Origin of the sequence: Brachybacterium squillarum M-6-3 (genome assembly GCF_000225825.1) — a bacterium.
GTDB classification, from domain to species: Bacteria; Actinomycetota; Actinomycetes; order Actinomycetales; family Dermabacteraceae; genus Brachybacterium; species Brachybacterium squillarum.
Genome location: NZ_AGBX01000005.1, coordinates 112,384 through 168,250, shown reverse-complemented (window position 1 = coordinate 168,250; position 55,867 = coordinate 112,384). Strand labels below are relative to the sequence as shown.

Genomic DNA, 55,867 nt, shown 5'->3' with positions numbered 1-55,867 from the left:
ATCACGCCGTCGACCGCCTCGATGCCGAGGTCGGCGAGCACGGCCGGGATCTCGTCATAGGTGGCGTGCACGAGGGTGGCGCGCTCGGCGTGTCCCGCCCGGGCGATGCGCTCGCGGGCCAGCTCGAGGGCCTGCGGGTCGCGGTCGATGCCGATCAGGTGGGCCTCGGGGGCCGCCTCGAGCACGGCGAGCGCGTGGCCGCCCATGCCGAGGGTCGCGTCGACGTGGATCGCGCCGGGATGCTGCAGCGCGGGGGCGAGCAGTTCGACGCAGGTGTCCAGGAGGACGGGGAGGTGGCGGTCCGCGGTGGTGATCGCCTCGGGGGTCACCGCCTCGCTGGGCGTCGTGGGTGACGTGGCGTCCTCGGTCATCGTTCCCCCTCCCCTGGTGTCGTGCCGGTCGTGCTGGTCGTGCTGGTGATGCGCGGTGGCGGGCCGCCCCTGCGGTCCCGGTCGGGGCCGTCCTGCCAGATATCCCGTCGTTCCCGACCCGCCACCGGGGAAGTTGCGTCGGGGCGGGAACGACGAGAGACCTCGCGGGACGGAATCCGTCCGGGAGCCTCAGAACAGACCGGGAACCACCTCTTCCGCGGTCTGGGCGAAGCCCTCCTCCTTCTGCTCGAGGTAGGTCTCCCAGGCCGGGTAGGACCAGATCTCGAGCCGATCGAGCGCGCCGATGACGGCGCATTCCCGGTCCAGGTCCGCGTAGGAACGCAGGTGGCCAGGGATCGTGATGCGGCCCTGCTTGTCCGGGATGACGTCCTCCGCACCGGACAGCAGCACGCGCAGGTAGTCGCGGGTGCGCTGATCGGTGGTCGGCGCCCGACGGGCCTCCTCGAGCTTCTGGCGGAACTCCTGGATCGGGTACACCGCGATGCAGTGCTCCTGACCCCGGGTCATCACCAGTCCCCCGGCGAGGTCGTCACGGAACTTCGCAGGGAAGATCAGGCGGCCCTTCTCGTCGAGCTTGGGCGTGAAGGTGCCGAGGAACATCCCGACCCCCTTCTGCTGCCGTCACTCCCGATCCGAACCGATCTCCTCCCTACGCCCTCCACTTTACCCCACTACTCCCCACCCCGCACGGGGAACACCGCGATTCCGGGGGATCTGAGCAAGGAACTAGCAGGTCAGAGCAGTGGGTGTGATGTGGAGGGGATTTCGCGTCCCGCGTCGCTGCCGTCGACACCGACGGGCGCCCGGCGCACCCTGCTCTTCCCCACCCTCATTCGTTGCCGCAGGTCAGTGCGCCGGAGACGGGATGGGGGTGCGGGGTGGGGGGAGGGGGAGGGATCCGGTGGAGGGAAGTGGGGGGCTGGGAGGAGCCTGTGGACGGCGGAGGCCGGGGGCCGACATCGAGAGCGGGGGCTCGGGCGGTGGCAGGGGTCAGGACGACGGAGGGGGCCGGGCGGCGCTGAGGGTCCGGGCGGCGGTCGGGGTCCGGACACAGCAGGACGCCCCGACCCTCAAGGGGTCGGGGCGTCCTGGAGGTGGTGGGCCGGGCGGCTCAGCGCCGGGTGTCGGGGCCGGAGCGCTTCTCCCAGCGCTCCTCCATGCGGCGCATGAAGGCGCCGCCGTCGCCCTTGGGGGCGCCGGGGCCGCCATGGCCCCCGCCCCCGCCGCCCTGGCCGGTGTCGCCGGTGGATCGGGTGGGGGTGGTGACCGCGTAGACGGCGCCCGCGAGCATCAGCAGGAAGGCGATCACGCCGAGCCAGATGGCCGGCAGGGAGACCGCGAAGACGAGCAGCACGAGCCCGAGGAGGACCCCACCCAGGCCCAGCAGGATCCGGCGGCCGCTGCGGCGCGGCCCCCGCCGCGGCGCGAAGGCCCGCGCGAGGCGCGGGTCATCGGCGAAGAGCTGACGCTCCATCTCGTCGAGCATCTTCTGCTCGTGCTCCGACAGCGGCATGATCCCGCTCCTTGTCCCCGTTGCCTCACGCCCCAGGGGGCGTCTCCGCCGCACGTCCGTGTACGTCCGTCCCGTACCTCTGCCTCCGTCGGCGGTGCGACAAGTCTAGTGCGCCGTGCGGGGGGATGGGAACCGCTGGGGGCCGCTCACAGCAGCCGCCCCTGGGCTTCGTCATCGCCGGCGGGGGCGGAGTGCCCGTCGGGACCGGCGTCGCGCCGCGGGAGCTCACCGGGACGCAGCGGGGCGTCACCCTGTCCGCCCTGGTCATCGTGCCCCTGCGCGGAGCGCGACGGAGCGCCGTCCGCAGCGGCCGCGCCGCCGCGGAGGGTGGAGCCGCGCCCGAGGCTCGTGGACCCGAAGCGGTCCAGCGCGCGGTCCATCGCCTCCTCCAGGTCGTGCCAGCCGGCCGTCCGACCGGTCAGCTCCTGCTGCGGGGTGGCGGCGGAGGTGGAGAGGAGATGGGCGGCCCGCACACCGGCCAGCCGGACCCGGGGCATCGCGGGGCGCTCGCGCTCCCAGAGGGCGACGACATGCTCGCGCAGCCGCTCCCCGGTGTCAGTGGGCTGGGCGAAGGTGGAGGACCGGGTGCGCGTGGTGCCGTCCGGGGAGCGCAGCTTGAGCACCACGGTGCGGGCGAGCAGCCGCTGGCGCCGCAGCTGGCGGGCGGTCTCGTCGGCCATGCGGGTGAGGCGGCGCCGCACCTCGGCAGGATCGGTGAGGTCCTCGTCCCAGGTGCGCTCGGTGCCCAGGGAGCGGTCCCGCACGAGGGTGCCGAGGCCGGTGCGGTCGCTGCCGTCCGCGAGGCGCGCGACCTCGGGGGCGCGGGGGCCGAGCACCCGCGCGAGCGGACCGGGCGGCAGCTCGCGCAGCTGGCCGACGGTGTGCACGCCGAGGCGTTCGAGCCCGGCGACGGCCTTGGGGCCGATGCCGGAGATGACCGAGACGGGCAGGGGGGCCAGGAAGGCCGCGGTGTCCGCCGCCGGGACGATCAGCATCCCGTCGGGCTTGGCCCGGGCGGAGGCGATCTTCGCCACCGCCCGGGAGACGGAGCCGCCCACCGAGCTGGGCAGGCCGAGCTCCTCGCGGATGCGGCCGCGCAGCAGGGCCCCGATCTGCTCGGGCCCGCCGAAGAGCCGCCGGGCGGGGCGCACGTCCAGGAACGCCTCGTCGACGCTGATCTGCTCGATGTCGGCGACCACGGTGCGCAGCAGGTCCATCACCTGCACCGAGACCTCGCGGTAGCGGTCGATGCGGGGCGGGACGATCACGAGGTCCGGAGCGAGCCGTCGCGCGGTGGCTATCGCCATCGCGGAACGGATGCCGCGGGTGCGGGCCGGGTAGCTGGCCGCGGCGACCACCCCGCGGGCGCCGGAACCGCCCACCACCACGGGTCGACCGCGGAGCGCGGGGTCGTCACGGATCTCGACGGAGGCGAAGAAGGCGTCCATGTCGAGGTGCAGGATGCCGGGCACCTCCGGCTCGCCACGCTCCGGACCGGCGGCGGGGCCGGGGCGTGCGGGACCGGACTCGCTCATGCGTGCTCCCTCCGCTCCCCGGGGAGACCCCGGACTGCTGTGCTGGCTCTCGTGCTGCCGCCTCGGCACTGTACCGGCGCGGCCTCAGCCGCTCAGGGCGACCATCGCCGCGGGCAGGTCCGAGAGGATCTCCTCGCGCACACGGGCGAGGTGCGCGGACGTGTCGTGGAGATGGCGCCGGAGCAGCTCCGGGTCGGGCCGGGCCGCGGGGTCCCGGTCCAGCCGGTCGCGCTCGCGCACCAGCTCGTGGATCTGCTCGGCGCGCTCGCGGGCGGGGCCGCCGAGGCGGTCGAGCGCGGTCCAGACGTTCAGGGGCAGCTTCCGGCGCCGCTCCCGGTTGGCACGGGTCACCAGCACCCCCGCGCCACGGAGGGCCGCGCGATGGGTCAGCTCGAAGGCCGACCGGGGATCGCTCGCCTGCGCGGCGCGGGCACGGGCCAGCAGCGCCTCGGCGCGCTGCAGATCGGCCTGGTCCGCATCGAAGCGCGCGAGGGCGCCGCGGCGGGAGGCGACGGGAGCCGCTCCTCCGCGGGAGGCACGCCGGGGCGCCGTGGGGCGGGGTGCCGGCAGGGTGGGCTGGACGGGACGGGACGCGGGGATGGTGGTCATGGCTCCTCCTTCGTCCGGGGTGCCGAGCGGCCGCTGCGCGGGGTGCGGAGCCGTCGCCGCTCGTCGTGGTGCCCACGCTAGGCAGGGGGTCCGACGAACGAGCGCGGGTGCCCTCCCGGAGGACGATCCCCCGGTGGGGAGGGACCGCCCTCCCCACCGCTCCCTCGTCCCCGGACGATGCCCGGGGCGGGACTCCCTAGAGTGGGACGATGCCCCGCCGCGACCGTCCCCGCTCCTACGCCCCGACCGAGGCCTTCCCCCGGCTCGGCCCCGTGGACACCGCGATCCCCACCTCCACGGGCAGCGTGCGCCTGATCCGCGAGAGCGACGGCTCCGTGCTGCTCGAGGTCAACGGCGTCCCCTCCTCCCAGCAGCACCCGGACCCCGCCCACCTCGTCTTCGAGTACATGCGCTGGATGGCGCTGGTGGTCGGGCTGCACCTGGAGCGCGAGGAGGTCCGGGCGGCCCTCGCGACCTCCCCCGCCCCGCTGGAGATCGCCCATCTGGGCGGCGGGGGCTGCTCGCTCCCCCGTGCCCTGGCGGCCACGCATCCCGCCGCCCGGCAGCTCGTCGTCGAGCTGGACGGACAGCTGGCCGAGCTCGTGCGCACCTGGTTCGAGCTGCCGCGCTCCCCCCGGCTGCGGATCCGGGTGGACGACGCCGCCGAGGCCCTCGCCGCCTGGCGGGAAGACCGCTTCGAGGTGCTGATCCGCGACGTCTTCGCCGGGGACCGCACCCCGGCGGAGCTGATCACCCAGGAGACGGCCCGCCAGGCCGACCGGGTGCTGCGGCCCGGAGGGATCTACCTGGCCAACTGCGCGGCCCCACCCGGGTCGGGGATGATCGCCGCCGAGATCGCGACCCTGGCGGAGGTCTTCGCACACGTCGGGGTGATCGCCGAACCGGCCCACCTGGGCAACAAGCGCCGCAGCAACGCCGTGCTGCTGGCCTCGCAGGAGCCGCTGCCGGAGGGGGTGGACCGGGCTCTGCGCTCGGATGCGGTCTCGGTGCGCCTGGCCCCGCGGGACCAGGTGGAGAACCTGCGTCGCTCCGGTCAGGTGCTGCGGGCGGGGGCCTGAGCCCTGGTCCGCGCGCGGGCCGGACGGACGACGGGCCGGTCCGGGCGTGGCGCCCGGGACCGGCCCGTCGGGTGGATCCCTGCGGGATCGGAGTCGGAGAGGGTCAGAGCGGGCGGACCTGCTCGGCCTGCGGCCCCTTGTCCCCCTGCGTGACCTCGAACTCCACGCGCTGACCCTCGTCGAGAGAGCGGTAGCCGTCCATGTCGATCTTGGAGTGGTGCACGAACACGTCCGCGCCGCCCCCGTCGATCTCGATGAAGCCGTAGCCCTTCTCGGCGTTGAACCACTTGACCGAGCCCTGTGCCATACCTCTGTCACTTCCTGTGTCGTCCATCGTCGGCCGCGTTCGCGACCTCGGTGCCGCGCGACGCCGTCCCCCACATCTCACGGGTGGCATCAGGTGTGCCGTGCGTGGGGTGCCGGGGCACCGTCTCGACGGACCGTCCTGTGGGACCTGCATCACCGCAACACCCACATTCTGTCACCGGTGGTGGCGCTGTTCACACGAACCCCGGCACGGGGGCGTCACGAAGCAGTAACGGTCGTATAACACTCAACGGTGGAGGTCAGGGCCCGATGACGCCTCTCGGGGCCTGCCGCGGTCAGTGGTGGAGACTTCCACTGTCCAACGTGCCCGGTCACGACCGGGTCGGCGACTCCGGCCCCTCGCCGTCGCGGTCGGCGAGGAAGCGCTCGAAGCGATCGCCCAGCTCCTCGGCCGTGGGGAGGTCCATCGCGGTCGCGATCGACGACTCGTCCTCCTCGCGCGCCGCGTCGTACTGCTCCTCCAGGGCCGCGACGATCTGGCGCACCTCCCCGTTCTGCGACAGCGTGCCCTCCAGGGCGGTCCCGGCGGCATCGGTGAGGTCGCCGAGGGTCACCAGCGGCAGGTCGAGCTCCGCGGCGCCGCTGACCCGGCGCAGCAGGGCGAGAGCGGCGGCCGGGAAGTCCGTGCGCGTGAGGTAGTGGGGCACCTGCGCGGCGTAGCCCATCGCGGCGTGACCGGCGTGGCCGAGCTCGACCTCGAGCAGGGAGCCGAAGCCGGCGGGCACGACGATCTCGGCCTCATCCTCGGGAGGCACCGACCCCTCAGGGGGCTGCAGTTCGGTGCGCTCCAGCAGGGAGGGGTCGTTGGCGTGCGCGAACAGGCCGATGGGCCGGGTGTGGGGCACGGCCATCGGCACCGCCTGCATGCCCACCACGCGACGCACCCCGAAGTACTCGACGAGGTCGATGAGGGCCTGGGAGAGCCGCTGCCACTGCAGGTCCGGCTCGGGGCCGTCCAGGAACAGGAAGGGGCGGTCGGCCTCGTCGTACATCAGGGACAGCCGCAGCGAAGGGATGTCGACGCTGCGGTAGGAGACGCCGTCGAACACGGCCTGGGGTCGCGAGCCCCGGTAGTCCAGCAGCTCGTCGATGTCGAAGGTGACCAGCGGCAGGTGGCGCAGCTCGTCGCGCAGGTAGGTGGCGGCGATCCGGCAGGCGTTGCCCGCATCGACCATCCCCGGCAGCGCGTGCACGAGGGTCAGGTCCTCCCGCGGCACCGCGGCGAGCACCTCGGCATCCTCGAAGGTGTACAGGTCACGCGGGTCTCGCATCACCCTCTCCTTCCGTGGCGGGCCGGATGTCACGCACACCCAGGCCCGTCCACCATAATGGACCACCGCGTTCCGCCGTCCGGGCCGGGCCCGGAGCGGACGCCCGCAGCATCCGCACGTGGGGGGAGCAGGTCCGTGGACGAGTCCGAGCAGCAGATCAGCCGTGAGATCGCGCGGGAGCAGGACCATGCCGACCGGCTCTACCACCGCCTCGACGAGCTGATCGAGCAGGTGCAGGCCAACCTCACCGGGGTGCAGGCCTCCCAGCACGCCTCGACCCACCAGAACCGCTCGGAGCGGGACTCCTTCCTGGCGCTGTACGAGGACCGCCTCGCGCTGCTGCGCTCCGTCAGCCAGAACGTCGTCTTCGGCCGCCTGGACACCGAGGACGAGGCCCGGCGCTACATCGGCCGCATCGGCCTGTTCACCGCGGACCGCGAGCAGCTGCTGGTGGACTGGCGCGCCCCCGCCGCGGCGGCGTTCTACCAGGCGACCAGCGCGGACCCCCAGGGCGTGCGTCTGCGCCGGCACCTGATCAGCCGCGGCCGAACCGTGGTGGGCCTCGAGGACGACGTGCTGGACTCCTCCGTGCTGGAGGGCGCCGAGGACGTGGTGCTGCAGGGCGAGGGCGCGCTGCTGGCGGCCGTCTCCGGGCAGCGCACCGGCCGCATGGGCGACATCGTCGCCACCATCCAGGCGGAGCAGGACCGCATCATCCGTTCCGACAACCGCGGCGTGATGGTGGTGCAGGGGGGACCCGGCACCGGCAAGACCGCCGTCGCGCTGCACCGCGCCGCCTACCTGCTCTACACCCACCGGCGCCGCCTGGAGCACACGGGCGTGCTGATCATGGCCCCCACCGAGGGCTTCCTGCACTACATCGAGCGCGTGCTGCCGAGCCTCGGCGAGTCCGGCGTGGTGATGATGACGCCGGGCACGCTGTTCCCCGGCGTGGAGACCACCCGGCACGACGCCCCGGCCGTGGCCCGGGCGAAGGGTGACGCCGCGATGGCCGAGCTGCTCTCGCGCGCCGTCAAGCAACGCCAGCAGGTGCCCGAGCAGGACGTGCCGCTGCGGATCGACGGGATCCCGCTGCGCCTGAGCCGGGGGGACCTGCGCGCCGCCCGCCGCGAGGCCCGCGCCACGCATCGCCCCCACAACGACGCCCGCACCGTGTTCGTGCGCGCGGCCCTGGACCGGCTGGTGGAACGGTACGAGACGGCGCTGCGGGCGCACGGCCGCACCGTGGTGCCCGAGGACCGCCCGGACCTGCTCGCCGATCTGCGCCATGACCCCACGGTGCGACGGACGCTGAACCTGGCCTGGCTCCCCTACACCCCGCAGGGCTTCCTGCGGGTGCTGCTCTCCCGCCCCGAGCGTCTGCGCGAGGCCGCGCCCCGGGACCTCGCGGGACAGGTCGAGCGGCTGGTGCGGGACAAGGACGCCCCCTGGACGGTGGAGGACGTGCCGCTGCTGGACGAGGTGGCCGAGCTGCTCGGGGAGGACTCCGCCCCCGAGGAGGCCCGCGCCCGCGACGCCGCCGAGCGCCGCGCGGCCGACGTGGACTACGCCCGCAGGGTGCTGGAGAACGTCGACACCTCGGGCATCGTGCGCGCCGAGGACCTGGCCGACCAGGTGACGCGGGTGCGCGACGGCCGGACGCTGGCCGAGCGGGCCTCCGCGGAGCGCGGATGGACCTACGGCCACGTGGTGGTCGACGAGGCACAGGAGCACTCGGCGATGAGCTGGCGCGCCCTGATGCGCCGCTGCCCCACCAAGTCCTTCACGGTGGTGGGGGACGTCGCCCAGACCTCCTCGGCCGCCGGCCCGGGCTCCTGGGAGCGGGCGCTGGCCCCGCACGTCCAGGACCGGGTGCAGATCGAGCACCTGACGGTCAACTACCGCACCCCGGCGCGGATCATGGACCGGGCGCTGGCGATGGCCGCCGCCCACGACCTCCCCGTCACCGCCGTCACCTCGGTGCGCGAGGGCGAGGAGGATCCGATGCTGCGGCGCACGGAGCCCGCCCGGATCGCGGAGGACACCGCCGCGATGGTGGCGGGCCTGCACGCCGAGGAGGTGGGCCGCATCGCGGTGATCGCGGATCCCGCCCGGGAGCCGGAGCTGCTGGCGGCGATCCGCGAGGCGCTGCCGGGCATCCGCATCGGCACCGGATCCGCCGGTGTGGACGACGAGGTCGCCGTGATGGGGCCGCAGGACGCCAAGGGCCTCGAGTTCGACGCGGTCGTCCTCGCGGAGCCCGCCGAGATCCTTCAGCGGCACGGCGCCGGAGACCTCTACGTGGCGATGACCCGGCCCACCCGGCACCTCGGTGCGGTCCATGCGGCGGCGCTGCCGGCCGGCATGTCCGAGGCCCCGATCGCCGCCTGACCTCGGGCGGCGGTCTTCTCCGGAGACGGGGAGCAGACAGGGAACGGCGGCCGTGGCTTCCCCTCCACGACCGCCGTCCGATCGTGCGCTGCAAGAGCGCACGATGGGTATCTTAGCCACATCCGCAGGCGTCCCGGACCACTGTCCACCGCGCCCGTGAGGCACCCCTCGCGCCCCCTGCCCGGGGTCAGCTCGCAGTGCTGGTCTCCGCGCCCTGCTCCCGCAGCCGCTGGATGGCGGCCTCGAAGTCGTCGAGGCTGTCGAAGGAGCGGTAGACGCTCGCGAAGCGCAGGTAGGCCACGAGGTCGAGGTCCTGCAGGGGCTGCAGGATGGCCAGGCCCACGCCGTGGGCGTCGATCTCGGCCTGGCCGCTGGCGCGGATGTCCTCCTCCACGCGCTGGGCGAGCACGGCGAGCTGGTCGTCGGTGACCGGACGTCCCTGGCAGGCCTTGCGCACGCCGGAGATCACCTTGGCGCGGCTGAAGGGTTCGCTGACCCCGGAGCGCTTGATGACGGCGAGCGAGGCGGTCTCGCTGGTGGAGAACCGCCGCGAGCAGTTCGGGCACTGGCGACGGCGACGGATCGTGGAGCCGTCGTCGGAGGTGCGGGAGTCCACGACCCGGGAATCGGGGTGGCGGCAGAACGGGCAGTGCATGGGCCCCAGGGTACCGCCGACGCCCTCCCCGCCGATCCGTGCTGGGGACGGGGCGGTGCGGCGGGAAGGGCGCGGGTCGATTCGGTGGGCGGGGGTGGTGATCACGAGCCGACCGGGAGCGCCGCGGAGCGTGCGGGGGCGAGCGCGACGCGGGACGGTGTCAGAGCGCCTGCGCGTCCACGGCGGGCAGCTCGAGCTCCTGGCCCTCCACGATCCGGCCGGTGGGCAGGTGGTTCAGGGCCCGCACCTGCACGACGTACTCCTGCGCGCTCACGCCCTCGGCGGCGTAGCGGTCGGCGTAGTCCCACAGGGTCTCCCCCGCGGCGACGGTGACGCTGTGATCGGTGGTCTCCTCACCGCCGGCGAGGGCGCTCGGCACGTCGAGCACGAGCAGCGCGGCCGCGGCGACCAGGAGGCCCAGCACGAAGGCGAGCAGCGTGATCAGGGCGCGGCCCCGGCGGGTGACCTCCAGTCGAACACGCGGTCGAACGGCCCCCGGGGTGCCCTGGGGGGCGGTGCGGCCGTGCTGCGCGGGGAGGGCGATGACGGTGGCGTTCTGGGTCTGCATGTCCGAACTCCTGTTCGATCGAAACTGTGTGCGACTCTAAGCGGGATGGGCGCGACACGCAAGAGAAATCTCGAACACCTGTTTGGTATCGCCTGCGTGTCGCCCTACTCTGGGTGACAGCACCACCGAACCGCGGGGGTCCGACAAACGAACTCCGCGGCCCGTCCCGGGACCGCCGTCGGACTACCGCCCACGGCACCGCCCGCCCAGGCCAGGAGGCCCGCCATGACCCCGCGCACCCCGTCGAGCCGCACCGCTCGGACCGCCCCCGCCCCGGCGGCCCTCGCCGAGGTCCCCCCGGGTGCCGCCGACGTGCCCGAGGGCGGGGAGAGCTCGCTCACCCCGCGCCAGCGCCTGGTGCTGGAGACCATCACCGCCGCCATCGCGAACCGCGGCTACCCGCCGAGCATGCGGGAGATCGGCGAGGCCGTGGGCCTGACCTCCTCCTCCTCGGTGTCCCACCAGCTGCAGGCCCTGGAGCGCAAGGGCTACCTGCGCCGGGACCCCAAGCGTCCGCGGGCGATGGAGGTGGTGCTCCCGGGCGAGGACGGCGCCCCCGACGCCGAGCTGGCCGCGGCCGACGACCTCTCCGCGGGCCCCTCCGTGCCGGTGCCGCTGGTCGGCCGGATCGCCGCGGGCGTGCCCATCACCGCGCAGGAGCAGGTCGAGGACGTCTTCACCCTCCCCTCCCGTCTGGTGGGCAGCGGGGAGCTGTTTCTGCTGCAGGTGGTGGGCGACTCGATGATCGACGCCGCCATCTGCGACGGCGACTGGGTGGTGGTGCGCTCCCAGCCCACCGCCGAGAAGGGCGAGATCGTCGCCGCCATGATCGACGGCGAGGCCACCGTGAAGACCTTCGCCCAGCGCGACGGCCACATCTGGCTGATGCCGCACAACCCGTCCTTCACCCCCATCCTCGGCGACGACGCCGAAGTGCTGGGCAAGGTGGTGGCTGTGCTGCGCTCGGTCTGAGCCGCTGCCGACCGGGCGACGCCGTGTCCCGAGAGAGGTCGGTCGCTGCGTTCCGTGGCGCGCTCAGGCGCCGCTGAGCCTCCGCAGGGCGCCCAGCGCGACGCCCGGGTCGGTGGTGTCCCACAGCGGCGGCATCGCGGCCCGTAGGAAGCCCGCGTAGCGCGCGGTCGCCAGGCGCGCGTCGAGCACCGCGACCATGCCCCGGTCCTGCTGGGAGCGGATCAGGCGCCCCGCCCCCTGGGCCAGCAGCAGCGCGGCGTGCTGCGCGGAGACGCCCATGAAGCCGTTGCCGCCGTGGGCGGTGATCCGCTCCTGGCGCGCCGAGGTCAGCGGGTCGTCCGGCCGCGGGAAGGGGATGCGGTCGATCGTGACCAGGCGGCAGGCGTCCCCGGGCACGTCCACGCCCTGCCAGAGGGTGAGGGTGCCGAACAGGCTCGAGTCGGGGTCCTGCCGGAAGTCCCGCACCAGGTTCGCCATCGAGTCCTCGCCCTGCACGCCGATCGGCAGGTCCAGCCGGGCGCGCACGTGCTCGGCGGCCAGCTCGGCGCCGCGGCGGGAGGAGAACAGGCACAGCGCCCCGCCGTGGGAGGCCTCGACCAGCTCGGTGAGGTGCTCGAGCATCGCGGGCGCCGGGCCCTCCCTGCCGGGCGGGGGCAGGTGGCGGGCGATGTAGAGGATGCCCTGGCGGCGGTAGTCGAAGGGGCTGCCCACGTCCAGCCCGGCCCAGGCGCCGCGGTCCTCGCGGGCGGGGACCTGCTCGGGGGCGGTGCGGGCGGCGCGGGCCAGGCCCACCTCCCCCGCGGGCGGCTCGAAGCGGCCCCCGAGAGCGAGGGTGGCGGAGGTCAGCACCACGGTGCGGTCCTCGAGGATCGCCCCCCGCATGGCCCCGGCGACGCTCAGCGGCGCCACCTGGATGCTGGAGCGGCCGGTCGCGGTGGAGTGGGAGACGGAGACGACGTCGTCCTCGGCGGGGGCCAGCAGGCGTTCGGAGACGTCCATCAGCTCCTGCAGGGTGGCGCGGGCGGCCTTGCGGGCCCCGGCGGTGCCGGCGGCGTGCTCGTCCCCGGCGTCCTTGGCGTCGCTGTGGGCGGTGCGGGCCTCGTTCCGGATCATGGCCAGGGCGTCGCGCAGCCGCTCGGGCAGCTCCGCGATGACCCGGCCGTCGGGCACCAGCTCGAGGGCCTCCCGCAGCTCCTCCCCCGCGTCGTCCAGGGCCGTGGCGGCGACGCCGAGGCTCCGCAGCTCCCGCACGACGCCGCGGACGGCGCCGGGGTTCAGGGACTCGGTGACGGCGCCGGTGACGCGGGCGGTGAGGTCGTGGGCCTCGTCGAAGACGACGACGTCGTGCTCGGGGATGATGCCGTGGCGGTCGAAGGCGTCGATCGCGAGCAGCGCGTGGTTGGTGACGACCAGGTCGACCTCGCGGGCCAGCTCGCGGCTGCGCTCGGCGAAGCAGTCCCCCACCATCGGGCAGGTGGAGCCCAGGCACTGGGTGCCGGTGACCGACACCTGTCGCCAGGCACGGTCGGAGACCGCGTCCTCCAGGGAGTCGCGGTCGCCCGTCTCGGTCTCCTCGGCCCAGGCGCGCAGCCGCCGCACCTGCTCGCCGAGCCGCTCCCCGCCGCCGCGGGCGGGATCGGCCGAGGCCTCGGAGAACAGGGCCCGGGGGTCGAGGTCCTCCGGGTAGCCGCCGTCGACCTTGTGGCGGCAGAGGTAGTTCGCGCGGCCCTTGAGCAGCGCGAAGGTGGGGGTGCGCGGCAGGTGCGCGGCGAGGGCCTCGACCAGTCGCGGCAGGTCCTTGCGGACGATCTGGTTCTGCAGGGCGATGGTGGCGGTGGAGACCACCACGGGCCGCCCCGTCACCAGGGCGTGCCGCAGGGCGGGCACCAGGTAGGCCAGGGACTTGCCGGTGCCGGTGCCGGCCTGCACGAGCAGGTGGCGACCGCCGTCCATCGCGGTGTCCACGGCCTCGGCCATGGCGGTCTGGCCCTCGCGGGGGCTGCCGCCGACGGCCGCGACGGCGGCGCGCATCAGGGTGTCGAGGTCGGCGACCGGGGGTGCCGCGGTGGCCGAGGAGCTCATCGGATCAGGGTATCGGCGCCCCGGCCGCGGGCGGTTCAGGCCGCGCCGCGGAGCTCCGCGGCGAGGGCCTCGTCGACACGGGCGTGCAGGTGGGTGCCCTCGGCGAGATGCTCCTCACGCAGCACCTCCCCGGTGCTGTGGGCCCGGGAGACCAGGTCCCCGCGGTCGTAGGGCACCACCAGGTCCACCTCGACGGCGGGCCGCGGCAGGTGCTCGGCGATCTGGCGGCGCAGCTCCTCGATGCCCTCGCCGGTGCGGGCGGAGACCACCGCGTGTTCCCCGACCTGGCTGCGGATCCGCGCCAGGGTCTCAGGGGTGGCGAGGTCCGCCTTGTTCAGCACCACGATCTCGGGCACCTCGAAGCCCTCGATCTCGCCGAGCACGGTGCGCACGGCGCGGATCTGCCCCTCGGGGTCGGGATGGGAGGCGTCCACCACGTGCAGCACCAGGTCGGCGTCGCCCACCTCCTCCAGCGTGGAGCGGAAGGCCTCGACGAGCTGGGTGGGCAGGTGCCGCACGAAGCCCACGGTGTCCGCGAAGGTGAACTCGCGGCCGTCGGGGGTGGTGGAGCGCCGCACCGTCGGGTCCAGGGTGGCGAACAGGGCGTTCTCCACCAGCACCCCGGCCCCGGTGAGCCGGTTCAGCAGGGAGGACTTGCCGGCGTTGGTGTACCCGGCGATGGCGACCGACGGCACGGCGTTGCGGTGGCGGTCGGCGCGCTTGGCCTCGCGCCCCGGGGTCATCGCCTTGATCTCGCGGCGCAGCTTCGCCATCCGGTCACGGATGCGGCGGCGGTCCAGCTCGATCTTGGTCTCGCCGGGACCGCGGGAGCCCATGCCGGCGCCCCCGGCCGCCACGCGGCCGCCGGCCTGGCGGGACATGGAGTCGCCCCAGCCGCGCAGGCGCGGCAGCAGGTACTCCAGCTGGGCGAGCTCCACCTGCGCCTTGCCCTCGCGGGACTTGGCGTGCTGGGCGAAGATGTCCAGGATCAGCGCCGTGCGGTCCACGACCTTCACCGTGACGATGTCCTCGAGGGCGCGGCGCTGGCTGGGGGCCAGCTCACCATCCGCGATCACGGTGTCGGCGCCGACCTCGGTGACGATCTCGGCGAGCTCGGCGGCCTTGCCGCGACCCAGGAAGGTGGCGGGGTCGGGGTGGGCGCGGCGCTGCATGACGCCGTCGAGCACCTCGGAGCCGGCGGTCTCGGCGAGCGCGGCGAGCTCGCGCAGGCTGTTCTCGGCCTCGGCGACGTCGCCACGGGTGTAGAGCCCGGCCAGGACCACGCGCTCCAGGCGCAGCTGGCGGTACTCGACCTCGGTGACGTCCTCGATGTCGGTGCGCAGCCCGGCGACGCGGCGCAGGGCGTGGCGATCGGCGAGGTCGAGCTGCTCCCCGTCGGCCTCGGAGACCGTGGTGGTGCGGGCGATGGAGGCGTCCCCCCGGGCGAGGATCCGCTCGGTGAGGGGGTCGCGGCGGCGGGAGGCGGGGGCCTGCTCGGCGGTGGTCTCCTCGGCTCCCGCGGTGTCCGTGCCGGGGGCCTCCGCGCCGTCGGCGGCGTCGGTGGTGGGCTCGGGGTCGGGATGGAAGGCGATGGGCACGAGCAGGGTTCTCCTCACGTCGGGGTGTCGGAGGTCCAGAATCCCACGGCGCCGCGGAGGGGTCGAGGGATTTCTCCCTGGGCGCATCCCCGACCTCCGTCCGGTCGGCGCGGGGGCGAACGGCTCCCTATCCTGGGCGGGTGGACCAGCACTACTTCACCCCCTCCCCCGACACCGCGGACGTGCGCTTCCCGCTGCGGGTGCGCCTGGCCGGCGCGGAGCGTCAGCTCGTCTCCAGCTCCTCCGTGTTCTCCGGGCGCGGCCTGGACAAGGCGACGGCGGTGCTGCTGGACCGGCTGGACGAGGTCGCGCCGGTGCCGCCGGGCGCGCGACTGCTGGACCTGGGCTGCGGCTGGGGGCCGATCGCGCTGACTGCCGCGCTGCTGCACCCGGACGCCGAGGTGTGGGCGGTGGACGTGAGCGAGCGGGCGCGGGACCTGACCCGGGAGAACGCGGCCGCGCTGGGCCTGGAGCGGGTGCACGTGGCCGCCCCGGAGGAGGTGCCGGCGGAGCTGCGCGTCGACGTCCTCTGGTCGAACCCGCCGATCCGCATCGGCCGCGAGGCACTGGACGCGCTGCTGCGGGAGTGGATCGCCCGGCTGCGGCCGGAGGGAACCGCCGCGATGGTGGTGGGCAAGAACCTGGGGGCGGACCCGCTGGCCCGTCGGCTGGACGCGGACCTGCCGCGGCGGACGGTCACGAAGGTGGCCAGCGCCAAGGGCTTCCGGATCCTGGAGGTCGGCCCGGAGCGGTAACGACCGGGGGCCGACGTCACCCGTCGCGGCTCAGGCCAGCAGTTCCCCGTCGGCCACCAGCTCGGCCGGGCCGGTGAGGGTGACTTCGCCGTCCTCGCGCCAGGCGACCTCGAGGGTGCCGCCGGGCACGTCCACGCGCCAGGGCTCCCCGCTGGTGTCGCCGGCGCGACGGGCGGCGGCCACCGCGACGGCGGCGACGCCGGTGCCGCAGGACTGGGTCTCCCCCACCCCGCGCTCGTGCACCCGCATCGCCACGTGGCGCCGTCCCCGCTCGGCGACCAGCTCGATGTTGGCGCCCGCGGCCGGCTCGGGGTCCAGGGCGGGGCGCACGGTGAGGTCGAGCTCCTCCAGGGCGGTGCCCGCGGGGAGGAAGGCGACGGCGTGGGGATTGCCCATGTCGACGTCGGCGACGGGCAGCTCGAGGCCGTGGACGGCGACGGTGCGGCCGATCTCGGCGTAGCCGGCCTGTCCCATGCCCACGCGCACCGTGTACACGGCGGGCTCACCGGGGGCGGGCTCGGCGAGCACCTCCACGCCGCGCACCCCGGCGCGGGTCCAGACGGCGAAGGGGCCCTCGCCCACGTGCCCGGCGCGGCGCAGGTGGGCGGCGAGCACCCGCACCCCGTTGCCGCACATCTCGGCGATCGAGCCGTCACCGTTGTGGTAGTCCATGAACCACTCGGGGGCATCGGCCGGGGCCTCGATGCCGGCGTCTCGGGTGCGCACGGCGCGGATCACGCCGTCGGCGCCGATGCCGCCACGGCGGTCGGCGAGCGCGGCGACGGTCGCGGCGTCGAGCGCGAGCTCACCCGCGGGGTCGTCGAGCACGACGAAGTCGTTGCGGGTGCCGTGGCCCTTGGTGAAGCGCAGCGCGGAGGTCATGGAGCGAGCCTAGGCCAGCGCGGCGAGCGCGGCGCCGAGGAGTCCCTCACGTGCCCCGGCGGCGGTCGGGTCGGTGGGGCCGTCGATCCAGCGCACGCGGTCGTCGCGGTGGAACCAGGTGTCCTGCTTGCGGACCAGGCGGCGGGTGCCGACCACGGTGGCCTCGATCGCCTCCGCGCAGCCCATGCGGCCCTCCAGCACGGCCAGCGCCTGCTCGTAGCCGATGGCGCGGCGGGCCGTCGGGGAGTCCGCCAGACCCTGCTCGCGCAGTGCCCGCACCTCCTCCAGCAGGCCGTCCGCCACCATGTTCTCGACCCGGCGGGCGATGCGGGCGTGGAGGTCGGCGCGGGGCAGGCGCAGTCCGAGCTGCACGGTGTCCGGCTCCCACAGCACGGGCCGCGGCAGGAAGGCGGCGAAGGGCTGGCCGGTGAGCTCGCCGACCTCGAGGGCGCGGACGATGCGGCGACGGTCGCCGGGGCCGATGCCGGCGGCCGCCTCGGGGTCCCGCGCGGCCAGCTCGGCGTGCAGGGCGGCGTCACCCTCGGCCTCGGCACGGGCCTCCAGGCGCGCCCGCACGGCGGGGTCGGTGGGCGGGAAGGCGATGTCGTCGATCGCGGCGCGGACGTAGAGGCCGGAGCCGCCGACCAGGATCGGCACCCGGCCCCGCCCCCGGATCCCGGCGGCCGTCTCGCGGGCGGCCTGCTGGTAGGCGGAGACGCTGGCCTCCTCGCGGATGTCGAGCACGTCCAGCAGGTGGTGGGGCACCTCGGCGCGCTCGGCGGGCGTCACCTTGGCGGTGCCGATGTCCATACCGCGGTAGAGCTGCAGGGCATCGGCGTTGATGACCTCGCCGTCCAGCGCGCGGGCCAGGTCGATCGCGAGGGCGGACTTCCCGGTGGCGGTGGCGCCGACGACCGCCAGCAGCGCGGGGCACCGGGGGGCGTCCGGCGGGCTCGCGGGGGCCGTGGGCGCGGGGGACGCGGCGGGGTCCATACGGCCACCGTATCCACCCCGCCGCCTGCGCTCCGAGCCGACGCGGGGTCGCGGGGTCGCGGGGATCACGCCCGGGCACCTGCCCTCTCGCAGGCACGGGGAGTACGCTGGCGAACGGTCCGTCCCGGACCCGCCGTCCTGGTCCCCGATCCGTCCCGAGGTCGCCCGTGAGAACCGCGAACGAGTCCCCGCTGCTGTCGGACTCCGCCGAAACCCTCGCCCCGCTGTCGCTGGCCCGGGTGCAGGAGTGCCTGAGCCGTCACGGCTACGCCTTCGTCGAGGACGAGGCGCATCCCGAGATCCTGCGGGCCCGCTTCGACGACTACCGCTTCCAGTTCATGCTGAGCGGCGAGGACCACGGCATCCTGCAGACCCGCGGCCGCTGGAACCACTGCGTGGACGTCTCCCGCAAGGTGCAGATGGTCAAGCTCTGCAACGAGTGGAACATGAACCGGATCTGGCCGAAGGTCTACGTGCGCCGCGAGTCCGAGGGCCTGCTGGGCGTGTACGGCGAGCTGGCCGCGGACTTCCGCGCCGGCGCCCTGGACTCCCAGCTCGACAGCGCGATCACCTGCGGCCTCAGCACCGTGATCGCCTTCTTCCACAGCCTCGAGGAGCGGCTGGGCGCGGAGCTCGAGGAGCTCGACACCTGAGCGCCCCTCCCCCGCGCCGCGAGGACGGCCCCACCCGCTCGGGTGGGGCCGTCCTGATGTCGGGAGGGGATCAGGGGCGGCGCAGGGTGGGGATGCCCAGGGTGACCGGGCCGGCGGGGGCCGCCTCCCCCTTCCCGCAGCCGGTGCCGCAGGCGGATCCCTCCTCCAGCCCGGTCCCCCCGGCCTCCCAGGCGTCCCCGGAGCGGGTGCGACGCAGGGAGAACTGGGCCGGGCTCAGCTGCTCCCGCGGGGCCGCGAGGGCGCTGTCGGCGATCAGGTAGTACGGGGCGGCGCGGGTGACGGTCGCGGTGACCAGGTCGCCGGGGCGGGGGCGCTCGGCGTCGGGGAGGTCCGCGGGCAGGGCCAGGTGCACCAGGCGGTGGTCGCGGGCACGACCCGAGAGGCGGTGGGTCTCGCGGTCCCGGTCACCCTCGCCCTCCGCGATCAGCACCTCGACGGTGGTGCCCTCGAGGCGCCGGTTCTCCTCGTGGGTGATGCGGTCCTGCAGGGCGACCAGCCGCTCGTAGCGCTCCTGGACGACCTCCTTGGGCACCTGAGCCTCCATCTCGGCGGCGGGGGTGCCGGGACGGATCGAGTACTGGAAGGTGAAGGCGCTGGAGAAGCGGGAGACCTCGACGACCTCCAGGGTGCGCTGGAAGTCCTCCTCGGTCTCGCCCGGGAAGCCGACGATGATGTCGGTGGTGATCGCGGCCTCGGGGATCCGCTCGCGGACCTTCTCGAGGATCCCGAGGAACTTCTTCCCGCGGTAGGAGCGCTTCATCCGGCGCAGCACGTCGTCGGAGCCGGACTGCAGGGGCATGTGCAGCTGCGGCATCACGGCGGGGGTCTCGGCCATCGCCTCGATCACGTCGTCGGTGAACATCGCGGGATGCGGGGAGGTGAAGCGGATCCGCTCCAGGCCCTCGATCTGTCCGCAGGCCCGCAGCAGCTTCGCGAAGGCGCCGCGGTCGCCGAACTCGACACCGTAGGAGTTCACGTTCTGCCCCAGCAGGGTCACCTCGATGGCGCCCTCGGCGACGGCCTGGCGCACCTCGGCGAGCACGTCGCCGGGGCGGCGGTCGCGCTCCTTGCCGCGCAGGGAGGGCACGATGCAGAAGGTGCAGGTGTTGTTGCAGCCCACCGAGATCGACACCCAGGCGGCGTAGGCGGACTCGCGGCGGGTGGGCAGGGTGGAGGGGAACACCTCGAGGGACTCGAGGATCTCCACCTCGGCGGCGGCGTTGTGCCGGGAGCGGTCCAGCAGCACCGGCAGGGAGCCGATGTTGTGGGTGCCGAAGACGACGTCCACCCAGGGGGCGCGCTCGGTGATCGCGGCCCGGTCCTTCTGAGCCAGGCAGCCGCCCACGGCGATCTGCATCCCCGGGTTCGCGTCCTTCGCGGGGCGCAGGGAGCCGAGCGTCCCGTAGAGCTTCTTGTCGGCGTTCTCCCGCACCGCACAGGTGTTGAAGACGACGACGTCGACCTCCCCGGCCCTGGCGTCGGCCCCGGCGGGCGCCGCGACGTAGCCGGCCTCCTCGAGCAGGCCGGTGAGGCGCTCGGAGTCGTGCACGTTCATCTGGCAGCCGAAGGTGCGCACCTGGTAGGTGCCGCGCGGGGAGTCCGCGGTCTCGGCGGGGGCGGAGGGATCCAGCGTGATGCTCATGGTCCCTCCAGGGTACGGCGCGCGAACCCGGCGCCCGGGGCAGGACGGACGCTCCCGGCGAAGGTCACGCGGAGGTCACGATGCGGTGTCGGTGTCCCGCCGTCTCCACCCGCCCGGGTCTCCTGCCCTAAGGTCCACTCCATGACGCAGACCACATCGGGTCCCGCGGCGGCGGGCGGCGCGACCGCGCCCCCGCTCGTCTCCCTGCGCGGGGTCCAGAAGCACTTCGGCGATCTGCACGTGCTGCAGGACATCGAGCTCGACGTGAGCCCCGGCGAGGTGGTGGTGGTGCTCGGCCCCTCGGGCTCGGGCAAGTCCACCCTCTGCCGCACCATCAACCGCCTGGAGACCATCGACGAGGGCGAGATCCGCATCGACGGCGAGGTGCTGCCCACCTCCGGTCCGGGCCTGGCCCGGCTGCGCGCCGAGGTCGGCATGGTCTTCCAGTCCTTCAACCTGTTCGCGCACAAGACGGTGCTGGAGAACGTCACCGTCGCCCCGATCAAGGTGAAGAAGGAGTCCAAGAAGGACGCCGAGGCCCGCGCGACGGCGCTGCTGGAACGTGTGGGCGTGGCCAATCAGGCCCACAAGCTGCCCGCGCAGCTCTCCGGCGGCCAGCAGCAGCGCGTCGCCATCGCCCGCTCCCTGGCCATGCGCCCCAAGGTGATGCTCTTCGACGAGCCCACCTCCGCCCTGGACCCCGAGATGATCAACGAGGTCATCGAGGTGATGACGGGGCTCGCCCAGGAGGGCATGACCATGATCGTGGTGACCCACGAGATGGGCTTCGCGCGCCGCACCGCCGACCGGGTCGTGTTCATGGACGCGGGACGCATCCTCGAGGTCCGCACGCCCGAGGAGTTCTTCTCCGCCCCCGAGACCGAGCGCGCCCAGGACTTCCTCTCCAAGATCCTCGCCCACTGACCCCGACCCGACACTTCCCTTCCCCGATGTCCCACGATTGACCCAGGAGCACCCCATGAGCACCAGCCGTCGTCTCTTCCTCACCGGCACCGCCGGCGCCGCCGCCACCCTCGCCCTCGCCGCCTGCGGCGGTGGGGACAGCGAGGAACCCGAGGTCGCGGAGGTCGACGCCTCCGAGTTCCCCGAGGGCTCGACCATGGCCGCCCTCGCCGAGGCCGGCAGCATCACCATCGGCACCAAGTTCGACCAGCCGCTGTTCGGCCAGGCCGGCCCCGACGGTGACCCCGCGGGCTTCGACGTGGAGATCGGCAAGATCATCGCCGGCGCGCTCGGCATCGCGGCCGACGACATCGAGTGGGTGGAGACCGTCTCCGCCAATCGCGAGCCCTTCATCGAGAACGGCAACGTCGACATCGTCGTGGCGACCTACACCATCAACGACGAGCGCAAGGAGGTCGTCGACTTCGCCGGGCCGTACTACGTCGCCGGTCAGGCGCTGATGGTGGCCGCCGACAACGAGGACATCACCGGGGAGGACTCCCTGGACGGCAAGACCGTCGCCTCCGTCGAGGGCTCCACCCCTGCGCAGTACATGCTCGACAACCACCCCGAGGCGGAGCTGCAGACCTTCGACACCTACTCCAACTGCGTCACCGCCCTCACCAATGGCCAGGTCGACGCCGTCACCACGGACAACGTGATCCTGGCGGGCTTCGTCGCCGCCGACGAGGAGAACCTGAAGCTGGTGAACGACGGGGAGACCTTCACCGAGGAGCCCTACGGCATCGGCCTGGCCCTCGGCGACGACGAGTTCCGCACCTTCATCAACGACACCCTGCAGGCCGCCTACGACGACGGCACCTGGGCCGCCGCCTGGGAGGAGACCGCGGGCGTGGTGCTGCCGACCCCGGAGCCCCCGGAGATCGACCGCTACTGATCCCGCCCCGGGGCGACGGGCGACCCGTCCGCCGCCCCCGTGCCCACACTCCCCGGGCACGACTCTCTTCTCTCCCCTCCCCTCACCGTCCCCGCGGGCCGCTGACACGGCGGCCCGCGGGGCCCCAGGAGTTCACGCATGGGAAGTCTTCTCGCCGAGCGGGACATGCTGTGGGACGCGTTCACGACCACACTGACCCTCGCCGCCATCTCCGGGCTGATCGCCCTCGTGGTCGGCACGATCGTGGCCGGCATGCGGGTCTCGCCCTACGTGCCGCTGCGCACCCTCGCCACCGTGTACACGGAGTTCCTCCGCAACACCCCGCTGACGATCGTGTTCTTCTTCTACGTCTTCGTCACCCCGTCGATGGGCTTCACCTTCGACTACAAGGTGGCGGCGATCATCGCCCTGTCCTGCTACACCTCGGCCTTCGTGGCGGAGGCGGTGCGCTCGGGCATCAACTCGGTCTCCCTGGGGCAGGCGGAGGCGGCGCGCTCCCTGGGCATGAGCTTCTTCCAGAACCTCACCATCGTGGTGCTGCCGCAGGCTTTCCGCACCGCGATACCGCCGCTGATCAACGTGTTCATCGCGCTGGTGAAGAACACCTCGGTGGCGGGCGCCTTCAGCGTCTTCGAGCTGTTCGCGATGTCGCGGCGGATGACCAACGTCTACTCCGGTGACGTGCTGGGCATCCTGGCCGGGGTGGCGCTGTGCTACCTGATCGTCTGCATCCCGCTCGGCCAGGTGGCCGGGCACCTCGAACGGAAGGTGGCGTTCGCGCGATGAGCAGTGGACCCGTGCTGTACGACGTCGCCGGCCCCGACGAGAAGCGCCGCGAACGGATCATCTCGGTGGTGATCGGGGTGCTGGTGGTGGCCGGCCTCGGCCTGATCGGCTACCGCCTCTCCCTCAACGGCGTCTTCGACGACCGCTGGCTGGTGCTGGTGGACGTGCCGCCGAACTTCGCCGGCTACGAGACCCATCACGTGTGGGCAGCCGTGTTCCGGGGCCTGGGGAACACCCTGCTGGCGGCCGTGTTCGCGCTGCCGCTGGCGGCGCTGCTGGCCGTGGTGCTGGTGTCCCTGCGCGCGTCGACCATCGCCCCGGTGCGCTGGCTGGTCACGGGCGTCATCGAGGTGTTCCGCGGCCTGCCCGTGGTGCTGATGATGTTCTTCGCGATCTTGGTGCTGCCGGGTTCGACCCCGCTGATCGCGGTGGTCTTCGGCCTGGTGGTCTACAACGGCGCGGTGTTCGCCGAGATCCTGCGGGCCGGCATCAAGGCCCTGCCCGCCGGCCAGACCGAGGCCGCGCAGTCCGTGGGGATGGGCCCGTTCCTGATCTACCGCGACGTCCAGCTGCCGCAGGCGGTGCGGATGATGCTGCCCTCCCTGATCGCGCAGGGCGTGGTGCTGATCAAGGACTCCTCGCTGGGATACATCGTGAGCTACGCGGAGCTGCTGCGCTCGATCAGCCGCGTGGCCGACGCCCTCACCAACGCGGCCTACCTGTTGCCGCTGCTGACGGTCGGCGCGGCCGTGTTCATCACCCTGAACGTGCTGCTCTCGCGGCTCGCGGTGTGGGTGCAGCGCCGCGGCGGGCAGCGCCGGGTGGCGGGCGCCGCCGTCGCCGTGCCGGAGGACTGAGCCGCCCGGGGGCCGAACCCCTCCGGAAGCGTCCCCGTCGGACCGCGCCGCCAGGGCCCGGGGTGGGGTCGGCGGCCGGATCAGCGGGCGGCGGGCTCCTCGCGGGCGGCCCGCACCTCGGCGGCGATCACCCGCACGGCGAGGTCGCCGGGGTAGCCCTTACGGGTCAGCAGGGCGTCCAGGCGGCGGGTGACGCGCTGGCGGGCACTGCCGTCGCGGTCGGCGCGCAGCTCCGCCCGGTCGCGCTCGCGCAGCCGGGAGCGGACCAGCGCGCGGCAGCGCTCGGCCTCGGCCTCCTCCCGCTCGGCCGCATCGAGCTCCTCCTCGCCTGCCACCGCGGCGAGGCCGGTCGTGTCGTGGAGGGGCTGGGCGAGGGCCTGCTCGATGAGGGCGGGATCGACCTGCTTGCCGCGCAGCTCCCGGCGCAGGGCCTCGTCGGAGAGGGCGCGCAGGCCGCGGCGCTGGCGCACCCATTCCGCGGCGAAGGCGGCATCGTCCAGCAGGTCGGCACGCTGCAGGCGGGCCATCGCCTCATGGGCCACGTCCGCGGGGACCTCGCGCTCCCGCAGCCGGGTGCGCAGCTCCCCCTCGGAGCGGCGGCGACCCGCCAGCAGACGCATCAGGTAGCGGCTCTCGTGGAGCACCGCCTTCTCCTGGGCGGCGCGCTCGGGGTCCGGGGCCGGGCGCGGGGTCTCGAGGATCCGCCGGGTGCGCCGGGCCAGGTCCTCGCGCAGCGCCGCGTCCTCGTCGTCGGCGGGGACGCGGAGGTCTCCGGGCCCGTCGCCCTGCTCCGGATGCGCCGCGGGCGCGGCGGGAGGGCCCGCAGGCTCCTCGCCGCCGCGCCCGGGGCGTGCGGTGGGGGTCATCCTCAGATGGCCGCCGGGACGTCCTCGTCGAGGAACTCGGCCTCGCCGAGCTCCTCCGCCTCATCGGCGGCACCGGCCTGCTCGGCGGCGTACTTGCCCACGCCGAGTGTCCGCAGGATCTTCTCCTCGATCTCCGCGGCGAGGTCGGTGTTGTCCTTGAGGAACTGGCGCGCGTTCTCCTTGCCCTGGCCGAGCTGGTCCCCCTCGTAGGTGAACCAGGCGCCGGACTTGCGGACCACGCCGTGCTCCACGCCGAGATCGATCAGGCCGCCCTCGCGGGAGATGCCCTCGCCGTAGAGGATGTCGAACTCGGCCTGCTTGAAGGGCGGGGCCATCTTGTTCTTCACGACCTTGACGCGGGTGCGGTTGCCCACGGAGTCCTGGCCGGACTTGAGGGTCTCGATGCGACGGATGTCCATGCGCACGGAGGCGTAGAACTTCAGCGCCTTGCCGCCGGTGGTGGTCTCCGGGCTGCCGAAGAACACGCCGATCTTCTCGCGCAGCTGGTTGATGAAGATGGCGGTGGTGCCGGAGGCGGAGAGCGCGCCGGTGAGCTTGCGCAGCGCCTGGGACATCAGGCGGGCCTGCAGGCCGACGTGGGAGTCGCCCATCTCGCCCTCGATCTCGGCCTTGGGCACCAGGGCCGCGACCGAGTCGATGACGATGACGTCCAGCGCGCCGGAGCGCACCAGCATGTCGGCGATCTCGAGGGCCTGCTCGCCGGTGTCCGGCTGGGAGACCAGCAGGGCGTCGGTGTCCACGCCGAGCTTCTTGGCGTACTCCGGGTCCAGCGCGTGCTCGGCGTCGATGAAGGCGGCGATGCCGCCGTTGCGCTGGGCGCTGGCCACGGCGTGCAGGGCGACGGTGGTCTTGCCGGAGGACTCCGGGCCGTAGACCTCGACGATGCGCCCGCGGGGCAGGCCGCCGATGCCGAGCGCGGCGTCCAGCGCGACGGAGCCGGTGGGAATGACCTCGACCGGGGGACGGGTGTCCTCACCGAGGCGCATCACGGAGCCCTTGCCGAACTGGCGGTCGATCTGGGCGAGCGCGGCGTCCAGGGTGGAGGCGCGCTCCTTGGGGGCGTTCTTCTGTGCAGGCATGGGATCTGTTCCTTCCAGGGGACCGGGGGTGCCGACGTGGTGACCGTGCGGCCACCCTAGGACTCACCCCCGACGAACGAGCGCGACCCCTGCGGGGTGTGCGTTCCCGGGCGGTGGGGAGGGACGGCGGGCGGGCCGACGCGGATCACGATACCCGAACAGACGTTCGAATGCGCGACACGCCGGGAGCACGGGGCTCCCGGCGTGTCGCGGGAATCGGAGGGTGGGGACCCTTCGGTGTCCCGGGGTTGGGGCACGGGCGGCTCAGCGTCGCCGGACTCAGTGCCTTCGGGCTCAGCGCCGCCGCAGCGCGGGCGGGATCTCCCAGCGGTCCCCCTCGGGGACCTCCATCGCGTCGCAGAGGGCGGTCCACACCCGCCGCACCGGGTACCCCGCCTCGAGGGCGGCATCGGCGCTCAGGCCGCCGACCTCCTCGAGGACGAGGTCCCGGGTGTAGGTGCGGGCGAGGGTGGGGCCGAAGACGTGGTCGGCCAGCTCGCTGAACTCGCTGCGGCGCACCTCAGTGCGCGCCCACCAGCGGGCCGGTCTCCTCGGCCAGGCCCTCGGGCACGGTGTCGGGCACGGTGACGCCCTCGGCGGCGGCGATGCGGTCGGAGACCTCCCGCAGCACGAAGGACAGCGGCATGCCGAGGGCCTCGGTCACCGAGAGCAGCAGCTCGCTCGAGGCCTCCTTCTGCCCGCGCTCGATCTCGCTGAGGTATCCCAGGGACACCCGGGCGTCGGAGGACACCTGTCGCAGGGTGCGCCCCTGGGCACGGCGGGCATCCCGCAGGACGTCCCCGAGCTCCTGTCGGAACAGGACCATGGCCTTTCCTCCCGTCGGCTCGTTCTGCACGGTCAGCACCTCACGGGTGCGGGGCGTGGGGGTGGCGGTCGTCATCGACGCCCGCCGGGTCGGGGCCGCCGCCGTGGGGGCGGTCGGCCGCGTCTCGTGGTTCGACGTACTCATCCTCGTGGTCGTTCTCGGATTGATCACGTCGGGTCCAACGCCGTCACCGCTCGGTGTGTTCCCGGCAGTGTAGTGGGCGAGACCTCATCGCTCCTGGGAGTCGTCCGGGAGGTGGACGGAGCCCTGGAGTCCGAGCTCCGCGGCGAGCAGGGCGATCGCGGCCTCCACGCTCTGCGCGCGGACGGCGGCGCGGTCCCCCGGCAGGTGCACCAGGCGGGTGAGGGTCGCGCCGCCGCGGCGGGCCAGGCCCAGCCGGACGGTGCCGGCCTCCACGCCTCGTTCATCGGGACCGGGCCCGGCCACCCCGGTGGTGGAGACGGCCAGGTCCGCGGCGTAGAGGGCGAGGGCGCCCTCGGCCATCGCGGCGGCCACCGAGGGGGTGACGGCGCCGGTGCGCTCCAGCTCGGCGGCGTCGACGCCCAGCACGCGGTGCTTGGCGGCGTAGGAGTAGCAGGCCGCTCCCCCGGCGACGGCGGCGCTGGAGCCGGGGACGTCCACCAGGCGGGCGACGACGGCGCCGGCGGTGAGGGACTCGGCGGTGGCGAGCAGCCAGCCGCGCTCGCGGGCGGCGGCGATCACCGCGGCGGGGTCGACGGCGGCGTCACCGGCGCGCGGGCGGGCGGCCGGGTCCGAGGCCTCGCCGGGGGTGCCCATCGTGTCCGGCGGCTCCTCAGGCGGCGCCGCCGGCCAGGGCCTCGCGGCGCAGGCGCAGCCCGTCCTTGAGGTTCACCAGGCCGGACCAGATGGTCAGCACGAAGGCGATGGTGACCAGCGCCAGACCGATCCAGCGGGCCGGGGACCACCACAGCTCGAAGGGCATCAGGCAGAAGGCGATCGCGATGGACTGCATCATCGTCTTGGCCTTGCCGGCCATGTTCGCCGGCAGCGCCCCGTACTTGAGGATCGTGAAGCGCATGATCGTGATGCCGAACTCCCGCACCAGGATCAGGATGGTCATCCACCACGGCACGTAGTCCCACACCGAGAGCATCACGAAGGCCGCGCCGGTCATGCCCTTGTCGGCGATGGGGTCGACGATCTTCCCGAAGTCGGTGATGAGGTTCCGGGAGCGCGCCAGGTAGCCGTCCAGGAAGTCGGTGAACATCGCGATCACGAAGATCGCGGACACCAGGATCCGGCCGCCGACGTCCTCGGGGTAGATCGCGGCCAGCACGATGAAAACGGGCACCATCACGCAGCGGGCCATCGTGAGGATGTTCGCGATGTTCCACAGCGGGGCGGGGGCGGTCTCGGTGCTCATGTCTCTCCGGGATCTCTCGGGACGGGGCGGGCGGCTGGACGGGGTCCGGGCGGGTCAGGGGCTCAGCGGCCCGTGAGCTGCCAGGCGTCCTCCCCGTCGGGCTCGTCGGCGCCGTCGTCGTACTCGGGGGCGATCTCGTCGTCGTCGTGGGACAGCGGGTCGCCGGCGTAGCGGTCCTGCGCCGGCTCCTGGTCGACGTCGCTCGCCTCGTCGAAGGGGGCCGGGTCCTCCCCCGCCGCGGCGGACGGCGCCGGCGAGGTGTCCCCGCCACGGATGCGGGCCATCGCGGAGGCGAGGTCGTCAGGGTGGACCAGCACGTCGCGCGCCTTCGAACCCTCGGAGGGGCCGACGATCTCGCGGGACTCCAGCAGGTCCATCAGGCGACCCGCCTTCGCGAAGCCCACCCGCAGCTTGCGCTGCAGCATCGAGGTGGAGCCGAACTGCGTGGTGACCACCAGCTCGGTGGCCTGCAGCAGCACCTCGAGGTCGTCGCCGATGTCGTCGTCTATCTGCTTCTTGGCGGTCTCGACCGTGACGTCTTCGCGATAGGAGGGCTTCATCTGGTTCTTCACGTGGTCGACGACCTTGTGGATCTCCGACTCGTTCACCCAGGCGCCCTGCACACGCATCGCCTTGGACTTGCCCATCGGGTGGAACAGGGCGTCGCCCTGACCGATCAGCTTCTCCGCACCCGGGGTGTCCAGGATGACGCGCGAGTCCTGCAGGGAGGAGGTCGCGAAGGCCAGGCGGCTGGGCACGTTGGCCTTGATGATGCCGGTGACGACGTCGACCGAGGGCCGCTGGGTGGCCAGGATCAGGTGGATCCCGGCGGCGCGGGCCAGCTGGGTGATGCGCTGGATGGATGCCTCCACGTCGCGCGGGGCCACCATCATCAGGTCGGCGAGCTCGTCGACCACGACCAGCAGGTACGGGTACGGCGCGAGGCGGCGCTCGCTGCCCGGGGGCGGGGTGACCTCGCCGGCGCGCACCGCCTTGTTGAAGTCGTCGATGTGCTTGAAGCCGAAGGCGGCCAGGTCGTCGTAGCGGGCGTCCATCTCCCGCACCACCCATTCGAGGGCCTCGGCGGCCTTCTTGGGGTTGGTGATGATCGGGGTGATCAGGTGCGGGATGCCCTCGTAGATGGTGAGCTCCACGCGCTTGGGGTCCACCAGCACCATGCGCACCTCCTCGGGGGTGGAGCGCATCAGGATCGAGGTGATCATGGAGTTCACGAAGCTCGACTTGCCGGCGCCGGTGGCGCCCGCCACCAGCAGGTGCGGCATCTTGGAGAGGTTCGCGACCACATAGCCGCCCTCGACGTCCTTGCCCACGCCCATCACCAGCGGGTGCTCGTTGCGGCGGGCCACGGAGCTGCGCAGCACGTCGCCGAGGACCACGGTCTCGCGGTCGGCGTTGGGGATCTCGATGCCGATCGCCTTCTTGCCGGGGATCGGCGACAGGATCCGCACGTCGGCGCTGGCCACCGCGTACGCGATGTTCTTGTCCAGGGCCGTGACCTTCTCGACCTTGGTGCCCGGGGCCAGCTCCACCTCGTAGCGGGTGACGGTCGGGCCGCGGGTGAAGCCCACGACCTCGGCGTTGACCTTGAACTGCTCGAACACCTCGCCGAGGGCCGCGACGACCTGGTCGTTGGCCTCGGAGCGGGTCTTGTGCGGGGGGCCCTCGACCAGGTAGTCCGACTCGGGGAGGGTGTAGACGATGTCCCCGGCCAGCTCCAGCTGCTCCCCGGCGCGGGGCAGCTCGCCGAGCGGCGGTGGCACCAGCTCCGGCTCCTCCTCCGCCGGGGCGGTGGCGGCGGCGCTCGCGGGCACCTTCTTGGTGATCCCGCCGGCGGGCATGGGGCGGGTGGCCCCGGCGGCGGCCTGGCCGATGTCCTCGGTGGGCGCCTCCTCCGCGGCGGTGGGGAAGGTCTTGGCGCGGCCGTTCTCGGCCTGCGCACCCTCGGCGGCCTGCTCGGGGTCGGTGGCCCGACGGGAGGCCTTGCCCTTGCGCCCGCCCCTGGCCTTGCCGGCGGCGGGCTCGTCCGCGTCCCCGGCGACGCCCTGCTCGAAGGCCTCGTCGCCCACATAGCCGAAGCCGTCGTGGTCGCGGGCCTCGGCCTCGGCGGCCTCCTGCTTCTCCTTGCGGGTGCGGCGGCGGGCGCGGGTGGGCTGCGCCTCGGTGGGTGCGTCCTGCACGGCGGCGGGGTCGGGGCGGCGGGGGCGCAGGCCGAAGGCGGTGCGCTCCTCGTCCTCCTCGACGCTGCGGCCGACCATCACCTGGTAGACGTCCTTCAGACGGCCGGGGATCGACTCGACCGGGGTGGCGGTCAGCACGAGCACGCCGAAGGCGATGACCAGGGCGTAGACGACGATCACGGCGACCGGAGGCAGCAGCGCCACCAGGGGCGCGGCCGCCAGGTAGCCGAGCACGCCGCCGCCGCGGGCCAGGGCGGCGATGCCGTCCGCCGGGGCGGGGAGCTTCGCGGTGACCGAGGCGATCGCGGCGATCGCGGTGAGGATCAGGGCCACGCCGAGGGCGATGCGGGTGTTGGCGCGCACGTGGTCGGGATGGCGGAACATGCGCAGCGCCCAGCCGGCGGCCAGCAGCGGGATCGCCATCGAGGCGATGCCGAAGGTGCCGGCGACCACGGTGTGCACGGCGCCGAGCACGGGGCCCGAGGCCTGCCACCACTCGACCACGGCCACCAGCACCGCCAGCAGCAGCAGGAAGAAGGCGTAGCCGTCGCGGCGCATCTCCGGCGGGACCTCCCAGCGGGCCACGCCGATGCCGCGGATCAGACCGCCGACCATCCGGGCCACGCCGAGGTAGCCGGAGCGCACTGCGCGCACCGGCAGGGGGAGCGTCGACGGATCGTGGGCGGCGGTCCCCTTCGTCCGGGAGGAGCCGGAGGAGGAGGACCGCGACGAGCCTTTCGACGCACGTGCGGGGGAAGACGTACGTGTCGCCATGTTCCCAGGGTAACGCCCCGCCCCCGACGCGCCCGGGAGGCGGGGAACCGGCTAGGCGGGGGCGCGTGGCCGGGATCGCGCCCCTGCTGTCCACGGAATGGAGCGAGGGAGGCACGGCCTGGCCTATGGCCGGGCTGTGCCTCCCTCACTCCGTCTCATGGACAGGGGGCCAGGCTGCCTCAGGCGGTGCTGTCCTGCCTGATCTCCTACCGCTCGCAAGCTCGCAGCACGTCGATCAGGCTTTGTCCTCCTGCCTGATCTCCTACCGCTCGCAAGCTCGCAGCACGTCGATCAGGCTTCGACGACCACCGGGATGATTATCGGCTTGCGGCGGAGGCGCTGGGAGACGTAGCGGCCGACCACGCGGCGCATGACCTGCTGCAGCTGGTGGGTGTCGCGGCGGTTGGACTGGTCCGCGACGGCCTGCTCGAGGGCCTTGACGATGTCGGGACGGATCTTCTCGAACACCTGGTCGTCCTCGGCCACGCCGCGGGCGTGGATCTCCGGACCCGCGATCAGCGCGCCGGTCTCGGAGTTGACCACCGCGAAGATCGAGATGAAGCCCTCGTCGCCGAGGATCCGGCGGTCCTTGAGGTCCGCCTCGGAGATCTCGCCCACGCTGGAGCCGTCGACGTAGACGTAGCCGTTGGGGATCTCCCCGACGACCTTCGCCTTGCCGTCCTTGAGGTCGACCACGTGGCCGTCCTTGGCCAGCACGACCCGCTCGGGCGGCACGCCGGTGGCCTCGGCGATCTTGCCGTTGGCGATGAGGTGGCGCACCTCGCCGTGGATCGGCATCACGTTCTTCGGGCGCACGATGTTGTAGCAGTACAGCAGCTCGCCGGCGCTCGCGTGGCCGGAGGTGTGGACCTTCGCGTTGCCCTTGTGGACCACCTCGGCGCCGAGCGCCATCAGGCCGTTGACCACGCGGAACACGGAGTTCTCGTTGCCCGGGATGAGCGAGGAGGCCAGGATCACGACGTCGCCGGGACCGACCGAGACCCGGTGGTCGCGGTTGGCGATGCGGCTGAGCGCGGCCATCGGCTCGCCCTGGCTGCCGGTGCACATCAGCACCATCTTGTCGTCGGGCAGGTCGTCGATCTTCTTGACGTCGACCAGGGTGTTCGGGGGCACCTCGAGGTAGCCCATCTCGGCGGCGATGCCCATGTTGCGCACCATCGAGCGGCCCACGAAGGCGACCTTGCGTCCGTACTTCGCGGCCGCGTCGAGCACCTGCTGGACGCGGTGCACGTGGCTGGAGAACGAGGCCACCACGATCTTCTGCTTCGAGCGGGCGAAGACGGAGTCCAGCACGGGGCCGATCTCCTGCTCGCCGACGGTGAAGCCGGGGACCTCCGCGTTGGTGGAGTCGGTCATGAACAGGTCCACGCCCTTCTCCCCCAGGCGGGCGAAGGCGCGCAGGTCGGTGATGCGGCCGTCCAGCGGCAGCTGGTCCATCTTGAAGTCACCGGTGTGCAGGACGGTGCCGGCGCCGGTGGTGACGGCCACCGCGAGGGCGTCCGGGATGGAGTGGTTCACGGCGACGAACTCGCACTCGAAGGGACCGAAGGTCTCGGTCTGCCCCTCCTTCACCGCCAGGGTGTACGGGGTGATGCGGTGCTCCTTGAGCTTCGCCTCGATGAAGGCGAGGGTGAGCTGGCTGCCCACCAGGGGGATGTCGGGCTTCATCCGCAGCAGGTAGGGGACGGCGCCGATGTGGTCCTCGTGACCGTGGGTGAGGACGATCGCCGCGATGTCGTCGAGACGGTCGGCGAGCATGTCGAAGTCCGGCAGGATCAGGTCCACGCCGGGCTGGGAGTCCTCGGGGAACAGCACGCCGCAGTCGACGATCAGCAGGCGGCCGTTGTACTCCAGGACGGTCATGTTGCGGCCGACGTCGCCCAGCCCGCCGAGCGGGGTGATGCGCATGGTGTCCTTGCGCAGCTTGGGCGGCTGGTTCAGCCGCTGGGCGTAGGGGGTGCTCATGCGGACCTCCGGGTCGTGTCGAGGGTGGGGATGCCGTCCACCGTCTCCAGCGCCGCGGCGAGCGCGCGCAACTGGTCGGGGTCGGCGGGAAGCAGCGGGCCGCGCATCGCCGCATGCGGCAGCACGCCCTGCAGGTGCAGGGCTGCCTTCGCTGCGACGGCTCCCGGCATGCGGGACATCAGCGCCTCGACCAGGGGGGCGAGGCGGGTGTGGGCGGAACGGGCGGCGGCCAGGTCGCCGCGGTCGACGGCGTCGACGAGCTCCCGCTCCAGGGGGCCGGCGACCTGGCCGACGACGGAGACGACGCCGGCGGCGCCGATGGACAGCCACGGCAGGTTCAGGGCGTCCTCTCCGGAGTAGTAGGCCAGGCCCGTCGCGGCCATCACCGCGGTGGCCTCGGCGAGGTCGCCCTTGGCATCCTTCACGGCCAGCACCTGCTCGTGCTCGCCGAGGCGGAGCAGGGTGTCGCGGGCGAAGGGGACGCCGGTGCGGCCGGGGATGTCGTAGAGCATCACCGGCAGCTCGGTGGCGTCCAGCACCGCGCGCACGTGCGCCTCGACGCCGGCCTGCGAGGGCCGCGAGTAGTAGGGGCTGACGACGAGCAGGCCGTCGAGACCGAGGTCCGCGTGGGCGCGGGCCATCTCCACCGAGTGGGCGGTGTCGTTGCTGCCCACCCCGGCGATGACGGTAGCCCCGGGGGCGGCCTCGCGGACCACGCGGGCCAGCTCGACCTTCTCTGCGTCCGCGGTGGTCGGCGACTCCCCCGTGGTCCCGGAGACGACGAGCTGGTCGTTGCCGGTGGCCACCAGGTGGGCGGTCAGCGCGGCGGCGGCCTCGTAGTCGATCGCCGAGCCGTCGGGCGTGAAGGGGGTCACCATCGCGGTGCCGACGGCGCCGAAGGGGCGGGTCGGGACGCTCTCGCTCACGGTCATGCTCTCCTCCGGGTGGTCGTGGGTCCGGCCGCGGGCCCACCCCCGAGGGTATCCGAGGGGTGTCGGCCCGACAGACCGTGACGCGGCGTCGGGGCGGCGGTGGCGGCCCGGGTCACTCCCCGAGGTCGACCAGCACGGCCATCGGGGTGCGCTGGCGGCCCTGGCCCAGGGGGTTGTCGGCGAAGGTCGCCTCCATGACCTCGCCGGGCACGTCGAGGTCGGAGCCGAGCTGGTTGCGGCCGATGTCGTTGGCGTCCATCACCACGGTGCCGGCGAAGGAGTCGCGCAGCGCGGAGGGGATGTCGGCCTGTCGGATCGCGGTGGACAGGCGGGCGGCGACCTGGTCCGGATCCTTCGGCGGCAGCTTCGCGGAGACGTTCGAGGGGAAGGCCGAGTAGGGGGTGGGGCCGTCGATGGCGCGGACGTTGTCCCCCACCACCTCGTAGAACACGCCCCGTCTGCCCAGCACCTTGCCGGCCGCGCCGGCCGCGGCGGCGACCGTCACACGGGGCAGGCCGACCTCGCGGATGGCCAGCTCCATGGTGGTGGGGTCGCCCAGGCCGATGCCGGCCGGGGTGCGGCTGACGAAGCGGCTGAGCACGCGGGCGGAGAGGCGGGGGCGGATCTCCCAGGTGAACCAGGAGCGGCCCTGGGTGATCGCGACGATCTTCTCGCTGATCACGAAGTACCAGGGGGCGCCCGCGGGGACGGTGCCCTCCGGGATGGCGGCGGCGAAGTCCTCGATACGGGCGGCGACGGCGGCGGTGAGGTCGTCGCCGCGGGCCACCAGGGCGGTCTGCAACGGCAGGCGGCGCCAGCGGTGCCCGTCGACCTCGGAGACCAGGTCCAGCTCCTTGCCGGGGTTGGCCTCGTGGTCGGGCTTGTCCTGCTCGATGCGGTCGGGGTCGGTCTCCTCCGCGGCGGGCTCGGCGGCGGTGCCGGCCGGGTCGTGTCCGGCGGTGGCGGCGTCGTCGCAGAAGGCCCGCAGCCACAGCTCGAGGTTCAGCAGGCGCCAGAACACGGCGGTGTCGTGGGTGCCGGGGTTCTGCACCAGGTCGTCGAACAGGGCCAGCACGCTGCGGGCGTCCACGTAGGGGCGGGCGGCGAAGGACTCGGAGGCGAAGATCTCGCGGATCTGCGGGGCGAGCCGCACGAACCAGACGTCCTCGGGGACGGTGACCTCTCCGGCCTCGCGGCGGCGGGCGATCCTCTCGGGCAGCGCCTCGGCGGTGAGCTCGCGCAGCAGGTGCCCGGCGCGTCCGCCGTGGACGAGGGCGGAGGCGTCGAGACCGGCCACCAGGCGGAGCAGCTCGAGGTCGAGGAAGGGGGTGCGGCGCTGCAGGCCGAAGCGGCTCGCGGTGCGCTCGGCGACGCGCAGGCGCGCCGGGAGGGAGTCGCGCAGGACGTCCGCGGCGAGCCGCTCGCGCAGGTCCGCGGCGGGCCGGGGCGCCTTCTCGGTGCTGTGGGCGGCGACGAAGGCCGAATTCATCAACGCCGCGGTGGGCACCTCGGTGCGGCCGCTCAGGCGCTCGCGGGCGCCGCGGGCCAGCAGCTCGCGGGAGCCCAGCACCTCGCGGGCCAGGGCCCGGGGGTCGCGGCGGAGCTGGCGCAGCCGCACGGGCACGTAGCGCTCGTCGGCGGCGAGGACCTCCTGGGCGCCCAGGCCGTCCAGCAGCAACTCGACGTGGCCGCTCGCCTCTCGGGAGGCGGCATAGCGGGCGTAGGCGGCGGAGCTGGGGGCGGGCTCCTCGAGGGTGCGCACGAGGTCCTCGAGGTCGGCCAGGAAGGCCTCGGCGTCGGGGTGAACCGGGTGCGCCTGGATCTGGCCGGGGAAGTCCGCGGCGAGGGCGCCGAGGTCGCCGGCCTGATCGCCGCCGGAGCCGGGCACCACTGCGGAGACGGCGTGCAGGCGGGGGCCGACGGCGCCGAAGGCCTCGTCGGCGGGAAGGGAGCGCAGGCGCGCGGCGACCTCCGCGGCGAGCGCCGAGGAGCCGAGGCCGCCGGCGAGGGTGACGCCGACGGTCTGGTCCGCGCGCAGACGGAGCCGCAGGGCCTCCTCGAAGCGAGCGCGTACCTCGGCGAGGGCGGCCTCGTCCAGGGGACGGCCGGGCCGCGAGGCGGCGTCGGCGAGCTCCTCGCGCAGGCGGGTGTAGGAGGAGCGGTCGGCACCGTCGGGGCCGATCACCAGCGCCTGGCCGGGCAGGACGCGGCGGATGCCGCGCAGGAAGCTCTGCTCCTCCTCGTCGTGGGCGTCGAGCCGCAGGTAGCGGTACACGGCGCGGTCGTCGGGGGCGGGGGTGAGCCGGTCCGCGGCCAGCAGCGCGGTGAGGGAGGAGGCGAACAGGAAGGCCCCGTCGAGTCCGTCCGAGCCGTCCTCGGTCCGCTCCCCCGCGACGAACAGCGGGCGGATGCCGAGGTGGTCGCGACCCAGGGTGAGGGTGTCGGCCTCGCGGTCGTGGAGGGCGAGCGCGAAGGGGCCGCGGAAGCGGTCCAGGGCCTCGGGGCCCCAGGCGCGGAGCGCGGCGAGCGCGAGGTGCGCAGCGCCGTCACCGTCGATCGCCTGTCCGGCGGCCTCGAGCTCCGTGCGCAGCTCGGGGTGGTTGTGGATCGCCCCGTCGAGGACGAGGGCGTGGCGGCCGTCCGCGCTGATCGCCGGCTGCTCCGCGGCGAGGGTGCCCAGTCCGGTGTCGCCGTCGACGGCGAGGCGGGGCTCGGCCTCCGCCCCGCCGGGGGCGAGGCCGGCGGTCATCGCGCGGGTGATGGCCTCGGTGTCGGCGCCGAAGCCGTGGCTGCCGGAGATTCCACTCATGGAGGGTCCTTTCGCGGGGGTCGACGCCGGGGCGCGGGGCGGTCCGGCGGGGTGTCCCCGGGGCGCGGCACGGCCGGGGAGCGGCCGCCCGAGCCTATCAACGGGGCCAGAACGGACCCGGCAGATCGCCGGGAGTCGGGCGGGCTCGTGCCGGCGGGGGGCGGCTTGGGTTCAGGGGGCTCAGGCGCCGCGGCGGCCGAGCAGCAGGGCGCCGTCGTGGACGTGCACCTCGAGGTCGTCGAGGCTGGTGACGAGGCCGTCGGCCAGCGGCGTGAGCACGGCGGCGGGCGTGGTGGTGGTGACGGCGACGGTGCGCGCCCCGGCGGCGGCGCCCGAGCGCAGGCCGCCCGCCGAGTCCTCCAGCACGATGGCGGTGGCGGGATCGGCGCCGAGACGCTCGGCGCCGAGCAGGTAGGGCTCGGGGTCGGGCTTGCCCGCACTGACCTGGTCGGCGGTCACCAGGTGGTCGGGGGTGGGCAGGCCGGTGCGCGCCCAGCGGGCCTCGAACAGCGGCCGGGTGCAGGAGGTGACGATGGTCCAGGTGGGGCGGCCGAGCTCGGCCGAGGCAGCCTCCAGCTCCTCCAGCAGCCGCTGTGTGCCGGGCAGGGTGAGGATGCCGGAGACGTCGGCGACCTCGAGCTCCTCGATGCGGCGGTGGGCCTGTTCGACCTCCTCGCCGGAGAGCTGGGGCAGCAGCTCGGCGATGACCTGGCGGGCGGGCTGGCCGTGCATGGTGTGGGGGAAGCCGTCGGTGTTGCCGTGCTCCCGCAGCAGCTGATCCCAGGCCCGCTCGACGGCGGGGCCGGAGTCGATGAGGGTGCCGTCCATGTCCAGCAGCAGCACGGAGCCGGTCAGCGGGAAGGCGTCGGGGAGGTTCTCGGCGCCGTCGGCGACGGGGGCATCGGTCATGCGCCTACCGTCTCACACCGACAGGTGGACGCCGCGGTACCCATCGTCCCTGGTGACCGTACAGTGGGCAGCATCATGAGCACGGCCCACCCCTCCCCCGCGGAGCCCGTCGCGGACGAGGTCCGCCGGGTCCGCCGCACCGGCTGGTCGATCGGCCTGGCCACGGGGCTGTACGGCATCTCCTTCGGGGCCCTGGCGACCGCCTCGGGTCTCGACGTGTGGCAGGCGATGGTGCTGGCCGCGGTGATGTTCTCCGGCGGCAGCCAGTTCGCCTTCGTCGGCGTGATCGGTGGGGGCGGCTCGGTGGTCGGCGCCTCCCTGGCCTCGCTGCTGCTGGGCGTGCGCAACACCCTGTACGGCTTCGCGCTGACCACCACGTTGCCGCGCGGCGGCTGGAGGGGCCTGGCGCGTGCTCAGCTGACCATCGACGAGTCCGCGGCCAACGCCGCCACCGCCGTCTCGCCCGAGGCGCGCCGGGCCGGCTTCTGGGCGGCCGGCGTGGGCGTCTACGTCTTCTGGAACCTGTTCTCCCTGCTGGGGGCGCTGGCCGGGCAGTACGTGGCCGATCCCGGCGCCTGGGGGCTGGACGCCGCCGCGGCCGCGGCCTTCCTGGCGCTGCTGTGGCCGCGCCTGCGCCGCGCGGAGGCCGTCGCGGTCGCGGTGGCGGCGGCCTTCGTGGCGCTGCTGACCACCCCCGTGCTCCCCTCGGGCCTGCCGGTGCTGGCGGCCGCCCTGGTGGCGGTCGCGGCCGGGCTCCTCCCCCGCCGCGCGGCGACGACCGCGGAGGTCGGCACCACCGAGGAGGAGGCACGATGAGCCTGCTGTGGATCGGGGTGATCGCCGCGTCGCTGGGCACCTTCGTGCTGAAGTGGCTGGGTTATCAGGTGCCGCCCGACGTGCTGGAGCGGCCGCGGATCGCCCGCATCACCGCCCTGCTCCCCATCGCGCTGCTCGGCGCGCTGGTGGCGACCCAGGGCTTCACCGACGGTCAGGCCATCGTGCTGGACGCCCGGGTGGCGGGCCTGGCCGTGGCGGCGGTGCTGCTGGCGCTGCGCGCCCCGTTCCTGGTGGTCGTGGTCGCCGCGGCCCTGGCGGCGGCAGGTCTGCGCATGCTCGGCTGGGGCTGAGTGAAGGAACCGCTGACGTCTTCCCTCTCAGTAACTTCGCCGGCTAGCTGGCTCGGCCTGCCACACATCCTGTCAAGGCTTGGCTAGACACAGTGACCACCCGGCCCTAGACTCAGCATCGGTAGCTGGAGGTGAAACAGTCCTCTGAGCGCCAACCCGGGAAGCCCGCGCTACGGCGCGGGCTTCCGCGTTTAGTGCCACAATGTCGACATGCTCTTGGCCTACATAGATGAAATCGGCGAACCTGGCGCTTTTGTGTCACGCCAGGACGCACGATTTAACACAAGCCCAGCCTTCGGCTACGCAGGCTTCATAATCCCCGAGCAACGCGCCCGCGACTTCGGGTCCGTTTTTGCCGAGCAGAAGCGCACGCTCTTCAAGAACGAAATCAAAAAAGCAGACCACCCGGGCCGCTGGGAGAAAAAAGGGGCGAGCATTTTTAGTGCCCTCGCCCCAAGAGATCACCCTTCCCAACTCAGAGTATTTGATCACTTAGTTAGAACCGTCACCCAAATGGGCGGCAATCTCTTTTATTATGCCGACGAGAAGCCAATAGGTACTCCGAAACAGGTTCAGCTCGATCCCGCAAGGACCGAGAGAGAAGCCATGGAGGAGACGCTAAATCGAATCGCGAGACATGCGGCGCACTCGAGCTCCAATGTAATGATAATCATCGATCAGATCAACGAGAAAACTCGGGCCGAGCGACTACCAAACATGTACGGCCACATCCTCGGTCGCTCGTCAGACTATCAAGAAATGCAAAGAATCCTCGAACCTCCGATGCATGTCGACAGTCAGCTAAGCGCTAACGTGCAGTTCGCTGATTGGATTGCGGCATGCGCTGGGCGCGCCGTGGACTACCAGCTCATCGTAGATTCCCGCTACAACTGGATCGCGGACGAAAGATCCCTAAAGAGAATAAGGGGGTCTTTTACTTCTGAATCCAAGCTCCATTATCACAGGCGGGCAATCGAGGACCTCAACCACTCGCGCATATTCAATCGTGATCGCCCTCTCTTTCCGAAAGCGGAAGGGCAGTTACTTGGCTCGAACATTAACCCAAGACAGGCAGAAAAAATCCGCGCGGTCGCGGCTGCCGCAAAATCTCGCAAATCTTAGACCGGTTAGCCTCGAGTCTAAACTGTGACCATTAGGGCGGCCGCTATTATCTGACAAATGCAGCCGTTCCGTACCTCCCGCCGCCACCGACGGCGAAGACTTGTGCACTGCAAACGCTGGAGCCGCGTGGAATTTCCACCGGGAGTTGGCATCCGCAAAAAGTACTCACTACTACACGAAGAGCGGGCAGGCCCGGGCTTCTCCTGATCTCGCCCGTCGCTGCACTGACGGCGGAGGGGCTGCGCCTCCGCAGCTGAGGCGATGGGTGGCGCCCCGACGCCCAGATGTCCGTGGCCTCAGTTGTCCTCGCCGCGTAGGTAATACCCCGGAGATGCTTGCTCACCGTCCCGATCATCGTCGCCCTCCGCGGTGGCGTCCTGCTCCTGCTCGACGGCGCCGAGCGGGGCGCCCTGGCGGTCGTCGCGGCGCAGCTTCCGGTACCACTCGCGCTGCTTCTCGCTGGCCTGCCGGGAGGGCCGTTCGCGCGCGCTGAGCGGGTCCTCGCCCAGCACCGGGTCGTCGCCGGCCTGGTAGCGATCGGTCCACACCTGGATCAGCGTCCACGCCATCGCCGTGTAGGGCACCGCCAGGATCGCGCCGAAGATGCCGCCGACGATGGTGCCGATGGTCAGCGCGAGCAGCACGATCAGCGGATGCAGGCTGAGCGCCCTGCCCATCACGACGGGCTGCAGCAGGTTGCCCTCGATCTGGTTCACCGCGATCACGATGACGATGACGATGAGCGCGGTGAACGGTCCGTTGGTGACCAGGGAGACCGCGGCGGCGAGGGTCCCGGCGACGGTCGCGCCGACCACGGGGATGAAGGCGCCGAGGAACACGATGACGGCCAGCGGCACCGCGAGCGGCACCCCCAGCAGGGCCAGGCCGATGCCGATCAGCACGGCGTCCACCAGGGCGACGGTGGCGGTGCCGCGGACGTACCCGCCGAGCGTGGCGGCGGCCCGGTCGATGGACTCGGCGAGCTTGGCGCGGCTCTCCCCGCGGAACCAGCGCAGGGTGAAGTTCCACATCGCGCTGCCGTCCTTGAGGAAGAAGAACAGCAGCACCACGATGAGCACCAGGCCGGTGAGGACCTCGGTGGCGGCGGAGACCCCGGCCAGGGTGCTGGAGGCGAAGTCCGCACTGGTCACGAACTCCGTGGCCTGCTGGACCGCGTCGTCGATGACCCCGGTGTCGATGGGCAGGGAGGTGGAGGCGATCCAGTCCCGCAGCTCGTCCCAGGCGCCCAGCGCGGAGGAGACCAGGGAGTCCCACTCGCTGCGGATGGCGAGGACGACGCCCGTGATGGCGCCGCCGGCGACCGCGACGATGGCCAGGAAGGAGGCGAGGGTGGCCAGCAGGTCGGGCCAGCCCTTGGAGGTCAGCCAGTGCACCATCGGGGAGACGGCGGCGGCGAGGATCAGGGCCACCAGCACCGCGATCACCACGACGGTGACCTGCTGCAGCAGCCAGACGGTCCCCGCGGCGACGGCGGCCAGCAGCAGGACCTGGCCGGCCCGGGACCCGGCGCGGCCCAGCGGATCCGCCCAGGTGCCGGCGGGCGGGTCGGGCATCTGGCTGGGCTCGGTGGTGCTCACGGCGGTCCTCCCGGGGGCGCTGACGGCGGTTCGCGGACCGATCCCGGGCGACGTCTCCCGAGGGGGTGGCGAGGGGCCGCGTCGCGGCCCCGCAGGCCATCATAGGCGCAGGCCCCGACAGCGGTCGGCCCGGCCCGGAGCTGCTCCGGGCCGGGCCGACCGTCGGGTCAGGCGAGCGTCGGCGCGAAGGGGTCGAAGTCGACGGGCACCGCGGGCACCGGCTGCACCCGGCTGTCCACGGTGACGACGCTGCCGGAGGCGGCGGACTCCTCGGCCGAGAGCATCACGTCGAGCACGTGGTAGCCGAGCTCGCCGGAGGCCACGTGGGGGCGGTCCTCGGCGATGGCGCGGACCATGTCCAGCGCGCCCAGACCGCGTCCGGTGACGACGCCCCGCGAGGGGACCTCGACCCACTCCTGCGGCGGGGGCACCTCCCCGAGCTGCTCGAAGGGCCGCACGTAGGCGACCTTGCCCCCGAACATGTTGGGGTCGGGCACCACCAGCGAGCCCTCGGTGCCGTGGATCTCGACGATGCCCTGGCGGGCGAGCGGCGAGTCGAAGCTGACCAGGGAGTTCGACTGCTGGCCGGCCTCGAAGGAGGCCAGCACGGACATGGTGGAGGGCACCTCGACGGGGAAGGTCTCCCCGGCGCGCTCCCCCACCTGGATGGCGCGCTCGGCGTGGGCGCGCAACCCCATCGCCGCCACCGAGGTGATCGAGCCGAACAAGCTGACCAGGGTGGTCAGGTAGTAGGGGCCGATGTCCAGCAGCGGGCCCGCGCCGCGGGCGAAGAGGAAGCCGGGGTTGGGGTGGAAGACCTCGGGACCCTGGTACTGCATGGAGGTCTGGGCGAACAGCGGTCGCCCGATGACGCCCTCTGCGATGGCGCGCTTGGCGGTCTGCACGCCCGGGCCGAGCACGGTGTCGGGGGCGACGCCGACGCGCAGACCCGCGCGCTCGGCGCCGGCCAGCAGCGCGGCGGTGGACTCGCGGTCCAGGCCCAGCGGCTTCTCGCTCCACACGTGCTTGCCGGCCTCGATGGCGGCGAGGGACACCTCGGCGTGGACGGCGGGGATGGTCAGGTTGACCACCAGCTCCACGTCCGGGTTCGCGAGGACCTCCTCGGCGGTGCCGGCGGCGGCGATGCCGTGCTTGGCGGCCTGGCTGCGGGCGCGCTCGACGTCGAGGTCGCCGAGGGCGAGCACCTCCACGTCGGGGAAGGAGCCGAGGTTCTCCAGGTAGGTGTCGGAGATGACGCCGACGCCGATCAGGCCGACGCCGACGGGTCCGGTGCGACGGCGCGCGCTCATGCCGCGAGTCCCTTCTCGATGAGGAAACGGTAGCTGTCGGCCACGTCCTCGAAGACGTCGCCGGGGGCGTGGTCGTACTCGATGACGGCGTAGCGCAGGTCGGTGGCGGCCTGCAGGGCCTCGACGGTGGGCACGTCACCGTCGCCGGCGTGGCGCTGGTCCAGGCTGTCGGAGCGGAACGGCGGGGCGTCGGGGGCGAAGGGGTTGCCGGCGGGGGCGACGCCGTCCTTGACGTGGATGGCCAGCAGCCGGTCGCCGAGCTCGCCGACGAGGCCGACGACGTCCTGCCCGCCGACCAGGGCCCAGAACAGGTCCAGCTCGAGGCGCACGGCGGGCTCGGCGAGGGAGAGGAACAGCTGGTAGGCGGTGCGACCCTCGAAGTCGGCCAGGAACTCCTGGGCATGGTTGTGGTAGCCGACGGTGAGGCCGTAGCCGGCGGCCTTCTCGGCGGCGGCGTTCATGCGCTCGGCGATGTCCTTCACGCCGTCCTCGGTGAGCCAGCGCTCGGTGGGGACCATCGGGTCGATGACGGTCTGCATGCCGATCGCGGCGGCGGCCTCGAAGACCTCGTCCTGGCTGGGGGTGGGGATGGAGCCGTCCGGGGTCCACAGCTCGTCGGAGAGCAGGGGCGCGTGCCCGGTGGGCGAGGCCAGGCCCGCCTTGTCCAGGGCGGCACGGATCTCGGCGGGCCGGCGCACGAAGTCGAAGGCCTCGACGTACTCGAGGCCGATCTCGGAGAGCTTGGCCAGGGAGCCGTCCATGTCGGCACTGAAGGCGGAGGCCAGGGAATAGAGCTGAACTGATGCGCGGGGCAATGCCATCGCGGAACCTCTTCCACACGTCGTCGTCTGGGTCCACACGCACGGAGCGGCGTGATGCACCCCACCCTACGGGAGAAACCTCCACGCGGAGGTTTTGTCTGTAGTGTGGATCACGTGACGCGTCCGGACCCCTCCCCGCAGCCCGCTCCCCCGCCGACGGAGGTCGGCGGCCGGGGCCGTCCCGGCGCCTACGCCAAGGGGGTCGCCCGCCGCCGGCAGATCCTGGACCGGGCCATCGAGGTGTTCCGCGAGCGCGGCGCCGAGGGCACCTCGCTGCGCCGCATCGGCGAGGCGATCGGCGTCTCCCACGCGGCCCTGCTGCACTACTTCCCCTCCCGCGAGCAGCTGCTGCTGGCCGTGCACGAGCACGCCGAGCAGGCCCGCCCGGAGACGGCCGGGCCGGAGCCGGGGGCGGTGGAGATCATGACCACCGCGGCGCGGCTGAACGTCGAGGTGCCCGGCCTGGTGGAGCTGTACTCCACGCTGCTGGCCGCCGCCCTCCGGGCCGAGGCCAGCCCCACCCAGGAGTACATCGGCGGACGCTTCGAGGCGGTCCGCGCGGACCTCGCCGAGCGGCTGCGCCGCGATCAGGCCGCCGGCACGGTGCGGGACGACGTGGACGCGGAGGACGTCGCGGCCCTGCTGGTGGCGGCCTCGGACGGCCTGCAGATCCAGTGGCTGCTGGCCCCCTCGATCGACCTCGAGCGCACCCTGGAGACCTTCACCCGGCTGCTGGCGCCCTGAGCACGCCTCAGCGGGTCTCGCGCTCCACGGCGATGGCGCGGCGGGTGTGGCGGCGGGCCTGGCGGCGGTCCCGCAGGGCGTCGTAGGCGTAGGCCAGGCGCAGCCAGTCCTGCCAGGTGACGGGGTCCCCGGCCTGCTCGAGGCCCTGGATGCGGGCGCGGGCGACCTCGAACTCCTCGGCGGGGTCCTCGAGCGGCCCGGCCGGCGGCGCGTAGCGACGGGCCAGCCCCCCGGCGGCCAGGCCGAACATCACCTCCCGCCAGGTGACCCACACGGTCAGCGCGAGCAGCACCACCAGCGCGGCGGCCAGGCCCCAGCCCACCACGCCGCCGGCGCGGGAGAAGCCCCAGGCGATCCAGCCCAGCCCCCAGCAGTAGGCGGCGGTGATCAGCAGCAGGGCGAGGACGAAGAGCTTCTGGCGCATCGGGCGAGGGGTCCTGGGGGTGTCGGCGGCGGGAGGGGACGGTGGATCGGGGCTCAGCCCAGGTCCATGTAGCCGTCCAGGCCGACGGTCAGGCCCGGGTGCGCGGCGACCTCGCGGACGCCCAGCAGCACGCCCGGCATGAAGCTGGCGCGGTCGAAGGAGTCGTGACGGATCGCGAACTGCTCCCCCACCCCGCCGAACTGCACGACCTCATGGGCGACCAGGCCGCGCTGACGCACCGCGTGCACGTGCACGCCGTCCACCACGGCCCCGCGGGCGCCCTCCGGGTCCTTCTCGGTGGCGTCCGGCACCGGGCCGAGCCCGGCGGCGGCGCGCCCGCGGGCGATCGCGGCGGCGGTGTGGGCGGCGGTGCCCGAGGGGGCGTCGAGCTTGTCCGGGTGGTGCATCTCGATGATCTCGGCGCTCTCGTAGTAGCGCGCCGCGACCTCGGCGAAGCGCATGGCCAGCACCGCCCCGATCGCGAAGTTGGGGGCGATCAGCACACCGACACCGGGATGCGTGGACAGCTGCGCGCGCACGGCCTCGCGGGAGTCCTCGTCCCAGCCGGTGGTGCCGACCACCGCGTGGATGCCGTGCTCGATCAGGAAGGCGACGTTCTCGCGGGTGGCGGCGGGCACGGTGAGGTCCACGGCCACCTGCGCGCCGGCGTCCACGACCTGCTGGAGGTCGTCGCCGCGGCGGAGGCTCGCCACCAGCTCCAGGTCGTCGGCGGCCTCGACGGCGGCGCAGGCCTGCGAGCCCATACGGCCGGCGGCCCCGATCACGGCGACGCGGATCGGCGAGGTGGGGGTGCTGCTCATGGCTGCTCCTTGCGGGGGTTCGGGGGGCTCTGGATGCTCAGGATTCCGGGCCGACGTCGACCCGGGTGGAGAAGGAGGAGGCGAGCTGCGCGGCGAGGCGGCGCACGTCCTCCGCCTCGACGGCGGCGATGCGGGAGAGGGTCTCGTCGACCCCGGTGTAGGTGCCGTGCACCAGCTCCACGGTGCCGAGGCGGCCCATGCGGCTGCTGGTGTCCTCCAGGCCCAGGGCGAAGGAGCCGGTGATCTGGCCGCGGGCGCGGCGCATCTCGGCCTGGTCCACGCCGCGCTCCCCCATCGTCGCGAGCTCCTCGCCGAGCAGCTCGACCACCTGGGCGGTGCGGGCGGGGCGGCAGGCGGCGTAGAGGCCGAACAGGCCGGCGTCGCGGTAGGCGGCGCTGAAGGAGTAGACGGTGTAGGCCAGGCCCCGCTGCTCGCGGATGTTCTGGAACAGCCGGGAGGACATGCCACCGCCGAGGATCGACATCAGCACCGACAGGGCGTGGCGGTCCTCGTGGACGGCGCTGAGTCCGGTGCCGCCGAGGTAGATGTGGGTCTGCTCGGCGGGGCGTGCCAGCAGGTGCGGCCGGATCGCGGCGACCTCGTGCCCGCCCGCGGCGCCCCCGAGCATCATCTCCGGGTGGGCCTCACGACGGCGGACGGTCGGCACGGCGCCGTCCTCCAGCACCCAGCCACCGCGTCGCAGCCCGGCCACGAGCTGCTCGGAGAGCTGCTCGTGGTCGACGTCGCCCACGGCGGTGACCAGCAGGTTCTCCGGGCGGTAGTGCTCGGAGAAATGGGCGCGGACGTCCTCGATGCCCAGGGCGTTCACGCTCTCGGCGGTGCCGCCGACGGGTCGGCCGATGGGGGTGTCCGGACCCAGCACGTCGGCCAGGAAGGTCTCGTAGCCGACGTCGCCGGGGTCGTCCTCGGCCATCGCGAGCTCCTCGAGGATCACCTCGCGCTCGGTGGCCAGGGCGTCCTCCTCCAAGGAGGGGGCGGTGATCATGTCCGTGAGCACGTCCAGCGCCATCGGCAGGTCCGCCGAGCGCACCCGCCCGTAGTACAGGGTGTGCTCCTTGGCGGTGACGGCGTTGGACTCGCCGCCGACCTCGTCGAAGGCGGTGGCGATGTCCATCGCGGAACGCCGGGCGGTGCCCTTGAACAGCAGGTGCTCCAGCACGTGGGTGGAGCCCGCATGCTCGGGCCGCTCGTCCCGGGAGCCCACCGGCAGCCACATCCCGAGGGTCGCGCTGCGCACGCTGCGGTCGGTCTGGGTCACCAGGCGCACCCCGCCGGGCAGGATGCTGCGGCGCACCCCGGCGGCGGCGTCGAGCACCTCGTCGGAGCGGGGGTCGTCGAAGGACAGGTCAACAGGCATCGGTCGATTGTTCCACGGTCCCCGGCCGGTGCCGGATCGGCGTGGGGCGGCTCACGGAGCGGTCCGGCGGGGACCGCGAGCCGGGCTCCCCGTCCGCGCCCCGGGACGCGGAACGGGCGGCACCCCCGGCAGGGGATGCCGCCCGTCCGCTCAGGCGGGGATCAGACCCGGATCACTCGGAGGCGGACTCCGACTCCTCGGAGCCCTCGGCCTCGTCCTCGATCACGGCGAGGCTGATCTTGCCGCGGGCGTCGATCTCGCGGATCTCGACCTCGATCTTCTGGCCGACCTGGGCGACGTCCTCGACGTTGTCGACCCGCTTGCCGCCGTTGAGCTTGCGCAGCTGGGTGACGTGCAGCAGGCCGTCCTTGCCCGGGGTGAGCGAGACGAAGGCGCCGAAGTCGACCACGCGCACCACGGTGCCGAGGTAGCGCTCGCCGACCTCGGGGACCATCGGGTTGGCGATGGCGTTCACGGCGGCGCGGGCGGCCTCCGCGGAGGGGCCGTCGGTGGCGCCGATGTAGACGGTGCCGTCGTCCTCGATGGTGATGTCGGCGCCGGTGTCGTCCTGGATCTGGTTGATCATCTGGCCCTTGGGGCCGATGACCGCACCGATCTTGTCGACGGGGATGGTCACCGCGAGCACGCGGGGGGCGTGCGGGCTCATCTCGTCGGGGGTGTCGATGGCCTCGCCCAGCACACCCAGGATGTGCAGGCGGGCCTCGCGGGCCTGGGACAGCGCGGCGGTCAGCACGGAGGCCGGGATGCCGTCGAGCTTGGTGTCCAGCTGGATCGCGGTGACGAACTCGGAGGTGCCGGCCACCTTGAAGTCCATGTCGCCGAAGGCGTCCTCGGCGCCGAGGATGTCGGTCAGCGCCGCGTAGCGGGTCTCACCACCGACCTGGTCGGAGACCAGGCCCATGGCGATGCCGGCCACCGGGGCCTTCAGCGGCACGCCGGCGTTCAGCAGCGCCAGGGTGGAGGCGCAGACCGAGCCCATGGAGGTGGAGCCGTTGGAGCCGAGGGCCTCGGAGACCTGACGGATCGCGTAGGGGAACTCCTCGCGGCTGGGCAGCACCGGCACGATGGCGCGCTCGGCGAGCATGCCGTGGCCGATCTCGCGGCGCTTCGGGGAGCCGACGCGGCCGGTCTCGCCGGTGGAGTACGGCGGGAAGTTGTAGTGGTGGATGTAGCGCTTGCGGTCGACCGGGCCGAGCGAGTCGATCTGCTGCTCCATCTTGAGCATGTTCAGCGTGGTGACGCCCAGGATCTGGGTCTCGCCGCGCTGGAACAGGGCGGAGCCGTGCACGCGGGGCAGCACCTCGACCTCGGCGGAGAGCTGGCGGATGTCGCGCAGGCCGCGGCCGTCGATGCGCACGCCCTCGGTGAGGATCTTCTGGCGCACGAGCTTCTTGGTCAGGGCGCGGTAGGCACCGGTGACCTCCTTCTCGCGGCCGGCCAGGGCGGCGCCCTCGGCGGTCAGCTCGGCCTGGACCTCGGCGAGCAGCTCCTCGGTGCGCTCCTCGCGCTCGGTCTTGCCCGCGATGGACATGACCTGGCCGAGGCGCTCGGAGGCGGCGCCGGACACGATCTCGTAGGCGTCGTCCTGGTAGTCCAGGAACAGGGGGAACTCGCGGACCGGCTTGGCGGCGGTCTTGGCCAGCTCCTGCTGGGCTTCGCACAGGGTGCGGATGAACACCTTGGCGGCGTCCAGGCCCTCGGCGACGACCTCCTCGGTGGGGGCGATGGCGCCCTGCTCGGAGATGAGGTTCCAGGAGTGGTCGGTGGCCTCGGCCTCGACCATCATGATGGCGACGTCGTCCTCGACGATCCGGCCGGCGACGACCATCGAGAAGACGGCCTCGTCGAGCTGGGTGAAGGTCGGGAAGGCGACCCACTGGCCGCCCTGAACGGTCGGCATCAGGGCGATGCGGACGGCGCCGATGGGGCCGGAGAAGGGCAGACCGGAGATCTGGGTGGAGGCGGAGGCGCCGTTGATGCCGACGACGTCGTAGGCGTCGTCGGGGTTGCAGGCCATCACGGTGAGGACGACCTGGACCTCGTTGCGCAGGCCCTTGACGAAGGCCGGGCGCAGCGGGCGGTCGGTGAGGCGGGCGGCGAGGATCGCGTCGGTGCCGGGGCGGCCCTCGCGACGGAAGAAGGAGCCGGGGATGCGGCCGGCGGCGTACATCCGCTCCTCGACGTCCACCGTCAGCGGGAAGAAGTCGAACTGGTCCTTGGGCTTGTTGGACACCGCGGTGGCCGAGAAGACCATCGTGTCGTCGTCGAGGTAGACGGAGACGGCGCCGGCGGCCTGCTGGGCGAGCCGGCCGGTCTCGAATCGCACCTCGCGGCGACCGAAGGAGCCGTTGTCGATGACGGCGGTGGTGGCGGTGATGTCAGGGCCTTCCATGGCCATGGGGTTCTCCTTGGTGAAGGGGGTGCCCCGGCCGGTGCGGCCTTCGTCAGTCATCCGCGGGGCGGGATCCGGGGATCCCTTCCGCAGGTCACTGCCGAGGACCGAACTCGGTGGGGCGGGTGGTCGTGGGCGCTGCGGGCCGTGCGGCCCGGGCCCGTGCCCGACCGGGTCGGCGGGCACATGCAACCGCCGCCCGCCCGAGGGGCGAGCGGCGGAGGGGGTCAACGGCGGATGCCGAGACGCTTGATCAGCGAGCGGTAGCGCTCGATGTCGACACGCTGCAGGTACTGCAGCAGGCGCTTGCGCTGACCGACCATCAGCATCAGACCACGACGGGTGTGGTGGTCGTGCTTGTGGGTCTTCAGGTGCTCGGTCAGGTAGGTGATGCGGTGGGTGAGCAGCGCGATCTGGACCTCGGGGGAACCGGTGTCGCCCTCGGTGGTCCCGTACTCCTTGATGATCTCCTGCTTGGTGGCGGTGTCGAAGGCCATGGCTCTCCTGAAATCGTTGCGCGGCGCCCGGATCCTGCTGACCCGGGCTCTCTGGGCGAGCGGTCGCATCCCTGAGGGCACCCGCGCCGGGGTGCGCCTCCCGATCGGGGAGGGTGTGCACGAGGCGGTGGATGCCGGTGACGGGTGCGGGATCGCTCTCCGCGGCCGTTCTGACGGCGGGACGAGGATATCAGTCGGCCTGTGCGGGCCGGGAGTCCGCCTCGGCGAGAGTGCGCCGGGTCACCTCGACGTCGTGGTGCATCTGGGCGACCAGGCTGTCGATGCCGTCGAACTTCAGGGTGGGGCGCTGGAAGTCGACCAGCTCGAGACGCACGGTGTCGCCGTAGAGGTCCAGGGTGTGGTCGTCGTGCACGTAGGCCTCGACGGTGCGGGCGGGCACGCCCTCGGCGGCGAAGGTGGGGTTGGTGCCGATGGAGACGGTGGCGGGCACGCCGGCCAGCGGCGATGTGCCGGCATGGGTGGGGTCCTGGTCGATCACCGTGAGGTAGGCCGCGTAGACGCCGTCCGCGGGCACCAGGCCCTGGGGCTCGGGGCCGAGATTCGCGGTGGGGAAGCCCAGCTCACGGCCGCGTCGGAACCCGTGGTGGACGACGTCGGTGACGGTGTGCAGGCGGCCGAGCATCGCGTTGGCCTCGGCGACGCGACCCTCGAGCAGCAGGGAGCGGATCACGGAGGAGGAGATGCGGTCGCTGCCCTCGCCCGTGGCGCCGAGCTCCTCGACGGTGACCACATCGAAGCCGTAGCGCTCCCCCAGCTCGCGCATGGTGGAGATGTCGCCGCTGTTGGCCTTCCCGAAGCGCGCGTCCTCGCCGAGCACCACGCAGCGGGCGCCGAGGGCCTCGACCAGGAAGATCCGCACGAAGTCCTCGGCGGAGTGCTGGGCGAACTCCCAGGTGAAATCGAGATCGAGGACCCCGCCGACGCCGGAGAGCAGCAGCAGCCGGTCGCGGTCCTGATGGCCGGTCAGCAGCGGCGGATCGCCGGGGGTGTGCATGACGTGGCGCGGGTGCGGCCAGAAGGTCAGCGCCACCGGGGTGAGGGAGCGGCTGGCCGCCTGGTGCAGCAGCTGGTCCAGCACGAAGCGGTGGCCGCGATGGATGCCGTCGTAGTTGCCGATCGACACCGCGGTGGGCCCGAGGTCGGCGGGCACCTCCTGGACGGAGTGCCAGATGGGCGTGCGGCTCACGGCGGGCGGGGTCCTTCCCGGGACGGCTGGGGGGGCGACGGACGGCGGTGCGACGGGGCCGGCTGCACGACCACGGCGCACACTGTAGCCCCCTCGGCGGCTCCCCGCGGGCGTCCGGGAGGGACGGATCGTGCCCGAGCTGTGACGAACATCGGGCACAGGTGCTCTGATGCCCGGATACCTCCCTCCAGTATGGTGGCGGGAACGGCGGCACCCCGGGACCGACCCTGTCCATCTCGTGCGCGCGTCAGGGGGCGTGCGCACGGCGTGGACCCGTGGCCGCCAGGATGGGAACCACAACATGACCAACGTGACCGATCCGGCCACGGCCGGAGGGCCCTCGGGCGCCTCCCGCGGTGGTCGCCGCCGGGTCACCCTCGTGCTGCTCGCGATCGTCGCGGTGCTGGCCGTGATCCTCACCGGTGGCGCGCTGGCCTACGCCAAGCAGTTCGAGGGCAAGGCGCTCCCCGGCACCACCGTGCTCGGCCAGGACGTGTCCGGCCAGACCCCGGCGCAGATCTCGAGCATGGTCGCCGAGCGGGCGGAGGGCGTCACCGTCTCCGTCACCGCCGACGACGAGGTGCACGAGGTCTCCCTCGCCGACCTCGGGGCGAGCGTGGACGCGGATGCCACCGCTGCCGCCGCCGTCGAGCGCGAGGACGACTTCGGCGCCGTCATCTCCTCCACCTGGTCCGGGGAGCACCCCGTCGACCCGGTCGTGTCCGTCGACGAGCAGGCCGTCTCCGACTTCGCCTCCTCGCTGGTGCCCGAGGACCGCACCGACCCGGTGAACGCGTCCGTCAGCTACGACGAGGACGCCGACGAGTGGTCCGTCTCCGAGGCCACCCCGGGGCTGGGCGTCGACCCGACCGAGCTCGTCGAGACCGTGACCGCGCAGGCCGCGACCCTCTCGGACTTCTCCGTGGAGCAGCCGATCGAGGAGATCGCCCCGGCCATCACCACCGAGGAGGCCGAGGAGACCCTGGCCTCGATCGCCTCGGTGCTCGAGCAGTCCATGACCGTCACCGACCCCGAGGGCGACACGCTGGAGATCTCCTCCGAGCGCCGCAGCTCCTGGATGTCCGTCGCCGAGTCCGAGGACGGGAAGAGCCTCGAGCTCTCCGTCGACGAGGACGCCGTGCGCGAGTGGGTCTCCGAGCGCGCCGCGAAGTCCACCGTCGAGGCGAAGGACGGCATCGAGCAGGTCGACGCCGACGGCGAGGTCGTCGAGGTGGTCGCCGAGAAGACCGATGGCCTCGAGGTGACCAACACCGATGCCGTCGCCGATCAGCTGATCGAGGCGCTGAAGGGCACCACCGCCCTGGAGGCCACCTTCGAGTCCCGCACCGTCGAGGCGGACGTCGAGCAGGTCGCCGCCCCCGAGGAGGAGGACGAGGCCACCGAGGAGGAGTCCTCCGAGGAGGAGGCCACCACCGAGGACGAGGAGGAGGCGACCCCGACCGGTGAGAAGTGGATCGACGTGAACCTCTCCGACAAGAGCGTCACCGCCTACGTGGGCGACACCCCGGTGTGGGGCCCCCGCAGCATGGTGGACGGCGGCGAGGGCTACGAGACGGTCACCGGCACCTACGAGATCTACCTGCGCTACGACATGCAGGACATGACCAACGCGTCCCGCTACGACGAGGACGACGAGGAGTACTACTACACCGAGGACGTCCCCTGGGTGCAGTACTTCCACGGGGGCTACGGCTTCCATGGCGCCCCGTGGCGCTCGTCCTTCGGCTACTCGGGCTCGCACGGCTGCATCAACCTGCCGGTGTCCGACGCCAAGTGGCTGTACGACTGGGCCGGGATCGGTGTCCGGGTGGAGTCGCACTACTGAGCGACCGCCCCCGGAGCCGGCCCCGCCGGTGAGCACGAGCAAGGCCCCGTCCGATGATCGGACGGGGCCTTGCTCGTGCCCGGGATGTTGCCGGGGGCGAAGCTCAGCAGCGGGCGTCGACGGGGACCACGAGCTGCGGCTTCCAGCGCCGACCCTCGGGGCGCAGCACGGCGCACAGCGCACCGTCGGCGGCGAGGGCGGCGACGGCCTCCTCCTCGCGGTGCCGGGGCAGCGGCGCAGGGGCGGGCTCGACGGTGCGGGGGATGCGGCGGCCGTCCGCGAGGTCGGCGGCGCCGGCCGCATCGACGGGAACGGTCGGCAGCACCGCGGCGGCGGTCTCCCCGAGCCCCCGCAGCGGCAGCGGCACGTCGTCGCCCTCTCCGCGGGCGGGCACGTGCAACCCGTCCGCGACGGCGAAGGGGCCGACGGCGGTGCGGCGCAGCGCGGTGAGGTGCCCGCCGAGGCCGAGGGCGTCCCCGAGGTCGCGGGCCAGCGCCCGCACGTAGGTCCCGGACGAGCAGGTGACGGTGACGTCGAGGTCCGTGAACGGCCCCTCGCGGCGGCTCCCGTGCACGGTCAGCTCGGCGATGCGGACGGGGCGGGCGGCGAGCTCGACGTCCTCCCCCGCCCGGGCGCGGGCGTAGGCGCGCTTCCCGTCGACCTTGATCGCGGAGACGGTGGAGGGCACCTGCAGGATGTCCCCGCGCAGGCCCTCCAGCGCCGCCTCGAGGGCGGCGGGGTCGATCCCGGCGGTGTCGCGGGGATCGCCGATCGCCTCGCCCTCGCGGTCGTCGGTGGTGGTCGCCTGCCCGAGGCGGATGGTCGCGGTGTAGGTCTTGTCCAGGCCCACCAGGTAGGTCAGCAGCCGGGTGCCCTGGCCGACGCCGAGCAGCAGCAGCCCGGTGGCCATCGGGTCCAGGGTGCCGGCGTGGCCGACCTTCTTGGTGCCCAGCAGCCACCGCACCCGGGCCACCACGTCGTGGCTGGTGCGGTCCGGGGCCTTGTCGACCAGGAGGATGCCGTGGGAGGCGCTCACGCGCGGGGCTCCGCGCCGTCCTCCTGGTCGTCCTCGTCGAGGTCCTCGTCCTCGTCGCGGGGCGCCCTGTAGGGGTCGGCCTCACCGGCGTAGGCGGCGCCCTCCTTGGTGCGGGCCAGCTCCTCGTCGCGGCTGCGGGCGGTGACCAGCAGGTCCTCGATGGCGCGGGCGTTCTCCGGCACCGCGTCGGGCACGAACTCGAGGGTGGGGGTCAGGCGCACGCCGGTCTGACGGCCGACCTCGCGGCGCAGCATGCCGGTGGCGCTGGCCAGCGCCGCGGCGGTGCCCTCGCGGTCCTCGTCCCCGCCGAACACGGTGTAGAAGATGGTGGCGTGCTGGAGGTCGCCCGTCACGCGCACCTCGGTGACGGTGACGCTACCGAGCCGCGGGTCCTTCACCCGGGTGTCGAGCATGGTGGCGACGATCTGCTGGATGCGGCCGGCGAGGCGTCGGGCGCGGGGGTTCTCGGTCATGCGGGGTCCTCCTGATCGGGACGGGTGAGCGGGGTGCGGCCGAGCGCCTCGAGCTGCTCGCGCCGCGGGTGGCGGGCGGGGACCGCGAGCAGCACGTCGCGGTCGATGGACTGGTCCACGCGGTGGCGGAAGGCGCCGTCGGCGCTGACCAGGCGGAGGTCGGCGGCGGCGAGGGCGTCCGCCGCCTGCTGGTGGTCGAGGGTGTGGCGGTTGGCGGCCAGGGCCACGGCGCCGCCCTCACGCAGCAGCCCGGCCCAGACGGGGGCGAGCTCGGCGAGCAGCTCCCGCGGGGAGCGCTCCCAGCGTTCGCGGCCCTTCGAGCCGTGCTGCACGCCGTAGGGCAGGTCCGCGACGATCACGTCGAGGGAGCGGGCGGGCAGCAGCTCACCGAGGCGACGGGCGTCGCAGCCCAGCACGGTGAGCGACTGGCCCTCGCCGGCCTTCTGGGCCTGTTTGTCGGGGGCGAGCTCCACGTCGAGGCGGCGGCCCAGGCGCCGACCGTGCAGGCTCAGTGCGCCCTCCTCGAGGCGGTGCTTGAAGCGGTGAGTGCGCAGCCAGGTGGCGAGGGTCGTGCGATAGGCCTCGACGTCGCCGGCGTCGATCTCGGCCCCGATCGGGCTGAGACCGAGCCGCAGGGCCCGGCTGAGAGTGGTGCCGCGGCCGCACATGGGGTCCAGCAGGTCCAGCTCCCCCGTCAGCAGCCGCTCGCCCCGCGTGGAGAGGGCGGCGGCGAGGTTCACCAGCAGCGCGGTGAACTGCTCGTTGGTCTTGCCGGGGTAGCGCTGCACCGTCTCCAGGTCGTCGGGGTGGCGCAACGCGGCGGGGACCTCCAGGGGGCGCAGCAGCGGTGCCCCGCCCTGCTCGTCCTCCCGCACGACCTCGAGCAGGCCGTGGCTGGCCGAGAGCCGTCCCAGCCAGCGCAGGGTCCGCTCCCGCTCCGCCTCGTCGTCGGCGTCCGGCAGGGTCACCTCGAGGGCGTCCATGCCGGAGACGAGACGCTCCCGCACCGTCGGGGCCTGGCCGCCGGTGCGGGCGCCGAGCACCCAGTGCGCCTCGGCGTGCGAGAGCGCCCCGGCCGACCGCGTGTACACGCGATTGGTCGAGGGCGCTCTCAGCACGAGGACGGTGCTCGTCATGGGGTTCCGTTCCCGGGGGCCGGCCGGGCCACCGTGGTGGCGGCCCGGCCGGCCAGGGGATCAGCTGCGGGGCTTCTCCCGCGTCTCGTAGGTCGTGATGACGTCCTCGAGCTGCAGGTCGTTGAAGGACCCCAGGTTGATGCCGCACTCGAAGCCCTCGCGGACCTCGGTGACATCGTCCTTGAAGCGGCGCAGACCGGCGATCTCGATGTTCTCGGTGACCACCACGCCGTTGCGGGTGATGCGCGCCTTCGTGCCGCGGCGGATGGTGCCGCTGCGGACGATGGAGCCGGCGATGTTGCCGAACTTCGAGGAGCGGAAGATCTCGCGGATCTCGGCGGACCCGGTCTCGACCTCCTCGTACTCCGGCTTGAGCATGCCCTTGAGCGCCTGCTCGATCTCCTCGATGGCCCGGTAGATCACGCTGTAGTACTTGATCTCCACGCCCTCGCGGTCGGCGTAGTCCGCGTTCGGACCCTCGGCCCGCACGTTGTAGCCGATGATCACCGCGTCGGAGGCGACCGCCAGGTTGATGTTGTTCATCGTGATGGCGCCGACACCGCGGTCGATGATCCGCAGCTGGACCTCCTCGCCGACGTCGATGCCGAGCAGCGACTCCTCGAGCGCCTCGACCGCGCCGGCCGCGTCGCCCTTGAGGATGAGGTTG

The 55,867-nt window shown here is 73.1% G+C and carries 52 protein-coding genes (2 of these 52 running past the window's edge); 14 read left to right on the top strand and 38 right to left on the bottom strand.

What is annotated here, in order from left to right; all coding sequences use genetic code 11:
• The 5 genes from rsmH to OM98_RS07760 form a co-directional block, all read right to left on the bottom strand.
• A protein-coding gene (rsmH, locus tag OM98_RS07780; RefSeq protein ID WP_010534045.1) for a 16S rRNA (cytosine(1402)-N(4))-methyltransferase RsmH crosses the window boundary here: on the bottom strand, positions 1–371 show its beginning. Its footprint begins 661 nt before the window's first position; only the first 371 of its 1,032 coding nucleotides appear in the window; the start codon lies at positions 369–371; the stop codon falls past the left edge of the window.
• Positions 372–560: 189 nt separating this feature from the next.
• Positions 561–992 (bottom strand): division/cell wall cluster transcriptional repressor MraZ, encoded by a 432-nt coding sequence (gene mraZ / locus OM98_RS07775; protein WP_010534044.1) that lies wholly within the window; start codon positions 990–992, stop codon positions 561–563.
• A 511-nt stretch (positions 993–1,503) separates the two neighbouring features.
• Positions 1,504–1,905, bottom strand: a complete 402-nt coding sequence (locus OM98_RS07770; RefSeq protein WP_010534043.1) for a DUF3040 domain-containing protein — start codon at positions 1,903–1,905, stop codon at positions 1,504–1,506.
• A gap of 146 nt (positions 1,906–2,051) precedes the next feature.
• Positions 2,052–3,440: a DNA polymerase IV gene (gene dinB, locus OM98_RS07765; RefSeq protein WP_010534042.1), complete on the bottom strand. Its 1,389-nt coding sequence runs from the start codon at positions 3,438–3,440 to the stop codon at positions 2,052–2,054.
• Positions 3,441–3,524: 84 nt separating this feature from the next.
• On the bottom strand, positions 3,525–4,049 hold the full coding sequence (locus OM98_RS07760; protein WP_010534041.1) for an SAV_6107 family HEPN domain-containing protein: 525 nt from the start codon (positions 4,047–4,049) through the stop codon (positions 3,525–3,527).
• A 209-nt stretch (positions 4,050–4,258) separates the two neighbouring features.
• Between OM98_RS07760 and OM98_RS07755 the strand changes: the two genes are divergently transcribed.
• The gene (locus OM98_RS07755) at positions 4,259–5,128 is read left to right on the top strand and encodes a spermidine synthase (RefSeq protein WP_010534040.1); all 870 of its coding nucleotides are present in this window, start codon (positions 4,259–4,261) and stop codon (positions 5,126–5,128) included.
• 103 nt (positions 5,129–5,231) lie between these two features.
• On the opposite strand, the gene OM98_RS07750 is transcribed toward OM98_RS07755, so the two are convergent.
• Together OM98_RS07750 and OM98_RS07745 are read right to left on the bottom strand one after the other, a co-directional pair.
• Complete coding sequence (locus tag OM98_RS07750; RefSeq protein ID WP_010534039.1) at positions 5,232–5,435, bottom strand: cold-shock protein; 204 nt, start codon at positions 5,433–5,435, stop codon at positions 5,232–5,234.
• A 331-nt stretch (positions 5,436–5,766) separates the two neighbouring features.
• Entirely contained in the window at positions 5,767–6,726 is a 960-nt protein-coding gene (locus tag OM98_RS07745) for a proteasome assembly chaperone family protein (RefSeq protein WP_010534038.1), read from the bottom strand.
• 135 nt (positions 6,727–6,861) lie between these two features.
• On the opposite strand from OM98_RS07745, the gene OM98_RS07740 reads away from it, so the two are divergent.
• Positions 6,862–9,117, top strand: coding sequence for a HelD family protein (locus tag OM98_RS07740; protein WP_010534037.1), 2,256 nt, complete (start codon positions 6,862–6,864; stop codon positions 9,115–9,117).
• Positions 9,118–9,304: 187 nt separating this feature from the next.
• Here the strand turns inward: OM98_RS07740 and nrdR are convergent, their stop codons facing one another.
• Positions 9,305–9,772 (bottom strand): transcriptional regulator NrdR, encoded by a 468-nt coding sequence (gene nrdR, locus OM98_RS07735; protein WP_010534036.1) that lies wholly within the window; start codon positions 9,770–9,772, stop codon positions 9,305–9,307.
• Positions 9,773–9,932: 160 nt separating this feature from the next.
• A complete protein-coding gene (locus OM98_RS07730) occupies positions 9,933–10,340 on the bottom strand; it encodes a LysM peptidoglycan-binding domain-containing protein (protein WP_010534035.1) in 408 nt (135 codons plus the stop codon).
• Positions 10,341–10,565: 225 nt separating this feature from the next.
• Between OM98_RS07730 and lexA the strand changes: the two genes are divergently transcribed.
• A complete protein-coding gene (gene lexA / locus OM98_RS07725; RefSeq protein ID WP_010534034.1) occupies positions 10,566–11,312 on the top strand; it encodes a transcriptional repressor LexA in 747 nt (248 codons plus the stop codon).
• Between the two features lie 63 nt (positions 11,313–11,375).
• Here the strand turns inward: lexA and OM98_RS07720 are convergent, their stop codons facing one another.
• Both OM98_RS07720 and hflX read right to left on the bottom strand, forming a co-directional pair.
• Positions 11,376–13,394, bottom strand: coding sequence for an ATP-dependent DNA helicase (locus tag OM98_RS07720; protein WP_010534033.1), 2,019 nt, complete (start codon positions 13,392–13,394; stop codon positions 11,376–11,378).
• Between the two features lie 35 nt (positions 13,395–13,429).
• Positions 13,430–14,992 (bottom strand): GTPase HflX, encoded by a 1,563-nt coding sequence (hflX, locus tag OM98_RS07715; protein WP_010534032.1) that lies wholly within the window; start codon positions 14,990–14,992, stop codon positions 13,430–13,432.
• A 140-nt stretch (positions 14,993–15,132) separates the two neighbouring features.
• Here hflX and OM98_RS07710 point away from each other — a divergent pair, with 140 nt between their 5' ends.
• On the top strand, positions 15,133–15,747 hold the full coding sequence (locus OM98_RS07710; protein WP_010534031.1) for a class I SAM-dependent methyltransferase: 615 nt from the start codon (positions 15,133–15,135) through the stop codon (positions 15,745–15,747).
• Positions 15,748–15,777: 30 nt separating this feature from the next.
• Here the strand turns inward: OM98_RS07710 and dapF are convergent, their stop codons facing one another.
• A complete protein-coding gene (dapF, locus tag OM98_RS07705; RefSeq protein WP_010534030.1) occupies positions 15,778–16,629 on the bottom strand; it encodes a diaminopimelate epimerase in 852 nt (283 codons plus the stop codon).
• A gap of 9 nt (positions 16,630–16,638) precedes the next feature.
• The gene (miaA, locus tag OM98_RS07700; protein ID WP_010534029.1) at positions 16,639–17,622 is read right to left on the bottom strand and encodes a tRNA (adenosine(37)-N6)-dimethylallyltransferase MiaA; all 984 of its coding nucleotides are present in this window, start codon (positions 17,620–17,622) and stop codon (positions 16,639–16,641) included.
• 167 nt (positions 17,623–17,789) lie between these two features.
• Here miaA and OM98_RS07695 point away from each other — a divergent pair, with 167 nt between their 5' ends.
• Positions 17,790–18,275 (top strand): YbjN domain-containing protein, encoded by a 486-nt coding sequence (locus tag OM98_RS07695; RefSeq protein ID WP_010534028.1) that lies wholly within the window; start codon positions 17,790–17,792, stop codon positions 18,273–18,275.
• A 70-nt stretch (positions 18,276–18,345) separates the two neighbouring features.
• Here the strand turns inward: OM98_RS07695 and miaB are convergent, their stop codons facing one another.
• Positions 18,346–19,938: a tRNA (N6-isopentenyl adenosine(37)-C2)-methylthiotransferase MiaB gene (gene miaB / locus OM98_RS07690; RefSeq protein WP_010534027.1), complete on the bottom strand. Its 1,593-nt coding sequence runs from the start codon at positions 19,936–19,938 to the stop codon at positions 18,346–18,348.
• 141 nt (positions 19,939–20,079) lie between these two features.
• Between miaB and OM98_RS07685 the strand changes: the two genes are divergently transcribed.
• From OM98_RS07685 to OM98_RS07670, 4 genes are all read left to right on the top strand, one after another.
• Positions 20,080–20,862: an amino acid ABC transporter ATP-binding protein gene (locus tag OM98_RS07685; protein ID WP_010534026.1), complete on the top strand. Its 783-nt coding sequence runs from the start codon at positions 20,080–20,082 to the stop codon at positions 20,860–20,862.
• A gap of 55 nt (positions 20,863–20,917) precedes the next feature.
• Positions 20,918–21,799, top strand: coding sequence for a glutamate ABC transporter substrate-binding protein (locus OM98_RS07680; RefSeq protein ID WP_010534025.1), 882 nt, complete (start codon positions 20,918–20,920; stop codon positions 21,797–21,799).
• Positions 21,800–21,937: 138 nt separating this feature from the next.
• Positions 21,938–22,585 carry an amino acid ABC transporter permease gene (locus OM98_RS07675; protein WP_010534024.1) on the top strand — a complete coding sequence of 216 codons (648 nt, stop codon included), beginning with the start codon at positions 21,938–21,940 and terminating at the stop codon, positions 22,583–22,585.
• On the top strand, positions 22,582–23,442 hold the full coding sequence (locus tag OM98_RS07670; protein WP_033195090.1) for an amino acid ABC transporter permease: 861 nt from the start codon (positions 22,582–22,584) through the stop codon (positions 23,440–23,442). Before OM98_RS07675 ends, OM98_RS07670 begins: the two co-directional genes overlap by 4 nt.
• Before the next feature lie 80 nt (positions 23,443–23,522).
• Here OM98_RS07670 and OM98_RS07665 read toward each other — a convergent pair whose 3' ends face one another.
• The 11 genes from OM98_RS07665 to OM98_RS07610 all read right to left on the bottom strand — a co-directional run bounded on the left by OM98_RS07665 (position 23,523) and on the right by OM98_RS07610 (position 37,247).
• Positions 23,523–24,308 carry a regulatory protein RecX gene (locus OM98_RS07665; protein ID WP_010534022.1) on the bottom strand — a complete coding sequence of 262 codons (786 nt, stop codon included), beginning with the start codon at positions 24,306–24,308 and terminating at the stop codon, positions 23,523–23,525.
• A 2-nt stretch (positions 24,309–24,310) separates the two neighbouring features.
• Positions 24,311–25,408, bottom strand: coding sequence for a recombinase RecA (recA, locus tag OM98_RS07660; protein WP_010534021.1), 1,098 nt, complete (start codon positions 25,406–25,408; stop codon positions 24,311–24,313).
• A 294-nt stretch (positions 25,409–25,702) separates the two neighbouring features.
• Positions 25,703–25,927: a DUF3046 domain-containing protein gene (locus OM98_RS07655; RefSeq protein WP_010534020.1), complete on the bottom strand. Its 225-nt coding sequence runs from the start codon at positions 25,925–25,927 to the stop codon at positions 25,703–25,705.
• A gap of 1 nt (position 25,928) precedes the next feature.
• Positions 25,929–26,234 (bottom strand): helix-turn-helix domain-containing protein, encoded by a 306-nt coding sequence (locus OM98_RS07650; protein ID WP_010534019.1) that lies wholly within the window; start codon positions 26,232–26,234, stop codon positions 25,929–25,931.
• A gap of 228 nt (positions 26,235–26,462) precedes the next feature.
• Entirely contained in the window at positions 26,463–27,032 is a 570-nt protein-coding gene (locus OM98_RS07640) for a CinA family protein (protein ID WP_010534017.1), read from the bottom strand.
• Positions 27,033–27,048: 16 nt separating this feature from the next.
• Positions 27,049–27,639, bottom strand: a complete 591-nt coding sequence (gene pgsA, locus OM98_RS07635) for a CDP-diacylglycerol--glycerol-3-phosphate 3-phosphatidyltransferase (protein WP_010534016.1) — start codon at positions 27,637–27,639, stop codon at positions 27,049–27,051.
• Between the two features lie 62 nt (positions 27,640–27,701).
• On the bottom strand, positions 27,702–30,491 hold the full coding sequence (locus OM98_RS07630) for an FtsK/SpoIIIE family DNA translocase (protein ID WP_010534015.1): 2,790 nt from the start codon (positions 30,489–30,491) through the stop codon (positions 27,702–27,704).
• A gap of 411 nt (positions 30,492–30,902) precedes the next feature.
• A complete protein-coding gene (locus OM98_RS07625) occupies positions 30,903–32,597 on the bottom strand; it encodes a ribonuclease J (RefSeq protein ID WP_010534014.1) in 1,695 nt (564 codons plus the stop codon).
• On the bottom strand, positions 32,594–33,529 hold the full coding sequence (dapA, locus tag OM98_RS07620; protein WP_010534013.1) for a 4-hydroxy-tetrahydrodipicolinate synthase: 936 nt from the start codon (positions 33,527–33,529) through the stop codon (positions 32,594–32,596). Before dapA ends, OM98_RS07625 begins: the two co-directional genes overlap by 4 nt.
• A gap of 112 nt (positions 33,530–33,641) precedes the next feature.
• A complete protein-coding gene (locus tag OM98_RS07615; protein ID WP_010534012.1) occupies positions 33,642–36,338 on the bottom strand; it encodes an asparagine synthase-related protein in 2,697 nt (898 codons plus the stop codon).
• Positions 36,339–36,518: 180 nt separating this feature from the next.
• The gene (locus OM98_RS07610; protein WP_010534011.1) at positions 36,519–37,247 is read right to left on the bottom strand and encodes an HAD-IA family hydrolase; all 729 of its coding nucleotides are present in this window, start codon (positions 37,245–37,247) and stop codon (positions 36,519–36,521) included.
• A gap of 75 nt (positions 37,248–37,322) precedes the next feature.
• Between OM98_RS07610 and OM98_RS07605 the strand changes: the two genes are divergently transcribed.
• The 3 genes from OM98_RS07605 to OM98_RS15190 all read left to right on the top strand — a co-directional run bounded on the left by OM98_RS07605 (position 37,323) and on the right by OM98_RS15190 (position 39,496).
• Positions 37,323–38,063, top strand: a complete 741-nt coding sequence (locus OM98_RS07605) for an AzlC family ABC transporter permease (RefSeq protein WP_033195102.1) — start codon at positions 37,323–37,325, stop codon at positions 38,061–38,063.
• Positions 38,060–38,374 (top strand): AzlD domain-containing protein, encoded by a 315-nt coding sequence (locus OM98_RS07600; protein WP_010534009.1) that lies wholly within the window; start codon positions 38,060–38,062, stop codon positions 38,372–38,374. The genes OM98_RS07605 and OM98_RS07600 overlap by 4 nt, the downstream gene beginning before the upstream one ends.
• 210 nt (positions 38,375–38,584) lie before the next feature.
• Complete coding sequence (locus tag OM98_RS15190; protein ID WP_010534008.1) at positions 38,585–39,496, top strand: DUF3800 domain-containing protein; 912 nt, start codon at positions 38,585–38,587, stop codon at positions 39,494–39,496.
• A 296-nt stretch (positions 39,497–39,792) separates the two neighbouring features.
• On the opposite strand, the gene OM98_RS07595 is transcribed toward OM98_RS15190, so the two are convergent.
• The 3 genes from OM98_RS07595 to OM98_RS07585 all read right to left on the bottom strand — a co-directional run bounded on the left by OM98_RS07595 (position 39,793) and on the right by OM98_RS07585 (position 43,225).
• On the bottom strand, positions 39,793–41,094 hold the full coding sequence (locus tag OM98_RS07595; RefSeq protein ID WP_010534007.1) for an AI-2E family transporter: 1,302 nt from the start codon (positions 41,092–41,094) through the stop codon (positions 39,793–39,795).
• A gap of 167 nt (positions 41,095–41,261) precedes the next feature.
• On the bottom strand, positions 41,262–42,404 hold the full coding sequence (locus OM98_RS07590) for a Gfo/Idh/MocA family protein (protein ID WP_010534006.1): 1,143 nt from the start codon (positions 42,402–42,404) through the stop codon (positions 41,262–41,264).
• Positions 42,401–43,225 (bottom strand): sugar phosphate isomerase/epimerase family protein, encoded by an 825-nt coding sequence (locus OM98_RS07585; protein WP_029362763.1) that lies wholly within the window; start codon positions 43,223–43,225, stop codon positions 42,401–42,403. Before OM98_RS07585 ends, OM98_RS07590 begins: the two co-directional genes overlap by 4 nt.
• 114 nt (positions 43,226–43,339) lie before the next feature.
• On the opposite strand from OM98_RS07585, the gene OM98_RS07580 reads away from it, so the two are divergent.
• Positions 43,340–43,969 carry a TetR/AcrR family transcriptional regulator gene (locus tag OM98_RS07580; RefSeq protein WP_010534004.1) on the top strand — a complete coding sequence of 210 codons (630 nt, stop codon included), beginning with the start codon at positions 43,340–43,342 and terminating at the stop codon, positions 43,967–43,969.
• A gap of 7 nt (positions 43,970–43,976) precedes the next feature.
• On the opposite strand, the gene OM98_RS07575 is transcribed toward OM98_RS07580, so the two are convergent.
• From OM98_RS07575 to OM98_RS07550, 6 genes are all read right to left on the bottom strand, one after another.
• Positions 43,977–44,393, bottom strand: a complete 417-nt coding sequence (locus tag OM98_RS07575; protein ID WP_010534003.1) for a hypothetical protein — start codon at positions 44,391–44,393, stop codon at positions 43,977–43,979.
• A gap of 53 nt (positions 44,394–44,446) precedes the next feature.
• Positions 44,447–45,214 (bottom strand): 4-hydroxy-tetrahydrodipicolinate reductase, encoded by a 768-nt coding sequence (gene dapB, locus OM98_RS07570; protein WP_010534002.1) that lies wholly within the window; start codon positions 45,212–45,214, stop codon positions 44,447–44,449.
• A gap of 37 nt (positions 45,215–45,251) precedes the next feature.
• Positions 45,252–46,592, bottom strand: coding sequence for a M16 family metallopeptidase (locus OM98_RS07565; RefSeq protein ID WP_010534001.1), 1,341 nt, complete (start codon positions 46,590–46,592; stop codon positions 45,252–45,254).
• Between the two features lie 172 nt (positions 46,593–46,764).
• Positions 46,765–49,011, bottom strand: coding sequence for a polyribonucleotide nucleotidyltransferase (locus OM98_RS07560; RefSeq protein ID WP_083837740.1), 2,247 nt, complete (start codon positions 49,009–49,011; stop codon positions 46,765–46,767).
• Between the two features lie 221 nt (positions 49,012–49,232).
• Positions 49,233–49,502 carry a 30S ribosomal protein S15 gene (gene rpsO / locus OM98_RS07555; protein WP_010533999.1) on the bottom strand — a complete coding sequence of 90 codons (270 nt, stop codon included), beginning with the start codon at positions 49,500–49,502 and terminating at the stop codon, positions 49,233–49,235.
• A gap of 190 nt (positions 49,503–49,692) precedes the next feature.
• Complete coding sequence (locus tag OM98_RS07550; protein WP_010533998.1) at positions 49,693–50,709, bottom strand: bifunctional riboflavin kinase/FAD synthetase; 1,017 nt, start codon at positions 50,707–50,709, stop codon at positions 49,693–49,695.
• A 301-nt stretch (positions 50,710–51,010) separates the two neighbouring features.
• On the opposite strand from OM98_RS07550, the gene OM98_RS07545 reads away from it, so the two are divergent.
• Positions 51,011–52,555 (top strand): L,D-transpeptidase family protein, encoded by a 1,545-nt coding sequence (locus tag OM98_RS07545; protein ID WP_010533997.1) that lies wholly within the window; start codon positions 51,011–51,013, stop codon positions 52,553–52,555.
• A gap of 103 nt (positions 52,556–52,658) precedes the next feature.
• On the opposite strand, the gene truB is transcribed toward OM98_RS07545, so the two are convergent.
• The 4 genes in view from truB to infB are tightly spaced (at most 60 nt apart) and all read right to left on the bottom strand, a layout consistent with a single transcriptional unit that may run on beyond the window.
• Positions 52,659–53,591 (bottom strand): tRNA pseudouridine(55) synthase TruB, encoded by a 933-nt coding sequence (gene truB / locus OM98_RS07540; RefSeq protein ID WP_010533996.1) that lies wholly within the window; start codon positions 53,589–53,591, stop codon positions 52,659–52,661.
• Positions 53,588–54,064: a 30S ribosome-binding factor RbfA gene (gene rbfA / locus OM98_RS07535; RefSeq protein ID WP_010533995.1), complete on the bottom strand. Its 477-nt coding sequence runs from the start codon at positions 54,062–54,064 to the stop codon at positions 53,588–53,590. Before rbfA ends, truB begins: the two co-directional genes overlap by 4 nt.
• Positions 54,061–55,200: a TRM11 family SAM-dependent methyltransferase gene (locus OM98_RS07530; protein ID WP_010533994.1), complete on the bottom strand. Its 1,140-nt coding sequence runs from the start codon at positions 55,198–55,200 to the stop codon at positions 54,061–54,063. Before OM98_RS07530 ends, rbfA begins: the two co-directional genes overlap by 4 nt.
• Positions 55,201–55,260: 60 nt before the next feature.
• Positions 55,261–55,867, bottom strand: the 3' portion of a protein-coding gene (gene infB / locus OM98_RS07525) for a translation initiation factor IF-2 (RefSeq protein WP_010533993.1). 2,291 nt of this gene lie beyond the right edge of the window; only the last 607 of its 2,898 coding nucleotides appear in the window; the start codon falls outside the window, past its right edge; it ends in the stop codon at positions 55,261–55,263.

Bases quoted from the DNA above. Each gene is read 5' to 3' on its own strand.
- mraZ (WP_010534044.1), bottom strand. From the start codon at position 992: ATGTTCCTCGGCACCTTCACGCCCAAGCTCGACGAGAAGGGCCGCCTG.
- OM98_RS07770 (WP_010534043.1), bottom strand. From the start codon at position 1,905: ATGCCGCTGTCGGAGCACGAGCAGAAGATGCTCGACGAGATGGAGCGT.
- dinB (WP_010534042.1), bottom strand. From the start codon at position 3,440: ATGAGCGAGTCCGGTCCCGCACGCCCCGGCCCCGCCGCCGGTCCGGAG.
- OM98_RS07760 (WP_010534041.1), bottom strand. From the start codon at position 4,049: ATGACCACCATCCCCGCGTCCCGTCCCGTCCAGCCCACCCTGCCGGCA.
- OM98_RS07755 (WP_010534040.1), top strand. From the start codon at position 4,259: ATGCCCCGCCGCGACCGTCCCCGCTCCTACGCCCCGACCGAGGCCTTC.
- OM98_RS07750 (WP_010534039.1), bottom strand. From the start codon at position 5,435: ATGGCACAGGGCTCGGTCAAGTGGTTCAACGCCGAGAAGGGCTACGGC.
- OM98_RS07745 (WP_010534038.1), bottom strand. From the start codon at position 6,726: ATGCGAGACCCGCGTGACCTGTACACCTTCGAGGATGCCGAGGTGCTC.
- nrdR (WP_010534036.1), bottom strand. From the start codon at position 9,772: ATGCACTGCCCGTTCTGCCGCCACCCCGATTCCCGGGTCGTGGACTCC.
- OM98_RS07730 (WP_010534035.1), bottom strand. From the start codon at position 10,340: ATGCAGACCCAGAACGCCACCGTCATCGCCCTCCCCGCGCAGCACGGC.
- lexA (WP_010534034.1), top strand. From the start codon at position 10,566: ATGACCCCGCGCACCCCGTCGAGCCGCACCGCTCGGACCGCCCCCGCC.
- OM98_RS07720 (WP_010534033.1), bottom strand. From the start codon at position 13,394: ATGAGCTCCTCGGCCACCGCGGCACCCCCGGTCGCCGACCTCGACACC.
- dapF (WP_010534030.1), bottom strand. From the start codon at position 16,629: ATGACCTCCGCGCTGCGCTTCACCAAGGGCCACGGCACCCGCAACGAC.
- miaA (WP_010534029.1), bottom strand. From the start codon at position 17,622: ATGGACCCCGCCGCGTCCCCCGCGCCCACGGCCCCCGCGAGCCCGCCG.
- miaB (WP_010534027.1), bottom strand. From the start codon at position 19,938: ATGAGCATCACGCTGGATCCCTCCGCCCCCGCCGAGACCGCGGACTCC.
- OM98_RS07685 (WP_010534026.1), top strand. From the start codon at position 20,080: ATGACGCAGACCACATCGGGTCCCGCGGCGGCGGGCGGCGCGACCGCG.
- OM98_RS07680 (WP_010534025.1), top strand. From the start codon at position 20,918: ATGAGCACCAGCCGTCGTCTCTTCCTCACCGGCACCGCCGGCGCCGCC.
- OM98_RS07675 (WP_010534024.1), top strand. From the start codon at position 21,938: ATGGGAAGTCTTCTCGCCGAGCGGGACATGCTGTGGGACGCGTTCACG.
- OM98_RS07670 (WP_033195090.1), top strand. From the start codon at position 22,582: ATGAGCAGTGGACCCGTGCTGTACGACGTCGCCGGCCCCGACGAGAAG.
- OM98_RS07665 (WP_010534022.1), bottom strand. From the start codon at position 24,308: ATGACCCCCACCGCACGCCCCGGGCGCGGCGGCGAGGAGCCTGCGGGC.
- recA (WP_010534021.1), bottom strand. From the start codon at position 25,408: ATGCCTGCACAGAAGAACGCCCCCAAGGAGCGCGCCTCCACCCTGGAC.
- OM98_RS07650 (WP_010534019.1), bottom strand. From the start codon at position 26,234: ATGGTCCTGTTCCGACAGGAGCTCGGGGACGTCCTGCGGGATGCCCGC.
- OM98_RS07640 (WP_010534017.1), bottom strand. From the start codon at position 27,032: ATGGGCACCCCCGGCGAGGCCTCGGACCCGGCCGCCCGCCCGCGCGCC.
- pgsA (WP_010534016.1), bottom strand. From the start codon at position 27,639: ATGAGCACCGAGACCGCCCCCGCCCCGCTGTGGAACATCGCGAACATC.
- OM98_RS07625 (WP_010534014.1), bottom strand. From the start codon at position 32,597: ATGAGCACCCCCTACGCCCAGCGGCTGAACCAGCCGCCCAAGCTGCGC.
- dapA (WP_010534013.1), bottom strand. From the start codon at position 33,529: ATGACCGTGAGCGAGAGCGTCCCGACCCGCCCCTTCGGCGCCGTCGGC.
- OM98_RS07615 (WP_010534012.1), bottom strand. From the start codon at position 36,338: ATGAGTGGAATCTCCGGCAGCCACGGCTTCGGCGCCGACACCGAGGCC.
- OM98_RS07610 (WP_010534011.1), bottom strand. From the start codon at position 37,247: ATGACCGATGCCCCCGTCGCCGACGGCGCCGAGAACCTCCCCGACGCC.
- OM98_RS07605 (WP_033195102.1), top strand. From the start codon at position 37,323: ATGAGCACGGCCCACCCCTCCCCCGCGGAGCCCGTCGCGGACGAGGTC.
- OM98_RS07600 (WP_010534009.1), top strand. From the start codon at position 38,060: ATGAGCCTGCTGTGGATCGGGGTGATCGCCGCGTCGCTGGGCACCTTC.
- OM98_RS15190 (WP_010534008.1), top strand. From the start codon at position 38,585: ATGCTCTTGGCCTACATAGATGAAATCGGCGAACCTGGCGCTTTTGTG.
- OM98_RS07590 (WP_010534006.1), bottom strand. From the start codon at position 42,404: ATGAGCGCGCGCCGTCGCACCGGACCCGTCGGCGTCGGCCTGATCGGC.
- OM98_RS07585 (WP_029362763.1), bottom strand. From the start codon at position 43,225: ATGGCATTGCCCCGCGCATCAGTTCAGCTCTATTCCCTGGCCTCCGCC.
- OM98_RS07575 (WP_010534003.1), bottom strand. From the start codon at position 44,393: ATGCGCCAGAAGCTCTTCGTCCTCGCCCTGCTGCTGATCACCGCCGCC.
- dapB (WP_010534002.1), bottom strand. From the start codon at position 45,214: ATGAGCAGCACCCCCACCTCGCCGATCCGCGTCGCCGTGATCGGGGCC.
- OM98_RS07565 (WP_010534001.1), bottom strand. From the start codon at position 46,592: ATGCCTGTTGACCTGTCCTTCGACGACCCCCGCTCCGACGAGGTGCTC.
- OM98_RS07560 (WP_083837740.1), bottom strand. From the start codon at position 49,011: ATGGCCATGGAAGGCCCTGACATCACCGCCACCACCGCCGTCATCGAC.
- rpsO (WP_010533999.1), bottom strand. From the start codon at position 49,502: ATGGCCTTCGACACCGCCACCAAGCAGGAGATCATCAAGGAGTACGGG.
- OM98_RS07545 (WP_010533997.1), top strand. From the start codon at position 51,011: ATGACCAACGTGACCGATCCGGCCACGGCCGGAGGGCCCTCGGGCGCC.
- rbfA (WP_010533995.1), bottom strand. From the start codon at position 54,064: ATGACCGAGAACCCCCGCGCCCGACGCCTCGCCGGCCGCATCCAGCAG.
- OM98_RS07530 (WP_010533994.1), bottom strand. From the start codon at position 55,200: ATGACGAGCACCGTCCTCGTGCTGAGAGCGCCCTCGACCAATCGCGTG.